The sequence below is a fragment of the Eisenbergiella porci genome, assembly GCF_009696275.1.
Lineage (GTDB): Bacteria > Bacillota > Clostridia > Lachnospirales > Lachnospiraceae > Eisenbergiella > Eisenbergiella porci.
In genome coordinates, this window is the sequence record NZ_VUMI01000013.1 from 57672 (window position 1) to 115342 (window position 57671).

Here is a 57671-nt window from a genome sequence, read left to right on the forward strand (position 1 = left end):
GCCTGCCCCCGGGCAGCCATTCCACAGCATGGATCTTTGTGAGTCCATCTCTGGAGTCGTAATAAAATTCCTTTTTTTCCATTGCGTAACCCTCCTTTACCGTATCTCCCCCTAAAAACGTTCCCTTATACTGCTGCTTCTCAGCAGATTTCCGCGCCGGCCGGCATCTCTTTTTCGGGAGCTACCAGCGCCAGGTTCCCTTCCGCGTCCTCAGCGCACAGGAGCATGCCCTCGGATACGATGCCCGCCAGCTTTGCAGGCTTCAGGTTCACCAGAACCATAACCTTCTTACCAACCATTTCCTCCGCGGAATAGTTGGACTTGATGCCGGATACGATCTGTTTTACCTCGCTGCCGATGCGTACCTGGGAGCAGAGAAGCTTCCTGGACTTCTTCACTTCCTCGCAGGCGATGATTTCCCCTACCTGGAACTGCAGCTTTGCAAAATCATCATACGTGATTTCCGGTTTTCTTTCGATATCTATCACCGCGGGCTGTTCTTCCCCGGCTTCTTCCTCAGCAGGGCCTTCTGTCTCCGCCTTCCTTGCGGCAAACATGGCTTCCGCCTTTTCCACCACTTCCTTTGCATCCAGTCTTGCAAACAGGATTTCCGGCTGATCCGTCACCTTGTTCCCGCTGGGGTAATGGCCGAAAACAGCGCATTCCTCAAAGGAAGGAAGGACAGTGTTCAGCTGCTGGGCAATCCTGGCAGAGGTTTCGGGCATATACGGCTCCAGCAGGGAAGCGCCGATGGTGATGCTTTCTACCAGGTTGTAAAGGACGGTGGCAAGACGGTCCTTCTTTGCTTCATCCTTTGCCAGTACCCAGGGCTCTGTTTCATCAATATATTTGTTGCAGCGTTTGAACAGGGAGAAAATTTCCGTCATGGCGTCGGCCACACGCAGCTCCTCCATTTTCGCGCAGATCTTTGCATAGGTGCCGGTCACCACGGACTTGAGATCCTCGTCCACAGCTTCCGCAGCGCCTCTGTCCTCCACCACGCCGCCGAAATATTTATTGCTCATGGAAATCGTACGGTTTACCAGGTTGCCAAGCGTGTTGGCTAGATCGGAGTTGATTCTTTCCACAATCAGCTCCCAGCTGATAACGCCGTCGTTTTCAAAGGGCATTTCATGAAGCACGAAATAACGGACGGCATCCACGCCGAAGAAGTTCACAAGGTCGTCCGCATACATTACATTTCCCTTGGACTTGCTCATCTTGCCGTCGCCCTGAAGCAGCCAGGGATGTCCGAATACCTGCTTCGGCAGCGGCTCTCCCAGCGCCATGAGGAAAATAGGCCAGTAAATAGTATGGAAACGGATAATATCCTTTCCGATCAGATGCAGGTCCGCGGGCCACAACTTCTTGTACTGTTCGCTGCTGTCTCCGTCCGCATTGTAGCCGATGCCGGTAATATAGTTGGTAAGGGCGTCCAGCCATACATAAACCACATGTCTGTCATCAAAATCAACCGGGATGCCCCATTTGAAGGAGGTCCTGGATACACACAGATCCTGCAGGCCCGGAAGAAGGAAGTTGTTCATCATCTCGTTTTTACGGGAAATGGGCTGAATGAACTCCGGATGGTCGTTAATATGCTTAATCAGCCTGTCCGCATATTTGCTCATTTTGAAGAAATAGGCCTCTTCCTGGGCGGGCTTTACTTCTCTGCCGCAGTCCGGGCACTTGCCGTCCACCAGCTGGGATTCGGTCCAGAAGGACTCGCAGGGGGTACAGTAAAGGCCTTCGTAATGTCCTTTGTAAATATCCCCCTGATCATACAGGCGTTTGAAAATCTTCTGTACCTGCTTTACATGATCCTCATCTGTGGTACGGATAAATTTATCATAGGAGGTTCCCATGAGATCCCACAGGCCCTTCACCTCCCCTGCCACGCCGTCCACATAATCCTGCGGCGTCACACCGGCTTCCTGGGCCTTCAGCTCGATCTTCTGTCCATGTTCGTCCGTTCCTGTCTGGAAAAATACATCGTAGCCGTCTTTTCTTTTAAATCTGGCAATGCTGTCCGCCAGCACGGCCTCATAGGTGTTTCCAATGTGCGGTTTGCCTGAGGTATAGGCAATGGCGGTAGTAATATAATACTTTCCTTTACTCATTTTCTAAAATGCTCCTTTCCTTTCTTTCCCCACGTCAATAAAAGCCCGCCCTCTTATTTTTAAGCTTTAGTTAAAAAATAAGAAGACGAGCCTACACCCGCGGTACCACTTCTGTTCACCCTATCCTCGCGGATACGGTCTCTCCGGGTACGTAAAGCCTACCTTCTGTGCTCATTGGCATGGACTCAGGCTTTTTCTACCCTGCCGCTGTAACAGGCGGCGCCTGTCGCAGCCTTGCCCCCGGCTGTACCGGCGGTTCGGTGCGCTGCTCCGAAGCCATATTCCATCCGCTTTGGCCTGATCCCTCGCAGCTGCAGACGGCGCTCCCCGCCTGCGGGATCTTCTCTGTAAGGCTTCCCTGAATGTACTCTCTTCTTCACTGCTTTTATACGTTTATAAAAGTCTGGCCGGCCCTCCGGCCGATTAACTTCAGATTATCACAATCATGTCCGGTTGTCAAACCTCGCCCGCGCCGCAGAGGCCGTCCGGCAGCCATGTCTGGTTTTCTCCAAGTTTCACGGCAAAAATCCTGCCCCGGTCCGCATCATATTTGGCCTGGTGGTATTTAAGTAACCGGCGTACGCGTCCCTATACGAAGAAAATCCAGCTGCTCCATAGATGAAAGCACATCCAGGAAGTGTTCCAGAGCCTCATTGCTGTTAAGCAGCGCATCTCCCCCGGAAATAAGCACATTGCTTATCTCCTTATGCTCCCTGATATAATCTGCCGCTTTCTCAAAATTATCCGCCGTCTCCTCCTCGCTGATACCTACAAGGCGCTTCCTGAAGCAGTGCCGGCAGTACATAGCGCACCGGTGAGTGGACAGGATCAGGGCGGTTTCCCCGTATTTATGCTGCAGGCCCGGAAGTCTGGTGTTTTCCGCTTCCCCGCTGGTATCAAACTTCCCCGTCATGTCGTTTTCTTCCAGAGAGGGGATGCACATACGCCGGATGGGATCCTTCGGATTGTTCCAATCAATCAGTGACAGGTAATAGCGCGGGACTGACATGGGGAAGCGCTCTAAAATCCGCTCCACCTCCTGCTTATGCTCCCCGTGCAGGTGCATAATGTCTTCCAGTTCCCCGGCATGCGTCACATTGGTTTTCAGTATTTCTCTCCAATCCATAGTCACTCCTTTCCGGCAGACGGCCGCGCCTCTGCCTGCTGAACTGTTGCCTGTCTTCTCTTTACCAATTATTTACGGCATGCTCCGCAAAGGATATCACATCCTTTACTTCCAGACATGTGCCGTCGTCAAGCACCGCCTTTCCTGTAAATTTTCCGAACATCTGATGGCAGCAGTTATTTACCCAGAGCAGCTTTATGCTTGTGGTTCTGTCATAATAGGGAGTCAGCGTCAGATCAAGACGTCCTTCCCTATCCGTCAGATGCCAGGGATCCATATATTTGTCTCCCAGCCTGAAGTCCACCTTCCCCAGCTTATGAGCCTCGCCTTTATAAAAAAGCATGTTCTCGCTGGCAGTATCGGTGTTGCCAAAGCCGCATCCCAGGTTAAAGCCGAACATCTCTCCGTCCAGCCGGCCGCTTCCGTTGCTCCAGTACCATTCATTATGGAAGGGCCACACGCCTCTGCCCCAGTCAAGAATGCCAAAGGAATTTTTTCTGTCAAACCGCCATTCCCTGTCCCCGTATTTTACATAGCCTTCCGCCGTCATGCAGTTGATTTTATGGTTATAATAAAAAGCGCGGGCGTATTCGTCAAAGGGCAGATTAATCACCAGAGAATTGGGATTCTGCCGTTCCAGGCGGATTTTAACCTCTACATTTCCCCAGCGGCAGGTCAGGACACGCTTCTGGTTTTTGGTCTGGAAACGCATGAGAACGCCGCCCTTCTCATAGGAAAGGGTATTGTCCTTTTCCGCGTCCGTCGGCATATGGAGAGAGCCGAAGGGCAGCACCAGGATTTTATTCAGATCCAGAAGCTTTTCCCCTTTGATAAAATCAAACAGCATCAGGCTTACCTGTCCCGCATAGGCGGCGTGTCCTATGGTAAACTGCAGGCACAGCCTTTCATTGGATATCTGATAAAAATCCCATTCTTTAATGCGCCACGCAGGCGCCTTGATTGCCTTTCTGTCATACACCAGCATGCTTTTTCTGGAATAGCCCGGTATGGGGCGGCCCTTTTCATCCAGTACCGGCCCTTTTTTCAACAGTTCTTTTTCCATATCCAATCCCCTTTCTTCCATGGCGGCCAGGATGCGGGGCTTATTCTGCCCGGCCTTGCCATGGCTCTTAACCCCTTTGTCTCACTTTCTGCAGGCGTCCCGCCGCTGCAAGCGGAATCAGGGTAAACAATGTGAGCAGCGCCGATACCAGAAACAGGCTTGGCGCAGGAACCATGCCCATAGTGCCGCTGACCTCCATTTCCACTCCCATCCGGTTGATTACCTGCGTGGCTATGGCAGGGCCTGTTATCATGGGGATACAGACGAAGAAAATCTGCTTGATTCCCTCAAACTGGCCTCTCTGCTCCTCCGGATACAGATTTTTCATCCAGGCCGTCAAAGACTGGAGCACAAGTATGTAGCCGATGCCTGCCCCGAACACGCCAGCCAGCAAAATTATCAGGTTCTGCGACAGGCTGACCAGTATCAGACCGGCAGTATTGCACAGAAGCACCGTAAAAATCACCTGCGGCGCCTTTCCCTTATCAATAGAGCGGGCCGCGGGAATCGTCATCACCGCAGCAGCCAGCAGGCCCACGCCCTGGATTATCCCGGTCATACCGTAGTCATATCCCAGATAATTGACAAAATAAATCGTAATGTATGGGAAATAAACATTAAATCCGATAAAATACACCGTCATCACCAGAAAAACCCAGAACAGCTCTTTATTCCCCCTTACCGTCTCCCAGTTGAACACGGTGAGGAACTGATGCCAGAAGCCCTTCTCATCCCGTTTTGGATGCAGCGTGGGCGAATCCTCCAGAGTAAACAGGGCCATGACGCCCACCACAGCCACCAGGCCGCCCATCAGGCCAAAAAAGGCAAAAAAATCAATCTGATCGATAATAAGCCCGGAAACCACCGCGCCGAATATGGTGGCGAACACGGGCATAACCGCCAGTGCGCCTCCCAGCTTTCCCCGGTTATGTTCATTGGAAATATCCGTCGTCCACGGCCCGAAGCCGCCGTCATTTCCCACGGAGCCAAAAAAGCTCATAACCGCATCCGCCAGCACAACGCATGCGGCCGCAATGAAAAGAGGGTTCTTGGGTATCATTTCCGTAGCCCCGAAAATAAAGGTGAAAATTCCCCAGAGAATATACCCGATGCAGATAAAAGGCTTTCTTTTCCCCTTCCTGTCTCCCCATGTGCCCACCAGGAATGTGCAGAATGTGGAAACAGCAGCGCTCACACCCACCATCCAGGACACAATCGCCGGCTCCGGCGCAATTTTGTCATAAACAAAGGTATTGAACCAGGAATTTTCAATATTCCAGCAGATCTGCCCCGTCATCCCCAATATCCAGATTAAAATCCAGTTTTTACGGCTTATTTTCCCCATTAAAAGCCCCCCTGTTCCCGTCATGCTGTTTTACTGTGTCTTTACTCTTATCTTACTCTGATTACCGGGCTTTTTCCATAGAAGAATCCTGAATTATTTCTTTGAACGGCACTTGACGGCGAAGGACATAGAAGACCGAAAATTTCCGTTTTATTGTATTTTGTCATTCAGCATGGTAAAATAAGGCCTGAAGAGCCTGTCTGCCTCCGAAGTTTTTTTCAGAGCCAGACAGGAAACATTTTACGGCTGCCCGATTTTGGAAGGCTCAATTTCCCGCAGCTGAAGATATTACATCAATCTATATCAAATACTTGCCGTAACCTGGCAGAATGGAGGAAATAATGAGCAGAAAAGTTGTTTTGGCCGGCGGCTGCAGAACCGCAATCGGCGTTATGGGCGGCGCGCTTTCCACTGTACCCGCAGCTGACCTGGGCACCATCGTGATTAAGGAGGCCCTGAACAGGGCAGGAGTAAAGCCTGAAATGGTTGACGAGGTATATATGGGCTGCGTTATCCAGGCGGGACAGGGGCAGAACGTCGCCAGACAGGCCGCCGTGAACGCCGGTATCCCTGTGGAGGTTCCTGCAACCACAGTTAACGTATTGTGCGGCTCCGGACTTCATTGTGTCAATCTGGCCGCCAAGCTGATTGCCTGCGGCGACGCTGATATCATCGTTGCCGGCGGTACGGAGAACATGTCCCGCGCACCTTATCTGGTACAGCAGGGCCGTTACGGCTACCGCATGGGCAACGCTCCCCTGGAGGATGCGCTTCTCAAGGACGCCCTTACCGATGCCTTCCATGGCTACCACATGGGCATGACCGCAGAGAATATCTGTGACCAGTGGGGACTGACCCGTGAGCAGCTGGATGAATTCGCTGCAAACAGCCAGCAGAAATGTGAAGCGGCTATGGAAGAGGGACGTTTTAAGGATGAAATCGTGCCCGTTGAAGTAAAGACGAAAAAAGGTTCCGTTATCGTTGATACGGACGAAGGCCCCAGAAAGGGCGTTACCGCAGAAGGCCTTGCCAAATTAAAACCGGCCTTCAAAAGAGACGGCGGACTTGTGACCGCAGGAAACGCTTCCGGCATCAACGACGGCGCTGCAGCCATCATCGTCATGAGCGAGGAAAAAGCAAAGGAGCTGGGCGTTACCCCCATGGCTACCTGGATCGGCGGAGAACTGGCAGGCGTGGATCCCTCCATTATGGGAATCGGCCCCGTTGCCGCCACCAGAAAGGTTCTGAAGAAAACCGGCATGGAAATCGGGGATTTTGACCTGATTGAAGCAAACGAAGCATTTGCCGCCCAGTCCGTGGCAGTGGGACATGATCTGGGCTTTGATCTGAGCAGGCTGAATGTAAATGGCGGCGCAATCGCCCTGGGACACCCCGTAGGCTGCTCCGGCTGCCGTATCCTGGTTACGCTTCTCCATGAAATGCAGAAGCGCGATGCAAAGACCGGCCTTGCCACCCTCTGCGTTGGCGGCGGAATGGGCTGTGCTGCAATAGTGAAACGGGATTAACCGCTGATCTTAGTTTTTCCCAGAAGGCCAAAAATCCCCAAAGGCCAAATAGGCCTGCGGGGATTTTTATATATTCCGTTTTTTATATGCGCTGACATGTGAAACTGAACTACTCAATGGAGGAAGACCAATGATACCTGACAGAACCACCTCAATGCAACTGTTGAATGAAGCCTATGAACTAAATCCAGGACCGTGGAAAGCCCATTCCCTCGTCATCGCGGAATGTGCGGAAAAAATCGCCGCCTGCTGCCCCGGCATGGACAGCGAAAAAGCCTTTATCTTCGGCCTTCTCCATGATATCGGTAGACGCTTCGGCGTGACACAGCTGACCCATGTCATCAATGGCTACGACTATCTCATGAAGCTGGGCTTCGATGAACCCGCGCGTATCAGCCTCACCCATTCCTTCGCCGTAAAGGATATACACACCTATATTGGCATACCTGACGTTTCGGAAGAGGATTGTCAGCGGATATCGGACCTCATCGCCTCCTTTGATTACGACGATTATGACAGGCTGATCCAGCTGTGCGACAGCATCGCCATGGCCGAAGGCCCCACGGATATGGTCACACGAATGAGCGACGTAAAAAACAGGTATGGCTTTTATCCCCGGGAAAAATGGGACAAGCATCTGGAACTGCAGAAATATTTTGAGGATAAAATGGGAAAAAGCCTCAATGAAGTGTTGTCCTGCCAGACCTCAAATCATCAGACACAATAATAACCGCCAGGCTTTTCCGTGCTTTTGGAAAATTACCCTATTTCAGGAGGTGAGATCTTTTGAGACGCGAACGAGGTATCAGCTCAGTACAGTTTATGTAATCTGTCGGCAGATTGTACTGAGTACTATAGTTCAGGCCCAGACTCAGAAAGAGCTGCAGCCTGTGCATCCATATCTTTGCCGGCAGGCATAACTGTACTTATTCTGCTGCTTTATAAATCACAGAGGGTGCAGGAGTACAGATATGAAATATTTACAGGAAATAATAAAGAAAAATAAAATATGGATCATAATTTATATTATATTGGGCATCGGCTTATCCTTTCTGGCGAATTACAGCTTTACCGGATGAAGGAACGGATGCTGGATAACGAAGAGCTGCTGAATCATTATCTGACCCGAGGCTTTATGGAGATGGTGGTTTTCCGGCTGAACCGGCAGTTTTCCCGGGAAATACATAAGGCAGAGCGCTCAAAGGATGAAATTGTCCGCTCCAAAATCGGTATTTCCTTTATTCATGAGGCCTTTTTTGCCGCCTTTGCAGCACTGATCATCCTGATTAAGGCTGCCCTCATCATCTATGCCTGGTATACCCGTTCCATATCCATCGGAGCCGTTGTGGCCCTGATTACTTTGGAGGATAATGCCTATACGCCCATTGCCATTTTCAATGTTTTATTTGTCCAGTACCGTCTGGATACGGCCGCCTTTAAAAGATACACCTCATTTCTGGATTCTCCCGAGGATCCTCAGCTGCAAAACGGCAGCGCCATGGCATCCTTTCATGGGAATATTATGGTGAAGCAGCTGGATTTTACCTATTCGGGAAGACAGATTCTGCGGGGACTTTCCCTTACGATAGCCCCCGGCGAAAAAATTGCCCTGGCGGGAAGCAGCGGCTCCGGCAAATCCACGCTGGTAAAGCTTCTGGCCGGGCTGCTTAAGCCGGATCGCGGCCAAATACTGGTTGACGATCAGCAGCTGCGCTGTGTAAAGCTGGACGATTACTACAGTCATATCGCGTATATTCCCCAGGAAAGCCCTGTCTTTGACAGCACGCTCCGTGAAAACCTGATATTCGATTCCACCCTGCCGGATGCAGATCTGATCCGCGCCCTGGAAAAGGTCCAGCTTCTGAAATGGTTTCAGGGGCTGGAGGATGGCCTGGATACCCAGCTGGGTGAACGGGGCGTCAGGCTGTCCGGAGGAGAACGGCAGCGTCTGGCCCTTGCCCGGCTGTGGTTTTCCGATGCCAGGCGCATTGTACTGGATGAATCCACCTCCGCCATGGATAACCTGACCGAAAAGCTTGTAATGAAGGAGGTCCTCGCCCTGGCGGACGGCAGGAATATCATTGCCATCGCCCACCGGCTGAATTCCGTCCGTGCCTTTGACCGGATTATCCTGCTTCGGAATGGGGAAATTGTGAAAGACGGAAGCTTTGAGGAGCTTGCTCCAATTTGCTGAAACCATATCCCTATAAATATATAATGTAATAAAAAGGCCTTTGGACGCTGTAAAGGATTCTTCCTCAGCATCCAAAGGCCTTAACTATCGCATATAGCTACTATTTACAGTATCCGGTCTCCAAATCCACCACGTTGCGCAGCGGTTCCCCTGCCTGAAAGCGCTTCAGGTTTTCCGCGAATATTTCCGCGATCTGCTGCAGCGTTTCCGGCAGCGCATAGCCGCCTGAGATATGGGGTGTTATGATAGCATTCGGAGCCTTCCAGAGAGGGTGGTCCGCAGGCAGAGGCTCCGGATCGGTAACATCCAGTGCGGCTCCGGCAATTTTCCCGGCATACAGCGCGTCGCTGAGGGCATCCGTATCCACAGCCGTTCCTCTTCCCACGTTCAGTACAATGGCGTTGGGGGAAAGGAGGGAAATCCGTTCCCGGTTCAGCGTATGGTAGGTGGATGGATTCCCGGGAAGGCTGAGCGCCACCACATCCGCGCGGGGGAGAAGGGAATCCAGTTCCTCCATTCCGTAAAGCCCGTCAACACAGTCCGGCTTTTCTCCCACACGGCGTTTTACGCCTATGGTTGTGCAGCCAAGGGCCTTCATTTTGGAAGCGAAGCAGGTTCCGATATCTCCCAGTCCTATCACAAGCACCGTGGTTCCCTGGATGACGCCCACATGCCCTTCGCTCTTCCATTGGCGCCGGAGCTGGTTGGCGTAGTACAGGTTCAGCTTCTTGCGGAGCATAAAAAGGCAGGCCAGCATATGCTCGGAGATTGCCAGGCCATATGCCCCTGTGGCATTGGTGAGGACCGCCCCCTGAGGCAGCCTTCCCGGCACGCAATAGCCTTCGGTCCCCGCATTATTCAGCTGTATCCATTTCAGGTGTTCTGTTTTTTCCAGCTGTCCGGGGCTTTCAAGGTTCCCCAGAAGAACGTCCGCTTCCCTGAGAAGTTCCTCAGTCATATCACTTTTCAGGCAGAAAATAACGTCCTCCGGCCTTTCGGCTGCGGAGAGAATCAGGGCTTTTTGTTCCTCCGTAAAAGGAGGGGTCACTACAATTTTCATGCCTGGCCTCCTTTTTCACAGCTTTTCAGCGTTTCCAGCATGCCCTTTACGTTATCTGTCCGGTTTCCGTTGAAAATGGCAGAACCGGCCACTATGACATTGGCTCCTGCTTCCAGGACCACATTGACATTGTCCCTGGTGATGCCGCCGTCCACTTCGATGTCCACATCCGCATGCTTTTCCTGGATGAGTCTGCGGGCCTCGCGGATCCTGGCCGTGGAGGCCGGCAGATATTTCTGGCCGCCAAAACCCGGCTCCACCGTCATGACAAGAAGCAGGTCTATTTTATCCAGATATTTTTCTATTGCCTGAATGGGTGTGGAGGGCTTTAAGGAGATGCCGGCTTTACGTCCCAGGCTGTGTATCCAGTCCAGGGTTTCCTCCACATCGCTGCAGGCTTCCAGATGAACCGTAATGATATCTGCCCCGCTTTTGGCAAAATCCGCCACATAACGGATAGGCTCTTCCACCATCAGATGCACATCAAAAACCATATCCGTCACCTTTCTCAGGGAGGAAATCACGCACAGGCCAAAAGAAAGGGATGGCACAAACATACCGTCCATCACATCAATATGAAGGTACTGTGCGCCAGCCTCCTCTACCAGTTTAATTTCTTCTCCCAATCTGGCGCAGTCAGCGGCCAGGATTGATGGTGATAAAATATTCATATTTTTTCCTTTTCCTCTTCAGGCATCCGGAGAGCCCGCCGTCATCGTCATGCGGCAGTTCCGGAGGGGTGCCTGTAAAAACAGGCGGCCGGCCCCGACCGGGGCCGGCTCTTATCACTGCCGTTTTTATTTTACAAATTCTTTTACTTTACTGTAAATTCCGTCTGCATCCAGGCCGTATTTTGCAACGAGGGCGCCTGCGGATCCGGATTCACCAAAAATGTCGTTCATTCCGATCCTGCATACCGGAGTGGGGGCCTTTTCGGACAGGGCTTCGCTTACGGCGCCGCCCAGGCCGCCGATGATGGAATGCTCTTCTGCGGTAACCACTTTTCCGGTTTTCTTTGCGGATTTGATAATCAGCTCTTCATCCAGGGGTTTGATGGTATGGATGTTGATAACTTCGGCATTGATGCCGTCTTCAGCGAGCTTTTCAGCCGCTTCCAGCGCTGCGGATACGCAGATGCCTGTTGCTACGATGGTAACATCCGTCCCTTCCCGAAGGAGAACGCCTTTTCCGATTTCGAATTTATAGTCTTCCCTGTCATTGATAACCGGCACTGCGGCACGGCCGAAACGCAGGTATACGGGGCCTACGTATTCAATGGCAGCCTGTACGGCAGCCCTGGCTTCCACAGCATCGCTGGGATTGATTACCACCATGCCGGGGATAACACGCATGAGGGCGATATCCTCCAGGCACTGATGGGATGCGCCGTCTTCCCCTACGGTGATGCCGGCATGGGTTGCGCCGATTTTCACGTTCAGATGGGGATAGCCGATGGAGTTGCGGACCTGCTCATAAGCGCGGCCTGCCGCGAACATAGCAAAGGAGCTGGCAAAGGGGATTTTCCCTACGGTGGAAAGTCCTGCCGCAATGCCCATCATGTCACATTCTGCGATACCGCAGTCAATATGGCGTTCGGGGAACGCCTTCTGGAAGGTATTGGTCTTGGTGGCATTTGCCAGGTCGGCATCCAGAACCACCAGGTTGGGATACTGTGCGCCGAATTCAGCAAGTGCCTTTCCGTAAGCTTCTCTGGTTGCAATTTTCTGAACCGTCTTGTTGTTTACTTCTGACATAATGCTTCACCTACTTTCTCCAAATCTGCCATTGCCACTGCATACTGCTCATCGTTGGGCGCGGTTCCGTGCCATGCCACATTTCCTTCCATGAAGGAAACGCCTTTTCCTTTCAGGCTGTGTGCGATGATTGCGGTAGGCATGCCCTTGGTTTCCTTCGCTTCCTTGAAGGCCGCGCGGATTTCATCAAAATTATGGGCATCAATGTTGATTACATGGAAGTTGAATGCTTCGAATTTCTTATCAATAGGATAAGGGGAGCATACCTGGTCGATAGGTCCGTCGATCTGCAGGCCGTTGTTGTCAACGATAACCACAAGGTTGTCCAGCTTGTGGAAGCCGGCAAACATGGCTGCTTCCCAGACCTGTCCTTCTTCGATCTCTCCGTCTCCCAGGAGCGTATATACGCGGTAATCCTTATTGTCCAGCTTTCCGCCCAGAGCCATGCCGGCAGCTGCGGAGATGCCCTGTCCCAGGGAGCCTGTGGACATGTCAACGCCGGGGATGTACTGCATGGAAGGGTGTCCCTGCAGGTAGGAGCCGAGTTTACGTAAGGTAACAAGATCTTCCACCGGGAAAAAGCCTCTGTGGGCCAGGGTGGAATATAATCCGGGGGCTGTGTGTCCTTTGGAAAGAACGAAGCGGTCCCTGTCCGGTTTATCGGGGTTCTCCGGATCGATGTTGAGTTCTTCAAAGTAGAGATAGGTGAAAATATCTGCTGCGGAAAGGGATCCGCCGGGATGTCCGGCTTTGGCGCTGTGAACTGCTGTTACAATGCCTTTGCGGATCTCGTTCGCCATTTTTGCGAGTTCAAGATTTTCCATGAATATTTTTCCTCCATTGGGTTTGAATTGGTGGATTGACGGTAACTGTTGGGGTGGAGCCCGATGGGTAAATAATCCAGGGGGCTTGGGTTACCGTGGGTGGTGATTGTTGTTGGGTGGCCAGGGGGGGAGCAAGGGAGGACTTAAGGACTTTAGGGAGCGCCGGCGCCGGGGTGGTGGCGGGAGGGCGGAGCTTCAAGTCCTGCGGTCTTTCAGCTGCCTTGGTGTCGGGGTGGCGGCACCGGACGGCAGAACCTCAAGACCTCCGGTCTTTCGGTCGCTTTGCTCGCCGGATAGGTTTGAAAGGTCTGGCCGGGGAAAGCAGAAAGGTGGGGCGTTTTTCTGTTTTCCCCGGCCAGGCCTTCCAAACCTGTCCGGTTCTGCCTGGTCACGAATATGATACCCTATTTACCCCCATTTTGTCCATAGTAAGCGTTGGCTCCGTGTTTTCTGTAGTAGTGTTTGTCCTGGAGCTCCTGGGGGGCGGGTTGGATTCTGGGGTTGATGGTTTCTGCGCGGTAGGCCATTTTGGCTACTTCTTCGAGTACTACTGCATTGTGGACGGCTTCGTGGGCGTCTTTTCCCCAGGCGAAGGGGCCGTGGTTTTTGCAGAGTACTGCGGGTACGGCTTTGGGGTCTTTGTTCATGGCTTTGAATTCATTTACGATGAGGTGTCCGGTATTTTCTTCGTAGGCCTCTTCGATTTCTGCTTTGGTCAGGCAGCGCAGGCAGGGTACTTCGCCGTAAATGTAGTCTGCATGGGTGGTTCCGTAGCAGGGGATTCCTCTTCCTGCCTGGGCCCAGCTGGTGGCATAGGAGGAGTGGGTGTGGACGATTCCGCCTATTTCAGGGAATGCTTTGTAAAGCTCTACGTGGGTTGCGGTGTCGGAGGAGGGGTTGTATTTTCCTTCTACCTTATTTCCGTTCAGATCCACGATTACCATATCCTCAGGGGTAAGCTTGTCATAATCAACGCCGCTGGGTTTGATGGCAAACAGGCCGCTTTCCCTGTCGATTTCACTCACATTTCCCCAGGTAAAGGTAACAAGGCCATATTTGGGAAGAAGCATATTGGCTTCATATACTCTTTGTTTCAGTTCTTCTAACATTTATTTCATCCTTTCTGCCCCCCGAAGGGGGCATTTTGCCGGGTTCTATTATTTTTTTAAAACTTCGAGTATAGCTTTGCATTAAATCAATGATTCCACTGCCGCCTTTTCAATGGGAAGCCCTTTGGTGTAGCGTTCAACGAACCTGTTGAAGCCTTCCACATCCGTGCTGTCCGGCTCCAGGGTAACGCCTTCCTGTCCTGCAAATACATCGCGTTCCAGGAACTGCGCAAGGCTTTCGCCGTCCTTTTTATTTTTCATGTAGGAAGCAAGAAGGGCAATTCCCCACGCGCCGCCTTCTCCTGCGGTCTCCATGACGGTAACCGGGGCGTTTACGGCCGCAGCCATAATCCTCTGTCCTACTTCCTTGGTCTTGAACAGGCCGCCGTGTCCCATCATTCTGTCAATCTGCACATTTTCTTCCTTCAGCAGGATATCAAGCCCTGTTTTCAGTGCGCCCAGCGCGGTGAAAAGATGTACGCGCATGAAGTTCGCAAGGTTGAAATTGCTTTCAGGATTCCTTACAAACAGCGGACGTCCCTCTTCAAAGCCGGTGATATGCTCGCCTGAAAAATAATTGTATGCCAGCAGGCCGCCGCAGTCCGGATCGCCTTCCAGAGCTTTTCTGTACAGGGTTCCGAACAGCTCATTTTTATCCACCTTCATGCCGAAGGCCTGGGTAAATTCCTCAAACAGGTCAATCCATGCATTCAGGTCAGAGGTACAGTTATTGCAGTGGACCATAGCCACAGCGCTTCCGTCAGGCGTTGTTACCATATCGATTTCCGGATGTACCTTTTCTAGCGCTTTTTCCAGCACTACCATGGCAAACACGCTGGTGCCTGCGGACACGTTGCCGGTACGCTGCGCCACGCTGTTGGTAGCCACCATCCCGGTTCCCGCATCTCCCTCCGGAGGGCAGACAGGAATTCCGGCTTCCAGCTCTCCTGAAGTATCAAGAAGACGTGCGCCCTCCTCCGTCAGGCAGCCGGCGTTATCGCCTGCCAGCAGAATTTCAGGCAGGATGTCTTCCAGCTTCCAGGGGAAGCCTTCCGGTGCAATCAGCTCATTAAAGGCATCAACCATACGCCTGCTGTACTGCTTCGTTTCAGGATCCACAGGCAGCATGCCGGCCGCTTCGCCGATGCCCAGCACCTTTTTCCCGGTGAGCTTCCAGTGCACATAACCCTCCAGCGTGGTCAGATAGCTGATATCCTTTACATGCTCCTCCTTATTCAGAATCGCCTGGTACAGATGGGCGATGCTCCATCTCTGGGGAATATTGAATTCAAACAGCTCTGTCAGCTTTACGGAAGCCTCCTCCGTAATGGTATTTCTCCATGTACGGAAGGACACCATCAGCTCTCCCGCCTCATTAAAGGCCATGTAGCCATGCATCATGGCGCTGAAGCCCAACGCTCCTACTTTGGTAAGGGTAACCCCGTATTTTTCTTTTACATCCTCAGCCATCTTCCGGTAGCTGTCCTGCAGGCCGCCCCAGATATCCTCCAGGCTGTAGGTCCAGATATTATTCTCATAACGGTTTTCCCATTCGTGGTTCCCCGCCGCAATCGGCGCATTATCCCCTCCGATCAGGACCGCCTTGATTCTGGTGGAGCCAAATTCGATTCCCAGTGTAGTTTTTCCATTCAGAATCGCTTCTTTTACTTCTGAAACACCCATAATTACTTACCTCCTGTAAATTTTTATCTGTAATAAACGGAATTCCATCTCAGTTCATTCTTGAAATTCCTGATGGTGGTATCCTTATCGATGACAACGCTCTCAATGCCCATAGCCGCAGCCCAGTCAACCATCTGATCTATGCTCAGGTCATAGGAAAATGCGGTATGATGTGCGCCGCCGGCCAGAATCCATGCTTCAGCCCCTACCTCAAGGCTGGGCTGAGGCGTCCAGAATGCAGTGGCAACGGGAAGCTTGGGCATTTCCTTCTCACACTTTTTGCAGTCAACCGCATTGATGATCAGACGGAAACGATATCCCAGATCCACAAGAGAGGTAGCCACAGCAGGGCCGGTCTTGGAGGTGAATACCAGACGCGCGGGATCCTCACGGTTTCCCATGCTCAGAGGCTGCACCTTAATGGAAATGGGCCCCTCCGCGATGGTCGGGCATACCTCAAGCATATGCGCCTGCAGAATCCCTTCCTTTCCCGGAACCAGGTTATATGTATAATCCTCCATAAAGGAAGTACCCTTGGCATTCGGAACCCCTGCGGTCATTATCTTCATCAGACGAACCATAGCTGCTGTTTTCCAGTCGCCTTCCCCGCCGAAGCCGTAGCCCTTTTCCATCAGCCTCTGAATTGCCAGCCCCGGAAGCTGCTTCAGTCCGCCCAGCATACCGAAATGCGTAACGATTGCCTGGTAATTGCCGTCCTCAAGGAATTTTTCCAGACCGATTTCAATCCTGGCCTGGGCCGCCACATGGGCGCGGAACTCCCCAGGATCCCTTCCCTCAAGCAGAATCTGATACTTGCTGTAATACTCCTCAACAAGCGCATCCACATCCGCCTGTGCCACAGCGTCCACATACTCCACCGCGTCATTGACACAATAATGATCGATTTCCCAGCCGAATTTTACCTCAGCCTCCACCTTATCGCCTTCTGTAACGGCAACATTGTTCATGTTATCCCCGATACGGCAAACTCTGATATGGGAAGACTCCATAATGCCCACTGCAGTTCTCATCCAGCTTCCCAGCTTATCCTGCACACCGGCATTTGCCCAATGCCCTACAATAATCTTACGCTCAATTCCCATACGGCTTACGATATGGCCATATTCCCTGTCACCATGCGCAGACTGATTCTCATTCATGAAATCCATATCAATGCTGTCATAAGGAATTTCCTCATTGAACTGCGTATGCAGATGACAAAGCGGCTTACGATACTCCTTCAGCCCCAGAATCCACATTTTCGCCGGGGAAAACGTATGCATCCAGGTGATAACACCAGCGCACTCCTCATCCTCATTTGCCGCATTAAGGGTTCTCCTGATGGTTGCCGGATCAATCAGCGTAGGCTTCAGAACCACTTCAAAGGGAAGCCTTCCCGAAGCGTTCAGCACCTCCACGATCTTCGCGGAATGCTCCGCCACCTTCCTCAGACACTCATCCCCGTACAAATCCTGGGAACCTGTACAAAACCAGAATTTGTAGTCTCTTCCTGTTTTCATTTCACATATCCTCCTGAAAAATAATTTTTATATCTGAAGCAGCCGCCAAAACCCTTCACAGCCGCTTTCTGAATATCATTACAACTTAATCAAAACCGCCGCGCCGGCACCTCATACCCGGATCCCTCACGCCTTCGCCGGACCACTCACCGAATCCCGCTCCACGATTTCAGTCACAAACTCAAAATTCCCGTCAAAGCTCCGGTTCCTCATCACAGCCAGCAGATTCTCCGCCGCCCTGGCCCCCAGCTTATCCGTAGGATGATGCACGCTCGTCAGCCTGGTATCCGCCAGCTCCGCCAGCTCAGAATCATCAATGCTAATCAGGGAAATATCCTCCGGCACCCGGATTCCTTCCTCCTTCAAAAGCACCTCCAGCTGAAAAGCAATCTTATCGTTATAACAAAACACAGCCGTACAATCACGGAAATTCCTCAAAATCCGCTCCCGGTAATCATGCAGATGCTGCTCCCCCTCCGTATCCAGCCACACAATCCCCGAATCCCCCGCCGGAATCCCACAACGCCTGCAGGTATCCAGGAACCCCGCGAACCTTAGATGCCCCTGCCCGTCATCAAACTTCAACAACGCCCCAATCCGCCGATGCCCCGCATCAAACAGATACTTCACCGCCATCTCAGCCGCCAGCCTGTCATTCAACGTCACATGAGGCAGCTTCAGCTGCGGATAATAACTATTAATAAAAACAATCGGCACCTTCCTCTCCACCAGCCTCTCAATCAAAGACAGATTCGGATTCGGCAGCCCGCTCTTCGTCGCCTCCATAATAATCCCGGCCACATCATCCCTCGCCAGGATATCCTCAAGAATCGTCCTCTCCCGCTCCAACATATTATTTGTAAAAGCGATCTGAACCGAATAACCCCTCTCAAACAAATAATTCTCAATCCCCTGAATCGTCCTGGGGAAAATATAACTATCCACATAAGTCGTCACAACAGCGATCCGCGTCTTATTCTCCAACGTAGCCATCCGGTCATCACAAACATAAGTCCCGCTCCCCTGCCGCCTGACAACGATCCCTTCCTCCTCCAGAACCCCAATCGCATGCCTCACCGTCTGCCTGCTCAACCCAAACAGCTCACTCAGCTCATTCTCCGAATTCAACCTCTCCCCCGGCCCCAATTCCTTCCTCTCAAGCCTCTCCTTCACCCAATCCACAATCTCCATATACCTGGGCTTCCCAACCATCTCCATCCCCCCTTATTATCCCTATCATCTCAATCCGCACCAACTTGTACACTCATATATACAACTTGTACACATATCATCCCCCGCCAGCTTATCCCAAAAACCCCACCTCTGCCGATTCATAACACACCCAAGCCATTATCACTAATATACAAGCTATCCATCTCACTTTTATGCACATTCACAGCCCTCTCAATTTCCGCACCAAAAAGACTGCCCATTAATTTCACTATATCCCAAACCCTCCCTCCTGTCAATAATGTATTCCATTTTTCAAATACCTTTATTACTACTTGTATATATACATATTTTCTGCCCTACCTACGCCTGCCAATTCCCCCAGGAGATTTTGCGTGCAGGATGGTCCGGGGCCGGGCGGTGTGTGTGGTTCTTCTTCGGGGCTGCGGTGGGGGATATTTTCTGCTCCATTTGAAAAAATGGCGGATGTTTCTTACTTCCCCCAAATTCCAGGATTATGCCGCCCCTAGCGGCTTGTCTGACGAGCACAGCCGACGTCAGTCGCTGCGCGAGGAGTTCAGCCGCGTTGGCACAATCCTGGAATTTGGGGGAAGTTAGAAACACCCCATTTTTGAAACTGGAGCAGAAAATACCCCCACCGCAGCCCCGAAGAAGAACCACACACACCGCCCTCCCCCCGGACCATCCTGCACGCAAAATCTCCGTCCCCCTCCACACATGAAACCTGCCGGGGGCACATACATATATAAAAACCCCACAACAAGGAACTCTTCTCGTGAAAAAACGCATTCCACTCATCATAACAGCTGCCGCCCTCCTCCTTTTCGCCGGCCTGTTTTTCTTTCTCTACCGCAACAACGACACCCTCCGCTTCCAAAAACTCTCGGAGGAAATCTTCGCCCAGTCCCTCAATCAGGACAGCCTGAGCCTTCACTATACCCTGGCCGACCCCTCCCCCTATCTTAAGGCCCCTTCCCCCGCCACCCTGCCCGCATACTCCAGGGAGTCCCAGAAGGAAGCCGCCGCCCTGCTGGAGAACCAGCTCCTGGTACTGCAGGAAATCAACCCGGATAAATTAAACAGCCACGACCGCTACACCTGGTCCCTGCTCACTTCCTACCTGGAAAATGAACTGGCGGGCGCCCGGTGCGAATATTATGAGGAGCCCCTCGCTCCCTCCTCAGGCATGCAGTCCCAGCTTCCCGTCCTCCTTGCGGAATACACCTTCCGCACCAAATCAGATATGGAGGATTACCTGGAGATCCTGGAGAGCATCCCCGCCTACCTGGAAAGCCTGGCCGTTTATGAAAAGGAAAAAGCCAATGCAGGCCTTTTCATGACAGAAGCCGATGCCGGGGAAATCGTGGATCAGTGCGATGCCATTATGGCTCCCGACCTGCTCTCCGCCGGAGAACATTTCCTCCAGACCACCTTTCAGGAACGCCTGGACGGACTGGTGGAGGACGGCCAGCTGAAGCCGGAAGAGGAGGAATTTTACATCTCCGAAAACAACCGCCTCCTCACCACCGTCGTATCCCCAGCCTATACCGCCCTGGCGGACAGCATTTTCCTCCTTTCCGGCTCCGGTTCCCACAACGGCGGCCTCTGCGAGCTGCCCTCAGGCATTGCCTACTACCTCTACCTGCTGCGCAGAAATACCGGCAGCTCCCGCACTCCGGAGGAAATCCAGTCCCTGCTATCCGATCAGTTCCAGAACCTTTACCAGAACCTTCAGGCGCTGGTTGAGACCTACCGGGAACAGACCGGAACCGGTACGATTACCCTGGAGGATCTCCCCGCCTTCCCTTTCCAGAATGCCCAGGAGATTCTGGACGATTTGCAGAACCGGATGCAGGCGGATTTTCCCTCCCTGGCCGCCCTCACCGACAGCCTGCCCTCCTGCCGGACCAAATCTGTGGCAGAATCCATGGAGGATTTCACCAGCCCTGCCCTTTATCTCACCCCGCCCATTGACGACATGGACGACAACGTCATCTACGTGAATAACTCCTCCACCTCCCCCGGCCTGGAGCTTTACACCACGCTGGCCCACGAGGGCTATCCCGGCCACCTGTACCAGACAGTTTACAGCCAGCTCTATGAAAACTCCAAAACAGACAATCCGGTGAGAAGCGCCCTTTTTTATGGCGGCTTTGTTGAAGGCTGGGCCTATTATGTGGAAAATATCGCCTACGGCTACGCCTCCGACGTCCTCCTGCAAAACGGCGCTCCCAACGCAAGCAGCCTGCTGACGGACATTGCGTGCCTGGAACGCAACCTGCAGGTCAATCTTTACTGCCTGCTTGATCTGTCCATCCATTATTATGGAGCAAGCCGCCAGGATGTCTACCGCTCCCTGGCCGCCTTCGGCATTTCGGACCAGGCCACGGCTGATGCCATTTACGACTACATCCGCACGGAACCCACCACCTACCTGAAATACTACCTTGGCTACCTGGAAATCCTCGCCCTCCGTGATAAAGCCACAGATCTATGGGGTGATGATTATACACCGCTGCGCTTCCATACCTTCCTGCTTCAGGCAGGCCCCTCGGACTTTACAAGCCTGGAAAAAAAGCTGGCGGAAACGCCGGCGGTCAAAACCACACTGTCCTATATGGAAACTGAAAAGAAGCTGGCCCGCGGTTAATTCCCCCATCCGTTCCGCGCACTATTGCCGGGTGGCAGCCAACAGTGCAGTAAATCCGAAAAGCTCCCGCATATCACCAAAGCAGGACAGTGCAGTACAAAATATAAGTAAATACCCTATGAAAAAAATGCCGCAGGGACTCGGACGATACCGTTGCCACCTGCGGCATTAAAACCAATCATATATTTGCATATCCCAGATCCGCTGTCCCTGCAGCCAGCCTGGCATATCGAAGTTCTTTTTCCTTTTTTCTGAATTCTTTCCCTATTTCTTCCCATTCTGAATCCCCTGGAAATATCCCACCAGGTTCCCCAGCGATTTCTGCAGCACCACCTGCTCCTCGTCGCTCAGCCCCTCCAGCACATTACGGATCATATCATCATGGAATTTCTTATGATGGGCAAAGGCCTTTTTCCCCTTTGCAGTCAGGGATATCAGCACCACACGCCTGTCCTCTTCGCTGCGGACACGCTCCACATATCCTTTTTTCACCAGACTGTTTACCGAAATCGTCAGAGTCCCCGTCGTAACCGCCAGTGTTTTCGCCACAGACGTCATATTTTTCGCCGCGCCGGTTCCGATAGCCTCGATGACATGCATGTCGTTCGTAGTCATATCCCTATACTCTTCCGTGCGGATGGCCTGCTCTTCAATTGTATTGATATTGCGGAACAGCTTCACCAACAGCTCATTGAGCGTATCCTTGATATCCAACGGCGCTCCCTCCTTCGATTTCCTTCCATTCCCGGTAAAAAATCCTCCGGCCTGCATCTTTTCCTTTTCATTATATAGGACACCGCACTATATTTCAATAAAAATAGTTTGATTCTCAAACTTTGACAGTTACGGCTTGTCCCCTCTTTGGGCTTCCGCTGCCACGTTTCTGCTTCCCGGCCTTATCATCAACCGGAAAGCAGGGCCGCGGCAGATAAAGCCCAAAGACGGCCAGCGCCATAACCTGCATTTTACTCCACCGATTTCATGGATTCCGCCATGTTGATGGCGTCCAGTTTCTTATTCATCACCCAGTCAACAATCCCGGCAAAAATAAAAGTCAGAACGATGCTCAGCAGCACGCTTCTTGGCGCGATATGCACATCGAAGGCGATCATATCAATATCGATATTGTACATGACAAACCGATGCAGATAATATCCCATAATCAGCCCCACGCCGGCGCCGATACCCGTCAGCACCAGATTTTCACGGAACACATAGCTGGCCGTTTCCCGCCTGTAAAATCCAAGCACCTTAATCGTCGCGATTTCCCGAAGCCGCTCCGTAATGTTGATATTCGTCAGATTATACAGCACGATAAAGGCCAGGGAGCCCGCGCAGCCAATAATCAGCAGCACCACATAATCCAGGCTCTTCATCATACTGCTGAAACGTACCTTCATATCGTCATTTATGGTCACGGAGGCCACGCCGTCGCAGTTCATAATCGCCGCGGAAACCTCGTGCACATCCGCGCCTTCCCGGACATTCACATAAGCGCTCTTATATTCCGGCTCCTTCCCTGTCTGTTCCTTCCAGGTATCCGGGGAAATATAGGCATAATTATATACATAGTTTTCGCTGATGCCTGAAACCTTCAGCTCCAGCTCATTCATATCATCATCCTGAATAGTTACCGTATCCCCGATTTTCGCATTGCATTTATCCGCCAGCTTCTCGGTAAGCACTACCTCTCCCTTTCCAGGATAGGCCACTGGCTCATCCCGGGTGGTGTGCAGATTCAGGTACAGGCCGATGTCCTCCGTTTTTTCCGGCGCCACCAGCGTAAGGGATTTTGTCTTGTCGCCCAGCGTCAAATCCCCGCTCTCCTCAAAGGCAAGCGTATAGGAGCGCGCGTTGTCTGCCATAACTGCATCAAACTCACTGCTGTCCATACTCTTATACGGATCGCTGAAAATAACGCTCATGTCGTTTATCTGGATTTCATCAAACTGGTTATAGGTTATGCTGCTGATGGAATCCTTCACCCCGAAGCCGGTGAGCAGCAACGCCGTACAGCCGCCGATGCCGAATACCATCATATAGAATCTCTGTTTATACCGGAAAATATTTCTCGCAGACACCTTCAGCAGGAATTTCATATGGTTCCAAAGGAAAGGAATCCGCTCCAGAATAATCCGTTTTCCGCTCTTAGGAGCCTTCGGGCGCATCAGCTCCGCCGCCACACTGGTCAGCTCATACCTGCAGGTAGCGATGGTCGTGCCCATGGAACACAGGATTGACACCACCAGGGAAATCACCCCCAGCTTCCAGTCCAGAATCACATGGAAATCCCCCAGACGGTACATAATCCTGTAAGCTGTCCAGATAACCGTGGGAAAAATATAGGATCCCAGAAGGAAACCAATCCCGCAGCCCAGCATCGCCGCGCTTCCCGAGTAAAACAGATATTTTCCCATAATCGTGCCCTCGCTGTAGCCCAGGGCCTTCAAAATACCAATCTGCGTCCTCTGCTCCTCCACCATACGGGTCATGGTAGTGATACACACCAGCGCCGCAACCAGAAAGAAGAAAATCGGGAATACATTGGCAATCCCCTCCACGATATCAGAATCGCTTTCAAAGCTTGCGTAACCGATATTTTTATCCCTGCCCAGCACATAGGTATCCGGCTCCTTCAGATCGGCCAGCTCTTTCCTGGCATCCTCCAGTTCCTTACGGCCGTCAGCCGTTTCATCTGCAAGCTTCTGCCGGTTCTCCTCGTACTCCTCCCAGCCGTCCGCCAGCTCCTTTTCCGAATCCTCCAGCTTCTTCTGGGCATCCCGCAGCTTTTCCTCCTGGCGCGCTATGGTATTTTCCGCCGCCTCCAGCTGCCTGCTTCCCATATTCGCCTGGGCAAGGCCGGACTCCACCTGGGCCTTTTTGCCCTTTACCTGGGCCTCCGCCAGATTCAGGCCGGTTTCATAACCGTCCTTTTCATCTCCCTCCTCCATATCGGAGGCTTCTATCCGCTTTTCCTCCAGCTGATCCAGGCCGTCCTCTATCTCCTGCTTTCCATCCTGAAGCTCCGTCAGGGAATCCGCCAGCTCCTGCCGCTTATCCGCGATCTCCGCCTTACCGTCCGCTATTTCCTTCCAGCCGTCGACAATCTCCTTCCTGGCATCTTCTATCTCCTGTTCCCCGTCCAGCAGCTCCTGCCTGGCATCCTCCAGCTTATCCTCCGCCTCGGCCACCTTCTTATCAAGCTCCCGCTCGCCGTCTGCAATCTGCCACTGGGCATCCTCCTTCAGCCTCACATACCGTGCCTGGGCCACTTCCTCACAAAGAGGCTCCGCCCAGTCCATGACCTCATCGATGTAATCCTTATACTCCTGGCTGTAAAGGGGATATTTTTCCTCCAGCCTGACAAAAACCTCCGTATAAGCTTCCGTATCAAACCCTGCCTCAGGAATATAAACATACCCCTTCAGCTTACCGTTTCCAAGCGCCGTACTCCCTCTTTCATAATTGATATAAAAAGGAGCGTCACAGATCCCCACGATTTTATACTCCGTACCGGAAAACATATCCCGGGTATCTTCCTCATTATTATCGGAAACACGGATTGTAGTGCCGATATCCTTTCTCGTAAATACCAGACTGTCCACCACGCACTCATCCGGCGCCGTCGGCATTCTCCCGGCCCGCACCACCACATGGTTCTGCACCCAAAGCAGCGAATGCGCACGCAGCACGCTTTCTGTCCCTTCCTCGTCCTGGGCCAGGAAATCCACATAAACCGCGCCCTCCGCGATCTCCACACCCTCCCGTTCATTCAGCTGCTTCACATCGCTTTCATCAAAACCCACCGTGGACAGCAGACGCAGGTCATACAGATTATTCTCCTCCAGATATTCCCCTCCGGCCTTCAGCATGGCCGGCTTTGTCACCTTAAGGCCCGTAAAAAATCCAACCCCCAGCGCCACAATAGCCAAAATGGCCATGTACCGTCCGAGGCTTTCCCTGATTTCCCGTACAGTTGTCTTGAATATGGTGGACTTCATCGCATTCCTCTTCCTTACCACTCAATCTCTTCCACCGGCGTAATGTGCTCATTCATTTCCATACTCCGGATCGTGCCGCTCTTTACCCGGATAATCCGGTCCGCCATGGCCGTGATGGCCTGATTGTGGGTGATGACAACCACGGTCATCCCCGTATCCCGGCAGGTATCCTGCAAAAGCTTTAAAACCGCTTTCCCCGTATTATAATCCAGCGCGCCCGTAGGCTCATCGCACAGCAGCAGCTTGGGATTCTTTGCCAGCGCCCTGGCGATTGCCACCCTCTGCTGCTCCCCGCCGGACAGCTGCGCAGGAAAATTGGACATCCTCTCCTCCAGCCCCACCTTTTTCAGCGTCTCCGCCGCATCCAGCGGATTTTTGGAAATCTGGGAAGCCAGCTCCACGTTTTCCAGCGCCGTCAGGTTCTGTATCAGATTATAAAACTGAAAAACAAAGCCGATATCATACCTGCGGTAGGAGGTCAGCTGTTTTTGATTGTAGGCTGAGATTTCGTTCCCATCCAGGATGACCTTCCCCTCCGAAAGCGTATCCATCCCACCCAGGATGTTCAGAATCGTTGTTTTCCCGGCGCCGGATGCTCCCACGATCACGCAGAACTCCCCTTCCTCGATTTCAAAATTCACATCCCGCAGCGCGTGTATATCCACCTCGCCCATATGATAAACTTTTTTTACATCCTTAAATTCCACAAAAGCCATAACGGATACCGTCCTTTTCCCCAGCCTGCATGCCCTAATCCAGCTCTTCCATCATACTTTCCAGGTATCCTCTGTCCCAAAGGAGGATTTTCAGCTTCTTCGCCGCATCCACCGCCGCAGAGGTAAAATACTGATTCGTCATTACCACTCCCACCATCCGGTCATAATAATCGCGGCCCGCATAAATCTCCTGCACCGCCTTAATCCCGATGGGGGCATTATAACACTTGCACTGGACCGCATAAGTTACCCCGTCCTTTTCCGCCAGGATATCCACGCCGAAATCACCGCTGCCCCTTGTGACCTCCACATCCAGAAATCCCTTATCCCGCAGCAGATCCGCACAGAAATACTCGAACTCATGCCCTTCCATATCGTCCATTTCCAGGCTCCGCCGTCTGTGCTTCCACGCCCTTGCCACAAAAAAAGCAACCAAAACCAGGGCCGCCAGCCCTGCTGCTGATATAATACTGATAAATACTATTGATGACTGATCCATATACCTGAACTCCGTATTTTTTCTCTAAACGCATAAAAGGAACCAGACCGGCTGTCTGACCGGCGCCGGCTCTGATTCCCCTCATAGTTATCATACTCTTTTTTATAAGATTTTCCTAGAGATAATTTGTCAAATCTCTTTTGTCATTGGAATATTTAAACGCATTTTCCCCGGAAATAACCCCCATGGCTACAAGCCGCGACAAATCACCGTTCAGCGTATGCATTCCATTGGCAGCCCCGGACTGCATGAGCGTGGCCATCTGATGCCCCTTGCTTTCCCGGATCAGGTTCATCACCGCATCCGTTCCCGTCAGCACCTCCGTCGCCGCAATCCGGCCCCGGCCGTCCGCCGTGGGAATCAGGCACTGGGGCACACCCCCCTTCAATACGCCGCCTTTGCTGCATTGTTGGTTAGTGGATTAGTATGATATATTTAATAATGAGGCATTCATGGCACATTGTAAAGCGTAATAAAGCAAAATCGAAGTTACAAATATAGAAGTCCTACATACCAGTGCCATACCTTGTCTCCGATGAACAGTGCTGCTGCCATGCCCAGACACAGGAATGGACCGAAGGCGAAGTGTTCTTTTCCACTTTTCTTCTTCATTACCAGAAGCCAGATTCCGTACAGGCCGCCGGTTAATACTGCAAAGGCGAAGGACAACAGGGTCAGCTTGGTTCCGAGGAACAGACCGCAGGCCGCCATTAGCTTGATATCTCCGCCGCCGAAGGCGCCGGGGATTAGAAGCGTTATGAGGAGAAGCGGGACGCTGACTACGAACATTCCTAAGATGCGGGAAGGGAGGCTGGTACCGGGCATTGTGAAGATGGAGATGATCCCTAATACAAGCGCAGCTATAACGAAGGTATTGGGGATTTCCATGGTAGCAATATCAACGGAAGATATAATTGACAAAAGAGCCAAAAATAATAGTATTGTTAACACAGTTGATATATTTATGTAATTCCATGTTGTAAAACTGGCAAGTATTCCTCCCAGCATTGCATTTGCAATATACCGTTTGTGTACGCCTTCCTGAAAAAACAGTCTATATCCCTCCACCAATTTTAATTCATAGGATATTGAATACGTGATACCATTTATTAAATAAAAAGAAACACTACTGAGCAAAATCATGCTAATATACAGTTTATTCATTATTAAAGGATGCATTTTTAACCTATACTATTTTACAAATTATTGTAAAATCCGATATATAATTTTTCATTTATTGTGTCTTTCATCATACCATACTGTATATTAGGAGCGTATTCACTGCGATTATCTCCATAATATTCCACAGCGGGTATTTTCATTGCAAGCTGGATATTCTTAGCTTATAAGAGACACACTCCTGCCTGCGAATGATTGTATAATAAAACATATATCTAACATAAAAAGATAAATAAAAATCTTGTATGATACAATAATCAGTCCAACCATGTTCATCTAATGTTATCTTTTTTCCATTTTCCGTATATGTCATTCCTAATCTTATCCTTCGCCTTATCAATATACTTAAACATCCCAGGCACCAAAATAGCCAACAAGATACCAATAATAACAACAATCATCCCAACCAACGTAAATCCTTTTTTATCATTTTTAAGCTTTAGAAATAATCTCATAATACAATCCTTTCCTCTGAGATCAACAACAGTTACCCATTTCACGCTCTTACATTTTATCAATTACATTTGTTCAATAAAACTTTTTACCAAAAGCACCTACATAATACTGCCCGGCTACCAACTCACTTCAAAATAATCCCACTCAGTTCCTTTACCTATAATCAATAATATCAACTACCGCAAAACACCTGCAATTTCTTCCTGCAATAAAAAAATGCAAAAAGACATATCTAAACCCCCGTTAACTATACGTAGATATATCTTTTTGCATCAATCATTACAAGAGTTTTACCTTTTTACTAAATATAGTCTTATCGTAACTCTTTGTCAACAAATTCCACCGTCTTCTTCAACTTAAAATAAAATAGTCTATATCATTTTCTATACTAATATTTTAACAATTTTTATTTACTTTTCAGTCCACCAAAAATCTTCACTAAAATAAGTTCCACAGCCCAGGAATTTCGCTTATAATAAAAAAATGCTATAAAATGCCTCCTCATACTTGAAAACTGCAGTTTGGAAGCCCTTGAGGGATGCCGGGTGCGTTTCTTTGTCAACGCAATAGCTGTATCTCACGAAGACAGTGATGATGAGGAAATACTCTATACCGATTCCTCGGACGGCGTCATGAGCATCTGGCCTATGGAGATAACAAGGCTGATGAAGTACGAACAAAAGAAGAATTCCTTAATCTCATTATGAACTGCACTGTGACAAGCAAAAATGCAGAGGGAGATGGCGCCTATAATGGAGCTATACGGTAGAGTCCAATAGGATAAACAGTGATAGACAAAAGGAAATTTACAGGGGAAAAAACGGATTAAAAATAATCAAAAAGGATATACATAAATCGAACTAATAGTTACCTTTGTACTGCTGGGACTCCTCGTGGCCGCGGCAGCTTCAGTGCTGTCCCCATTTATTAGACTGCACTTAAATCAGATAAATATAGCTCACGCGCAGACATTGCCGATATCCTTCTTTCAAAAATAAGCGGGCAGCTGATTGATGCTGAAAAAATATTAGAGTTAAAAAACATAAAAACTGGTTACGAATATGAAACAAGTAAAATCATAAAATGCATTAATTTGAAAGACTAGACTTCCATTTTCCCTATTGACTTCCCCCACCTTCTCTTATATGCTGATGAAAGTACACACAAATTTCTAGGGGGAATTAACTTATGGAAAAAAGAGAAAAGTTCTCATCCCGGCTGGGATTTATCCTCATTTCAGCCGGCTGTGCCGTTGGTTTGGGAAACGTATGGCGTTTTCCCTACATTACCGGAAAATACGGCGGAGCCGCTTTCGTGCTCATCTATTTTGTCTTTCTTGTAATTCTCGGCCTTCCTATTATGGTAATGGAATTTTCGGTGGGCCGTGCCAGCCAGAAATCCGCTGCCCGCAGCTTCCACGTACTGGAGCCAAAGGGAAGCAAATGGCATTTCATGGCCATTATTGCTATTGCAGGCAACTATCTCCTCATGATGTTCTATACCACCGTAGGCGGCTGGATGCTCGCTTATGTAATTAAAATGATACGCGGAGAGTTCACCGGCCTCACACCGGATGAAGTGGGCGGCGTTTTTAACGGTATGCTCGGGCAGCCCAGATCCATGACCTTCTGGATGATCGTCACGGTAATCATCGGCTTCCTCGTATGCAGCCTCGGCCTGCAGAAGGGTGTGGAACGCGTAACCAAATTCATGATGGCATCCCTGTTTGTTATTCTGATCATCCTTTGTATCAGAAGCGTTACCCTGCCCGGCGCAGCCGAAGGCGTCCGCTTTTACCTGATACCTGACTTTCATAAAATAACTGAATATGGCCTGTTTGAGGTTGTCTTCGCTGCCATGGGACAGGCATTTTTTACCCTGAGCTTAGGCATCGGCGCCATGGCTATTTTCGGAAGCTATATTGCCAAGGAGCACACCCTTACCGGTGAGTCCATCCGTATCTGTACGCTGGATACCATCGTGGCCCTGCTGGCCGGGCTGATCATCTTCCCCGCCTGCTTCGCTTTCCAGGTAAATCCCGGAGAGGGCCCCGGACTGGTATTCGTAACCCTGCCCAATATTTTTAACCAGATGGCCGGCGGACGCATTTTCGGCACCCTGTTCTTCATCTTCATGAGCTTCGCTGCCCTGTCCACCATCATAGCCGTATTCGAAAATATTTTAAGCTTCTCCATCGATTTGTTCGGATGGACCAGAAAAAAAGCTGTTGCGGTCAACTTCGTTGCGATCCTTCTACTCTCCCTGCCCTGTGTTTTCGGCTTCAATATCTGGAGCGCAATCGCTCCGCTGGGCGCAGGCTCCACGATTCAGGATCTGGAAGATTTCATCGTCTCCAATAACCTGCTTCCCCTAGGAAGTTTGGGATACCTGCTGTTCTGTACCAGCCGCTACGGCTGGGGCTGGAAGAGCTTCATTAAGGAAGCCGATTCCGGCAAGGGCGTGAAGTTCCCTCAGTGGTCGCGTATTTATGTAAGCTTCATCCTGCCCGCCATCGTATTGTTCATCTTTATCATGGGCTATGTACAGAAGTTTGTTAAATAACATTTGCTTAAAACATCATTCCGTTTATTATATTTGAGATCACAAAAGGAACAGGGCAGCCTGTTCCTTTTGTAATCAAAAACTTATTTTCAAATACCCATGTTGGTGATAATCTCACTATCCAAAACTATTACATTATCACAATAAATATATATACCGGAGGCAATAGCCCCCACATCTTCTTTGCACTTTGCTGTTTTTTAAATCACCAACATATAGGGTTTTTCCCAATGGTGCCAGTATTTTCAGTATCGTATCCCTAACTCCCATATGGCACCCTCTAAATGCTTCATATAAGGCTCTCCTGCTGTGGTTCCATATACACTTAAAATCTGTATATAATCACCAATTTTATTTAATCTAATGCGGCTGTCCTTAGACTTTTTTAAACTTAATGTTTGTATATAATCATATACCGGTTTAAGTTATTAAATCAAATTACCCCTGCCAATACAATACTCGCAATAATTCCCGCCGCCGTAGCCGTCAGCGCACCAGCCAGCGTATATCTCGTCTTCGTAACCTTTGCCGCCATAAAATACACACTCATAGTGTAAAAACAGGTTTCCGTACAGCTCATCAGAATAGATGTCATCATACCTATGTAAGAATCCGTACCATAATTTTTAAAAATATCCAGCACCAGTCCTGTTGCGGCCGAAGAGGAAAACAGTTTGACAAAAATCAGCGGCACAACAGGAGCAGGCAGCCCTATCGGCTCCGTAAGCTTTCCGACCAGTCCGCCGAAAAATTCCAGGAACCCGGATGCGCGCAAGATCCCCACCGCCATCATCAGTCCGATAAGTGTGGGCATAATCTGTATTACCGTTTTAAAGCCGTCCTCCGCTCCTCTGATAAAATCTTCATATACATTCGTATGGTGAATTACTCCATACGCCACAATATAAAATATCAATGCCGGAATAATAATATTTGACAGATTTGCCAGTACGTTCATCATAGACGGCATACCTCAGCAGTCATTTTCTAAACAATATATGCACCCTTTGGCCTGTTCATGATTCGTTGTTTATGCCTGCCGTACATATGACAATTCCCGCTTACTCTTTCCAGCCAGCCCCTGGTTATATGTCTGAAGTTCCTGGTTATATCATAAATAAAAATAACTATATCACCGATTAATGAACGACAGGTCATATATATTTACTATAATAATTCTTTCTCAAAATTTTCGGTATACGCATATTGGTTTAAACCATCTGAACCGACTTCAGCCGGAGAATGATGTCATTTCGGATAAGAATCCTTCCCATTTCATCCAGAATATCAGGATACGTATAACAAAAATACCGATTTTCGCTACATTCAGTATGCACTTTCCCCTCAAAGGAACTAGGTTGTACTATCTCATTTATCGGTAATATTGAAAATAACCGTGCCAAGCTTAACCTTTGCGTCCTGACATATTATGCAAAGCTCTGCAATGTGACCGTGGATTCTATTCTTGCCGCCGGAGAGTCCGATACGGACAGCCAAAAACACTCTGCCACCCGGGACGCCGAAGTAATTAACATCTTCCACCAATTTCCCCCGGAAGAGCAGGACAGAATTCTAAAGGTACTGAAATTCCCGAAAAATATTTGAGCAGAATCACCCGCTCCCCTTCCTCCCCCGGTCCATCACCTTAATAAAAATCACTCCCACTATCGTAGAAAATAAAGTGGCAATCATTCCCGGCATGATCACCGCCGTAGGGTTCACACTCCCGTACTGGCTCCTGTATGCAATAATCGACACCGGAATCAGCTGCAGGGATGAAATATTCAGAATAAGAAAGGAACACATTTCATTGCTCGCCGTATGCGGCGACCTCCCTGTTTTCCGGCACTCCTCCTCATTCAGCTTCTGCAGCTCCTCCATGGCCTTCAGGCCCGCAGGCGTGCAGGCCCAGCCCAGGCCCAGGATATTGGCAATAATGTTGGTGGAAATATACTCCCTTGCTGCATGGTTCCTGGGGAGCCTGGGAAACAAAAAGCTGACAAACGGCTGAATCCCCCTTGTCATAGAGGCAATCAGCCCTGAATTCTTGGCAATCTCCATCAGCCCCACCCAAAGCGCCATAATGCCCACCATGGTAATACACAACTGCACCGCCTCACCCGCGGACTCCAGGGCGCCGTTTGCCACCGCCTCAATATTGCCCGTCAGGGCCCCGTAAATAACCCCTATGGCAATCATAACCGCCCAAATATAATTCAGCATATAAACCCTTTTTTCACAGCTGTCCGTCGTCCGGGCAGCCGCCTTTTTTCTACCATTATATTTCCCCGAAGCATAAAAAATGCCTGCATAAGGCCCCGGCCTCCCGCCGGCATTTCCTTATACAGGCATCCATATTTACATAATCAGACTTTTTCATATTTAGACAATTAATAACCAGACAACTTCCTGTCCCGCCAAAGCGCCTGGCTACAGCCTACAGCACCTTGGAAAGGAACTCCCGCAGCCTTGGATTCTTCGGATTGTCAAAGAATTCCTTAGGCGCGCTCTCTTCCTTAATAATACCGTCATCCATAAACAGTACACGGCTTCCCACTTCTTTGGCAAAACCCATTTCATGCGTAACGATGACCATAGTCATGCCGTCCCTTGCCAGATCTGACATAACTCCCAGAACCTCTCCGACCATTTCCGGATCAAGCGCGCTGGTAGGCTCGTCAAACAGCATCACATCCGGATGCATGCACAGGGAACGCACGATGGCAATACGCTGCTTCTGCCCGCCGGACAGCTGGGAAGGATATGCATTGGCCTTTTCCGTCAGACCGACCCGCTCCAGAAGCTGCATGGCCTCCTGCTCGGCTTCCTTTTTCGGACGTTTCAGCAGCTGGATGGGCGCAAGCGTCATGTTCTGCAGAATCGTCTTGTGGGGAAACAGGTTAAAATGCTGGAATACCATACCGATATGCTGCCGGTACAGGTTAATATTGGCCTTGGGATCGGTGATGTCCTTTCCCTCGAAAAGAATCTGCCCTGCCGTAGGCTCCTCCAGCAGGTTCAGGGAGCGAAGAAAGGTGGATTTGCCGGAACCGGAGGGTCCCACAATCACCACTACCTCTCCCTGGGATATGGTGGTGCTGATATTTTTAAGGACCGAGATATCCCCGAAGGATTTGCAAAGGTCCCGGATCTCAAATAAAATCTGTCCGTCAGCGTTCATTTGTACGCAGCCTCCTTTCCAGTTTGGAAACACCTGCCGCCAGCAGGGATACGATTGCCAGGTAAATCACTGCAACGGCAATCAGGGGCATGAATGCGGAATAGGTCTGGCTCCGGATAACATTGCCGCCGTGGGTCAGATCCGTCAGGGCGATGTAACCGCTGATGGAGGTTTCCTTCAGGAGCACAATAATTTCATTTCCCAGCGCGGGAAGCACATTTTTCAGCGCCTGGGGAAGAATGATATGCCACATGGTTGCCGGATAGCCAAAGCCCAGGCTTCTGCCGGCTTCAAACTGCCCGATATCAATGGCCATAATGCCGGAACGCACGATTTCCGCCACATATGCGCCGGAGTTGATGCCGAAGGCCAGAATCGCCACCACCCTTTTATCTATGGTAACGCTTCCGAAAATTACATAATACATAATCAGCAGCTGAATCATCGTAGGCGTACCGCGGATTACCGTCAGGTAAAGCTGGCAGATAAAATCCACAAGCTTAAACAGATAATAGCCCAGCAGCTTCCTAAAATAAACACCCTTCTCCTTGATTTTCGCAGGCTTCTTTATCCCGCTCTTCACTGCGCTGGAACGGACAATCGCCACCAGAAAGCCCAGAACCAGACCCAGAATCACTGCAAAAAAAGTAATCAGCAGCGTAGTCTTCAGTCCGTCCGTCAGATATTTCCAACGGTCGTCCTTAATGAAATTCAGATAAAACTGATCCAAAAAATTTTGCATCTAAATACCCTCCGCCATTTCTCCTTAGTATATTTTTACTACCCGTCAAAAAACTGCACTAACTTGTACACCAGCCACGCGCTGTCAGACACGCTGATAAGGTCTGGCTGATGCGCAACAAACGGGCCCATGGTATTTCATGGGTCCGCCTGTATCATACACACTCTGCCCGGGAGAAAAAAACGCCTCTCAAATCATTACATTATATTATTATAAACTCAATTATAAGCTCAACGCATTTACCGCGCCAGGCTGTCATCACTCTTTTACAATAATAACCTGCTTGGAGCTTGCATAGGAATCAGTAAAATCAACGCTCTGCAGACGATCCTCGGTAACCGTGATGCCTGCAACCCCGATATCGGCCTTGCCGGACTGGATTGCATTGATAATGGAATCAAACTCCATGTCCTCAATCTTCAGCTCATAGCCCAGCACGTCGCATACGGCCTGTGCCATATCAGCATCAATTCCAACCACCTTGTCTCCCTGATAGAATTCATAAGGCTCAAAATAAGCGTTGGTTGCCATTACCAGAGTACCGTTGGAACGATCCACGTCAGCAGGAGATTCATAAGGGAACTGTCCCTTGGTGTCATCCCCGATATAGTTCTTTACAATATTATCCAGCGTTCCGTCGGCCTTCAGCTTCGCAAGCGCCTCATTAATGCTGGAGGTCAGCTCTGCGTTGTCCTTGGAAACACAGATGGCATAATCCTCTTCTGCGAAGGGCTCTTCCAGAATCTTCAGTCCTGTAGTATTGGCTACGAATGCCTTTGCGGGCTGCTCATCGATCATCACGCAGTCAATCTTTCCCTGCAGAAGCGCCTGGATAGCGTCGTTTCCTTTGTTGAAGCGTTCTATTGTGGAACCCTGTTCCTCGTAATCGGATGCAAAAATATCGCCTGTCGTTCCCAGCTGGACACCGATGGACTTTCCGGGAAGATCATCAACGCTTGCCACTGCGCCCTCTGCCGCTGTCGTCTCCGCTGCTGCGGTGGATTCCGGCGCCGTATCACTTGCCGCCTCTGTAGCTGTTGCTGCGCTGGAAGCCTCAGGTGCTACTTCGCTTGTAGTTGTAGTTCCCTGTGCGCTGCTTCCGCATGCGGCAAGAGATACCGTCATGCATACAGCCAGTGCTGTTGCTAAAAATTTTTTCATAATTACTCTCTCCTCCTCGCGCTTTTACGCGCCTTACAAAAATAAAACTGTATAAATATACATTAATTATAATTTATATTAACATATTTATCTTGAAACACAAGCGGTATTTTTCACAAAATAAAGGCAGGAAACGGAAAAGGTTTCTTTCAACTTTTCCATTTCCCGCCGCATCAACTGAATAGTTATAAATTTTATAACCGTTTTGCACCTTCGTCGTTATATTTTTTTACCACTCTATCACTGCTTACCACTCCATCACTGCTGTCCCCCAGGAAAGTCCGGCGCCGAAGCCGCAGAGCACGATTTTGTCCCCGCGGGAAAGGCAGCCCTTCCTGTTGATCTCATCCAGCAGGATTGGCACGCTGGCCGCGGAGATATTTCCACAATGATCCAGGCTTACCGGGAACTTATCCACAGAAATATGAAGTCTTTTCGCTACGGACTGGATAATCCGCAGATTCGCCTGGTGCAGGAAAAAATATTTGATATCCTCCGCCTGCAGCCCCGCCTGTTCCAGAGCCTTATGTATGGATACCGGAACCGTGGTCACCGCAAATTTATAGACCTCCTGACCGTCCATATGCACATAATCCGGTTCATTTCCGGTTACCACCAGCGGGTTGTTATTCCCTCTGCCGCGGCAGACCAACGCGCTTCCCCTGACGCCGTCGCAGCCCTGATCGAAGCTTAAAATCCCTGTTTTCTCCCGGGCAAGCACCACAGCGCCCGCGCCGTCTCCGAACAGGACGCAGGTGCTCCTGTCCGTCCAGTCCATAATTCTTGACAGAGTTTCCGCCCCCAGGACCAAAGCGTTCTGAAAACGCCCTGTTCCAAGAAATGCATCCGCAGTTTCCAGTGAAAACAAAAATCCGGAACACGCAGCGTTAATGTCAAAAGCCATAGCTTTTTTTGCCCCCAGACGCGCCTGCAGCTCACAGGCCGCGGAAGGAGTCACATGATCCGCCGTAATCGTGCCTACCACTATCAAATCCAGATCCTCCGGTGCGATTCCCGCCTGCTCCAGGGCCAGCCTGGAAGCCTGCTCCGCCATATCCGCAGTGGTTTCTTCCCTGACAAGCCGTCTCTCCCGTATCCCCGTCCGGCTGGTAATCCACTCATCCGAGGTGTCCATTCTTTCGGAAAGCCAGTCGTTGGTTATGATGGTTTCCGGAAGGCAGCTTCCCGTTCCTATTATTCTGCTCGTCATATCTGCTCCCATCTGCCCGACGCGGCGGGCATACGGCCGAAAGGGGCCATATTCCTGTCTGATATACCGTCAGTGTACCTGACAGTGTCAATCCATTTTATTCAAAAGCGGATGCAAGCTCCGCAAATATATCCGCCGTGGTTTCTATCCTTTGTGCCCTGTAAGCGTTGCTTCCGCAGAAAAGAAGGCCGTTATCCACATCTCCCTTTACCGCATTCACCAGCGCTTCCGTAATACAATAGGGCGTCTCCTGCGGTTTACAGGTTTTAATACAGCCATGGCATCTGCCATGGGGAACCGGCCCTTTTGCCGTTCTTTCCAAAAATGCATTGCGGATGGCGCGTCCCGGCATCCCCACCGGGCTCTTTACCAGCACGATATCTTCCTTTTCCGCGTTGATATAAGCCTGTTTAAAGGCAAGATGGGCGTCACATTCCACCGTCGTCACAAACCGGGTGGCCATCTGGACGCCGTCAAGTCCCATATCCAGCCATTTGCGGGCTTCTGCGCCCGTATAGACGCCTCCGGCCATTACCACCGGGATTTCCCTGTTTCCGGCCCTTCCAAAGGCTTTTACGGTCTCCAGGATGCGCATGACCTCTTCTTCATAATGCATCCCCTCGATATCCTCAAGCTGTTTCCTGTCAAAACCCAGATGGCCGCCGGCCAGAGGCCCTTCGATCACCACCAAATCCGGCAGGTAATTGTACTTTTTCATCCAGTATTTCATGATGACATTCGCCGACTTCACGCTGGAGACGATGGGAGAAAGCTTTGCCTGGCGGCTTTCCCCGTCCTCCCGCCGTACGCCGGAGGCGGCCTCCGGCAGCGTCACAGGCAGTCCGGCGCCGGAAATAATTAGATCCGCGCCGGCTTCCACAGCAGCCTTTACGTAATCCTCATAGCCTTTTGTGGCCACCATAATATTTACGCCCACAATACCGCCGGCCGCCAGCTCCTTAGCCCTCCGGATTTCCTTTTTTACCGCACGCAGATTGGCGGTATGGGGATTTACCTGGTAATCCGGCTCACGATAGCCGATCTGAGCCGTGGAGATGATGCCGATACCTCCCTGTGCGGCCACTGCGCCGGCCAGCCCCGAAAGGCTGACTCCCACGCCCATGCCACCCTGTATCACAGGAAACCGCGCCGTTAAATCCCCGATTTGCAATTGCTTGATCATTTTACTTTTCCGGTCCCTTCTCAGGCTTTTTCCGGCGCAGTGACAACAAAGGTCAGCTCCGCCTTTGCCACCAGCTTTCCGTTGACAGTGGCCTTTGCGCTGCCCACGCCCACCGGGCCTTTTACCTTGATAATTTCTGTTTCCAGCATGAGCACGTCACCCGGAACCACCTTGCCTTTGAAACGGGCGCCGTCAATGCCGCCAAACAGCACCAGTTTTCCCTTATTTTCAGGCTGGCTGAGTATCGCCACGGCTCCCGCCTGCGCCAGCGCTTCCATGATAAGCACTCCGGGCATCACCGGCTCCTTTGGAAAATGGCCCGCAAAAAAAGGCTCGTTATAGGTCACGCATTTTTTTCCCACCGCACGTACGCCCGGCTCCAGCTCCTCAATGGTATCCAGAAGCAGAAAAGGCTGTCTGTGGGGGATGATTTCCATAATTTGTTTTGTTGAAAGCTGCATAAGGCTTTCCTCCTACTCCACGAATTTTTTCACAAGAAGGCTCGCGTTGTGTCCTCCAAAGCCCAGGGAGTTGGTAAGCGCATAGGAAAATTCTTCCTCCACAGGCTCTTTACAATAATTGAGGTCACACTCTTCATCCGGTATCTGATACCCTACTGTAGCATGAATAAAGCCCTCCTGCAATTCCTTCACGCAGGTAATAAACTCAACTGCCCCGGCCGCGCCAAGCAGATGTCCTACCATGGATTTGGTGGAGTTGATACGGATGTGGGAGGCATGTTCCCTGAAGGCCAGCTTAATCGCCCTCGTTTCAAACAAATCATTCAGGTGGGTGCTTGTGCCGTGGGCATTGATATAGGTAATATCCGTCAGCGCCGCGCCTGCGTCCTGCACCGCGCATTCCATGGCCTTTGCCGCCCCGGCGCCGTCCTCCGCAGGGGAGGTGATATGAAATGCATCGGAAGAACAACCGTAGCCCACTACCTCCGCATAGATTCTGGCGCCTCTTTTCTTGGCATGCTCCAGCTCCTCCAGGATGACAACGCCCGCGCCCTCTCCCATAACAAAGCCGCTTCTTTCCTTGTCAAAGGGAATAGAACATCTGGAAGGATCCTCACAGCTACTTAGTGCTGTGAGCGCCGTAAAACCGGAAACGCCGATAGGGGAAATGCTGCTTTCCGCGCCTCCCGCCACCATAACGTCCGCATCCCCGTACTGGATGGTACGGAATGCTTCCCCGATGCAGTTGGTTCCCGTCGCACAGGCTGTAACCACATTGATGCTCTTGCCCTTCAGGCCGAACTGGATGGATACGTTTCCAGCCGCCATATTGCTGATCATCATGGGCACCAGAAAGGGATTCACACGGTTAGGCCCTTTCTCCAGCAGCTTGCTGTGCTCGCGCTCCATCGCCTGGAGGGAGCCGATGCCGGAGCCGACAGCCACGCCCACGCGCCAGGGATCCTCCTGCTGCATATCCAGTCCCGCATCCGCAATCGCTTCCTTGGATGCCGCCACCGCAAACTGGCAGAAAGCCTCCATTCTTTTGGCCGCCTTAAAATCCATATAATTCTTTGGGTCAAAATCCTTCACTTCCGCCGCCAGCTTACATTTATATTCCGATGCATCGAATTTCGTAATCGGTGCAAAGCCTGTTTTTCCTGATTTAACCGCTGCCCAGAACTCCTCTACGGACAGTCCGATGGGTGTAATCGCGCCCATTCCTGTTACCACTACTCTTCTGCTCATATCTGCTCCCAACCTCCCACTCCCGCGGGATTAAAAATAATTCAGATCGCCATTCCCCCGTCAACGGAAATGACCTGGCCGGTAATATAAGCGCCGCCCTCTCCCGCCAGAAAAGCTACCAAAGCCGCCACATCCTCCGGCCTTCCCACTCTTTTCAGAGGGATCTGTGATATTACCGCTTTTTTTGCATCCTCGCTCATTGCCGCAGTCATATCCGTTTCAATATATCCCGGAGCCACCGCATTTACCGTCACATTCCGGCTGGCCAGCTCCTTGGCAATGCTCTTGGTCAGGCCGATCACACCAGCCTTGCTGGCGGCATAGTTTGCCTGCCCCGCATTTCCCAGCACGCCGGAAACCGAGGAGAGATTAATAATCCTGCCGCTCTTCTGCTTCATAAAGTTACGGTACAAATGACGGATAGTATTGAAGGTTCCCTTCAAATTGGTATCAATTACCGCATCGAAATCCTCTTCCTTCATACCTATCACCAGATTGTCCCTGGTAATGCCCGCATTGTTCACCAGGATATCAATGTGCCCGAAAAGCTCCAGCGCTTTCTTCACCATATCCCCGCAGGCCTGGAAATCAGCCACGGAAGCCTGAAGCACCTCCGCCCTTCTTCCCAGTTTTCTGATTTCTTCTGCTGTTTTCTCCGCCTGTTCACAGCTTGCGTTACAGTTTACAATAACATCTGCGCCCTCTGCCGCAAGCGTCAGGGCAATCTGTCTTCCGATTCCCCGTCCCGCTCCGGTCACCAGCGCTGTTTTTCCTTCCAGCATTCTACTTTTCCCCGTCTTTCTTAGTTAACTGCAATAGCTTATCAGGATAGGAACTGTCCAGTTTCCTCACAGCTTCTCCAGATCTTCCTTTTTCTCTATATTAATAACGGTTACATCCCTGTTGATTTTACGCATAAAACCCGACAGGGATTTTCCCGGCCCGATTTCCACAAAGGTATCCACGCCGTCTGCAATCATGCGTTCCACGCACTGCTGCCATCTGACGGAATTTGATACCTGCTTTACCAAAAGTTCTTTTATCTGTGCCGTATCCGTAACATAATCCGCCGTCACGTTGGAAAGATAGGGCACCGCAATTTTCTTCAGCGTGATTTTTTCCAGAACCTCCCCCAGCTTCTCTCCCGCGCCGGAAAGCATTGGGGAATGGAACGGCCCGCTTACCTTCAGGGGCACGCAGCGCTTTGCTCCCATGGCTTTCAGCTTCTCTGCCGCCGCATTCACGGCCGCCTCTTCTCCGGTAATCACGGTCTGGCCGGGGCAGTTATAATTGGCAACGCTTACCATGCCATCAATTTCCCCGCAGGCCTGTGCAATGGTTTCACTGTCCAGCCCCAGAACCGCTGTCATGGCTCCGCCCGCAGGAACCGCCTCCTGCATGAAAATCCCTCTTTGGCGAACGCAGTAAAACAAATCCTTTAAGTCCATCACATCCGCTGCTGCCATGGCCGCGTACTCTCCCAGGCTCAGGCCTGCCGCCACATCCGGCCTGCGGCCCATCTCCTCCAGTACCTTCAGAATCGCCGTCTCCACGGTTAGCATGGCGATCTGTGTATATTCCGTAATGTTAATCTGTTCATTTTCTTCAAAACAAAGAGCCGCCACATCCAGCCCTGAAGCCTCTGAAGCCGCCTGAAATACATCTCTGGCTGCGGGGAATTGCTCATAAAAGTCTTTTCCCATGCCTATATACTGGGAACCCTGCCCCGGAAAAATAAATGCTGTCTTGCCCATATTCCCTTCCTCTCTTAGAAGGCCTGAATTTCTTGGGATCTTGGGGGGGGGTGGCCTCTCGGGAGTTTGTTGAACCGTCCCCTTGCCGGGCAGGGTTTGCTGTCTGGGCACGCTTGCGCTCGGTTAAAAACGCAGCGGTACTAACGCCGCAAAATACGCGGCGTAAGGACCGGCGTTTTTAAACGACCCTGACAGCAAACCCTGCCCGGCAAGGGGACGGTGCTCTACATACGAGAGAGGCATACGCCCCAAGATGTCTGCAAACCACATGATTCCATGAAAGATTCAGGCTGATATGTTATGTTTGTTGTCTATGTTTATGGCTAAAGTTATGGTAGTAAATTTAATATAATTAGAAGTTGGTGTTGTTGGAAAATATTTGCGGTATTATTTTGAAAGTCTTTTTATTTGATTTTCAAAATATTCAGTTGTAAAAAAAGACTGCCGGTGTCAGTTGTTTAAAAGCAGGGCTTTTGCGGTTATGTTTGCCGGGTAGCCTTTTTTGTATCTTTATTATTGCGGCTGTATGGCCGCTTTATTTTTAGGGTAGCTTTGTCGGAAAATCTCAAAATCATAAGTGGACTGTAATAAGTCTGTTTTTAACTTATTTATTCAGGAGGGCGCTGGCTTCCTGGATGATTTCCTGGATGATCTGGCGGCAGGTTTGTTCTTTGTTGACCATTCCTGCGCATTGGCCGGCCATGAGGGTTCCGTTTACTACGTCGCCTTCCATGACGGCTTTCCTGAGGGAACCAAGGGTCAGGTATTCCAATTCTTCAAAGGTAGCGCCTTCTTTTTCCAGCTTCAGGTATTCCCTTGTCATTTTGTTGCGGATCTGGCGGACCGGGTGTCCGGTGCTCATTCCGGTTACTTCTGAATCAATGTCCCTGGCTTTGATAACCTTCTGTTTATAGTTGTCGTGGACAATGGATTCTTTGGCCACCACGAAGCGGGTGCCCATCTGCACGCCCTGCGCCCCCAGCATAAATGCCGCTGCAAAGCCTCTGCCATCTGCGATGCCGCCGGCTGCTATTACCGGGATATTCACCGCATCCACGACCTGGGGAACCAGCGTCATGGTAGTGGCTGATCCGATATGTCCTCCGCTTTCCATGCCTTCGGCAACAACCGCGTCCGCTCCTGCGCGTTCCATCAGCTTCGCCATGGCAACACTGGCGACAACAGGGATTACCTTCACGCCTACGGCTTTCCACATTTCCATGAATTTGGCAGGGCTTCCGGCGCCGGTGGTAACCACCTCCACGCCTTCCTCCACGATCACCTTTGCCACTTCGTCTGCATTGGGATTGAGCAGCATGACATTGACCCCGATAGGCTTTGAGGTAAGCTCCCGCGCTTTGCGGATCTGCTCCCTCACAATGTCTGCCGGCGCGCTGGCGGCGCCGATGATGCCCAGTCCGCCTGCTTCAGAGACGGCGGCGGCCAAATGGTATTCTCCTACCCAGGCCATGCCGCCCTGAATGATCGGATACTCGATTCCGAGAAGTTCCGTGACTGCTGTCTTCATTAAGCTTCGATTCCCTGTGCTTTCAGATATTCTACAACTGAACCTACCGTTGTCAGTTTTTCCAGTTCCTCTGCAGGAATTTCAACACCATATTCTTCTTCTACTGCCATAACCAGTTCGAAAAGGTCCAGAGAATCAGCTCCCAGATCATCCTTGAAAGAGGAATCCTCTGTAATCGCAACGCCCTCCAGATTTAACTGCTCCTGAATAATCTCAATTACTTTTTCTAACATTTTGTTATCTCCTTTTTTTGTTTTTATAAAAAAGTTTGACATTCAAAGTATATTCTCTGTTCCTTTGTTTGTCAACTACTTCTTTCCTCATTTTTGATAAAATACTGATAAACATCCCTTTTGCTTATTCCTCTGTCCTTAGCTACCAGTTTCATGGCTTCTTTACGGTCCATTCCCTGGTCTTCATAGAACCTCATATGCTCTTCCATGGACATCTGCGCAAAGGAGGCTTCTTTTTCCCTGGCCTTTTCCTCTTGGCTCTTGCCCTCCAGTACCAGGACGTATTCTCCGCGGGGATCGTTGGTTTCGTAAAAATGCAGGGCGTCCTCCAGCGTGGTGGGCATTATTGTTTCAAATTTTTTAGTCAGCTCCCTGCACAGGGTAACTTTTCTGTTTCCCAGTTCTTCGTAGAGGCAGGACAGTGTGCGTACCAGGTGGTGGGGCGCTTCATAAAGGATTATGGTCCTGGATTCTTCTTTCAGTTCCTCCAGGATGGCTTTTTTCTCTTTTTTATCATCAAAGGGCAGGAAGCCTTCGAAACAGAATCTTCTCGTCGGAAGGCCCGAAAGCGTCAGAGCTGTTATACAGGCCGCCGGTCCGGGAAGTGAGGTCACAGTAATGCCCGCCTCCTGACACAGCTTCACCAAAACCTCACCCGGATCGGATATGGCCGGCGTCCCTGCATCGGTTATGAGCGCAATATCTTTTCCCGCATTCAGCTGGTTTATCAAATCATATGCTTTTTCAACTTTATTGTATTCGTGATAGCTGGTCATCGGCGTCCGGATATCAAAATGATTCAGCAGGCGGATACTGTTCCTTGTATCCTCCGCGGCTATCAAATCCACATCCCGCAGCGTTTCCAACACACGGGGCGTCATGTCCTTCAGATTTCCGATGGGTGTCGCACATAAATATAAAGTGCCTGCCATATCTTTCCTTTCCTGTGAGCTTTGCCTGGGCAAAACACATTCCCGTCCGGCTCTGCCAAACGCCGCTTATCTCCCGACGCCTTTAATCCGCCGGATTTTCCGCCGCCGGCCCTGCTGCCGTCTCCGCATTTCCCGGTGCCTGCGCAGTCTCTGCACTCTCCGCTTCCTCCGCGGGAAGCAGCCCTCCCTCTGTATACCGGTTGGAGGCATTCCAGAGTATCCATTCCTCATAGCCCGCGTCATACACAGCCTGAATCTGCGCCCGGATTTCCTCCGGGCCATATTTGATATGTCCGGGGACCCAGGATGCGGTAAAATCCTGCAGCCAGGGCCTGACATCCGCCCGGATCTCCTCCGCCGGCTCCATGTCCCGTGGGCTTAAAATCTCATTTCCGGAAATCTCATTCCCGGAAGTTCCACTACCAGGCATCTCATCTGCGGGTATCTCATTTGCAGAAACCGCATTCCCAGCATTACCGTTTGCAGGCGTCTCATTTCCGTCAATACCGTTTCCTGAGGCATCTCCCGCCTCGCCATCAGCAGATACTCCGCCTGCCGCTTCCCCGTCTGCAGAAGCATCATTGCCCGACACCTGCTGCCCGTTTGCATCCTTACGCATTCCCGCCAGGACCTCTCTGGAAGCGCCCATACTCCTGTATATCGTCTCATATGGCTGTGCATCCGGCACCGCCAGCCCCAGATTCCCCGGCCCGTAATGGGACGGATAGACCATCGGGCTGATATAATCCAGATACTTTGCCATCTCGTAATAATCCTGTCCTACAATGGACGCATCCAGCTCACTGTCAATGATGATGCCGTACACATCCGCCGATACCGGCACTCCCAGCTGATGCAGCGCCTGCGCCGCATACGCCGTAAATTCGGTAATCGTCCCTTCCTTGTCACGGCCTGCTGCCTCCGGGCCGAAATCCACCTTTGACATACCGCTGTCCGTAGAGAAGCGGATATAGTCAAACTGTATTTCATCAAATCCCACCGCCACCGCCTGTGCGGCAATTTCCATCAGGTATTCCCATACCTCACGGCTGTAGGGATTCACCCAGGCAAGTCCTGACTTATCGCGGAAAACACTGCCGTCCTGATTATGAAGCGCAAGCTCCGGGCAGTTCTCCGCCAGGAAGGGGTCTTTAAACGCCACAATCCGGCCAATCAGATAAATCCCGTGCTCTCTGCACTTCTTCACCAGGGCCGGCATATCCGCCACCAGCTTCTGTGCGGAGCCAAGCTCTGAAACCATAGGTGAATCCATCTGATAAACAACACGGCCTTCATCATTTTTAATATCTATCACCATGGTATTCAGCTCTGTCCTGTCCACCAGGGATATCAGGTTGTCCATATTGGAGGTTCCCGCCATATTTCCGGTGACATAGATCCCTTTGACCTTTACTCTGTCACCGATTGGCAGCTCTCCGCCGTATTCCTCTGTCTGCTCCGTTTCCGCAGCTTCCTGCGCCGATGTTTCAGGGACATCAATGTCGCCCTCCCCTTCGGTGCCGCCCTCAGTCTCCGCAAAGTCCTCAGAATTCCCGGAAACATCCGTTCCCTCCTGTATGGCCGCCACTTCCTGCGCATCCCGGCTTCTGCCTGCCAGATAAGCGCTCGTTGCCGCTATTACAAGAAGACAAAGCAATATGGCTGCGAATATTTTACTTATCTTCATTTTCCGTTCTTTCCGGATCTCCGGCGCAAAATGCTGCGTAAAACCCGGATATCACATATGTTTAAACCTAAAACCTCAGTTTTCCATCTATCTAAACTAAGATAATAACCGATACCGTAATAATTTTCAATAGCTTTTACGGCACATATCCCTTACAGCGTAACAATTCAGCCTTCGGCCGAACTGTTACTGCATCCGCCATTAAAAGTCGCCTGCGACGAGGGGGGGAGGATGCCTGCTGCCACTACGTTTTCTCACGGTCTGCGCAGTAAATGCGCAGACCTGCCTGAACTGTTGCCTTACAGCTGCCATTCTCCTGCATCAATACCCGTAAATATCATAAATTTCATCCGTATATACCCCCGGCTCCCGGTATACAATCAGAGGCTTCTCCACCTTCAGCCGGCTTCTGCCGCCCCGGTTTGCCTCAAGCAAAACCATATTCGGCTCCTTATCCGCAAACGGATATACCAGCTGCATACGTTTTGGCTCCAGTCTGTACCTTGCCAGGGTCACGATGATTTCCGCCAGCCGGAAGGGCCTGTGCACCAGGAAAAAATTGCCGCCCGGCTTCAGCAGCTTCGCGGCCTGCGCGGCCACATCCTCAAAGGTGCATTTCACCTCATGCCTGGCAATGGCCTTTGGCGCCTCCGGATTGGTCAGCCCATGCCCTCCCACCATATAAGGCGGATTGCAGGTAACAACGTCAAAAGAAGCAGCCGGAAACAAACCCGCTGCCTCTTTAATATCCCCTTCCACAATGGAGATTTTCTCCTCCAGGCCGTTCAGCGCCACACTGCGCCTGGCCATGTCCGCACTGTCCGGCTGAATTTCCAGCCCGGTCAGATGGGAGGCATTCGTCTTGGCCTCAAGAAGAATCGGGATAATTCCTGTCCCTGTACCCATATCCAGAACGCTTCCCCCGTCCTTTACGCGGGCAAAGCCGGAAAGAAGCACCGCATCCATACCAAAACAGAACCGTTCCTGGTCCTGGATAATCACATAGCCGTTCCTCTGCAGCTCATCCAGCCTTTCCCCTGGCTTTAATGAGATGCTATTCCAGTTTGGATTTTTCATCCTGCTTCTCCAGTTTTTCCAATTCCTTCAGCTCTTTTTCGCTGACCTCGTTTTTCTTATTCCGTCCGTGCCTTCTCTTGAAGCGGAGCTGATCCAGACGGTATTCCCTGATTTCCTTCTCATCCTCCACATTGACGATAACCTTTACCAGCTGGCGAAGCACATTGACGCTGGACACCTCGCCCTTCAGTCCGTCATCCGTGGTCACATAATCGCCCAGGTTGGGAAGCCTTCGGTTCAGATCCTCATAGGTTTCCTCCTCATGCTTCAGACAGCACATCAGCCTGCCGCAAACCCCGGAGATTTTCGTGGGATTTAAAGAAAGATTCTGTTCCTTCGCCATTTTAATGGAGACCGGCACGAATTCCGACAGATGGGCATGACAGCACAGCTGCCTTCCGCAGATACCGATGCCGCCGAGAATCTTGGTTTCATCCCTTACACCAATCTGACGCAGTTCAATCCTGGTCTTGAAAACACTGGCAAGATCCTTCACCAGCTCCCTGAAATCTATTCTTCCGTCCGCCGTAAAATAAAACAGCACCTTATTGTTGTCAAACGTATACTCCGCATCAATCAGCTTCATGTCCAGGCCATGCTTGGCAATCTTCTCCTGGCAGATACGGAAGGCATCCTTTTCCTTCACCTTATTCGCCGCTTCCTGCTCATCGTCCCTCTCGTTGGCAATACGCAGCACCGGCTTGAGCGGCTGAACCACCTTGCTGTCCTCCACCTCGCGGATACCGCCCACTACGGTTCCGTACTCTACGCCGCGTGCCGTTTCCACAATCACATGGTCACCCTTTTTTATTTCAAACCTGGACGGGTCAAAATAATATATCTTGCCCGCCGTACGGAATCTTACGCCTATCACTCTAGTCATCTATCAACCTCCTGCCATATTTCATGGCCCGGCAGATCACCTTCCCGATCCGCCCGCCGGCCCGTGCCGGCCATTTCGTATCCGAACCAATGCATCCTGAAACATGATTTCCTCTGCATTAATTCTCTTTCATCGTCAGAAACAGAAGCTCCATGGTCAGATCAAAATTTACATTGGCTGAAAGCCTGGACTTCGCTTTTTCCAGCGCATCCAGGATTATTTCAATCCCTTCGTAGCTTCTCTGATCCGCTTCCTTTCTAATATACTTTATTTCTTCCTTAAAGATCAAGTTATTTGCGTCATTGGTTGCCTTAAAAAGCAATACATCCCTGTACCAGATGGACAAAATATCCAGATAATCGGTCACATCCAGCTTATATTCGGAAATTTTCTTAATAGCGGCCACAATTTCCGAAATCTCCATATCACGAATATATTTTAAAAGCGTTACCGCCTCTTCCTTCACATTATCAAAATCCTCGCTGGAAGCCAGCATTTTAGCACGTCCGATATTTCCCCTGGCAAAAGCCACACATACATTTGCCTTATAATCCGGAATCTGCAGATCCTCCATCAGAAACTTTCGCACAATATCGTCACGCACCGGCTTCATATTCAGCACAACGCACCGGCTCACAATCGTGGGAAGCAGCGCCTCCACATTCGTTGTCAGAATCAGGATTACACCATATGCCGGAGGCTCCTCCAGCGTCTTTAAAAGCGCGTTCTGCGCCTGTACCGTCATCTTCTCCCCTTCATTGATAATATATATCTTATAGGGGCTGGAATAGGGCTTGATGACAATATCATTATTTACCTGGCTTCGGATATCCTCCACGCCGATGCTGTTCGGCTTTTCGTGGGTCACACGGATGATATCCGGCTGGTTGCCGCTCTCCGCCTGTTTGCAGGAATGGCATTCCCCGCACGGCTCAATCCCGCCCCTTTCACACTGAAGAGTCCTGGCAAAAATCCTGGCGATGAACTCCTTGCCGGAGTTCCTTTCTCCATTAATAATATATGCATGGGATACCTTGCCCAGCCTGATTGCGTTCTGCAGGTGCTCCTTCATAGCCTCCTGCCCGTAAATATCCTGAAAACCTGCCATAACTCCCTCGCTTTCCCACGGGTACGCCGTGCCTTACCGCACTCCGTCTCCCGACTGTACCCTGCGCGCCTGCCTGATATAATCCATAACCTCCTTCAGGCACGTCTCCATCTCACCATTATAGAATCTTCTGTCAATCCCCGCTTCAGCTATTCGTTCTTCACTGAAATCCTCAGAATCCGCAAGAAAACGCCTGCACATTTCCTCATACCTGGGATTTTCCTGCTTTTTTTCCCGGTCCAGCGCCCTCTGCAGGCGTTCCCCGTCTTCCACCTCAATATAGATGGGCACGATTTTTTCCTTCCCCACAAACCGTTTCACCGCCCTATAGGACTCCAGCGTCCCAATCAGCAAATAATCTTGTTTTTCCAAATCCAGCTGCCCATCATCCACCGTAAAATAATACCACGGCCCATAAAAGGTGCTGTACATTCTTTCCTCAATTATCTTTCCTTCTGCGCGCAGCCTTTCAAGCTCCGCCTCACCCGTAAAAAAATATTCCCTTCCGTTCTCCTCACCGTCCCGTATGGGCCGCGTCGTATAGGGAACCAGCGTTTCCAGCCGCAAATCCGTACAGTCCAGAAGCCTCCGGTAAATGGTGTCTTTACCGGAAGAGCTCTTTCCTGCAATATAAAATATTTTTCCCATCTGTTTCTGACTGCAAACGTTTGTCAGTCTTCCTCCTTAGCATAGGCAATCGCACACCGGACGGCGCGTTTCCAGCCTTTCAGCTTCTCCTGCCGCATTTCCTGCGTCATGAACGGAAGGAAGGTTTTTTCCAGGAACCAGTTTTTCCTGATATCCTCCTTATCCTTCCAGAAACCAGTGGCGATTCCCGCCAGATAAGCCGCTCCCAGCGCTGTGGTTTCAATGCACTCAGGCCTGAGCACCTCTTTATTCATAATATCCGCCTGGAACTGCATCAGGAAATCATTGGCGCTTGCGCCGCCGTCCACACGCAGGTTCTTAAGCGTGATGCCCGAATCCTTTTCCATGGCTTCCAGCACATCCTGCGTCTGGTAGGCAAGGGATTCCAGCGTGGCACGGATAAAATGCTCCTTCCTCGCCCCGCGGGTGAGCCCCACAATGGTTCCCCTGGCGTAAGGATTCCAATAAGGCGCGCCCAGCCCGGTAAAGGCCGGCACCACATATACCCCGTTGGTATCCTCCACATCCTGCGCATACTCCTGGGACTGCGGCGCATTTTTGATCATACGCAGTTCATCGCGCAGCCACTGTATGGCCGCTCCCGCCACGAACACGCTTCCTTCCAGCGCATAGCGGATTTCCCCCTCTGTGCTGGCCGCAATCGTGGTCAGCAGCCCATTTTGGGAGGCCACTGCCTTATCCCCCGTATTCATCAGGAGGAAACAGCCCGTACCATATGTATTCTTCGCTTCCCCGGCCTCAAAGCAGCACTGTCCGAACAGCGCCGCCTGCTGATCTCCCGCCGCGCCCGCAATGGGAATCACTCCGCCGATGACCGATTCATCCGTATAGCCGTAAATACAGCTGGACGGCTTCACCTGGGGCAGCATGGATCTGGGGATTCCCAGACGGTTCAGAATATCCTCATCCCATTCTCTCTTATGAATGTCAAAAAGCATGGTACGGGAAGCATTGGTGTAATCCGTTACAAAAACCTTTCCCTTGGTCAGGTTCCAGATAAGCCAGGTGTCCACCGTGCCGAACAGCAGCTCGCCCGACTCCGCCATTTCCCTGGCGCCCTCCACATTATCCAGGATCCACTTGATCTTGGTACCGGAAAAATAGGCATCCGGCACCAGCCCGGTCCGCTCCCTGATGATGCTGTCAAAGCCATCCTCCTTCAGCTGTTTGATAATATCCGCCGTCCTGCGGCACTGCCAGCAGATGGCATTGTACACCGGTTTTCCCGTTTTTTTACTGAAGCAGACGGTAGTCTCCCTCTGGTTGGTAATACCTATCGCCGCGATATCCTCAATCGCCGCGCCGATTTTTCCCATGGCCTCCACAGCCACACTCAGCTGGGAGGACCAGATTTCCAGAGGGTCATGCTCCACCCAGCCCGGTTTCGGATATATCTGGGTGAACTCCCTCTGCACTACAGAGCGCATATGCCCTGATTTGTCAAACAGAATACAGCGGGAACTGGTCGTTCCCTGATCAAGCGCCATCACATATTTTTTCATTCGTAATACCCCCGTTCTGACCCCAATTTAAAAATACTGAAATTTAAATTATTACTGCCGCTTACCCCTAAGCGCCGCTCTTCCCAGGCGGCCGTTTCCTTCTCTCCTGCCGTCTGTTTCCAGGCGGCTGTCTCCTACTGTGCGGCTCTTTACATGATACCGCAGCCGCCTGTTATACCTCAACTACCCGCAACTGATTGGTCTTTCCGGAAATTCCCAGAGGCATTCCCGCCGTAATGATAACCTTATCCCCTTTTTGAATATAACCAGCCTCCACAGCAGCGTCAATAGCCGCATGGAACAGATCCTCCGCCGTATTCTCCTCCTGGATCAGCAGCGGCATTACACCCCACTGCAGGTTCAGCTGACGCCATACCAGCCTCTTCACCGTGCAGCCGAAAATCGGGCAGCTGGGCTTAAACCGTGAAATCATGCTGGCAGTAAAGCCTGACATGGTTACGCAGATAATTCCCTTAACATCCAAATCCGCCGCCATCGTGCAGGTTGCATGGGAAATCGCCGTAGTAATATTGCCGTCGCCGGGCAGTTCGCGTTTTTTCAGACGGCCGGCGAAGTCGATATCCTCCTCGGTCCTCTCCGCAATGCGCGCCATGGTCTGTACGGCCTCCACAGGATACTGCCCCTGTGCGCTTTTCCCGGAAAGCATGATAGCTGTGGTCCCGTCATAAATAGCATTGGCAATATCCGTGGTCTCCGCTCTGGTGGGACGGGGATTGTGAATCATGGACTCCAGCATCTGTGTTGCCGTTATTACCTGTTTTCCTTTGGCAACCGCCTTTTTAATGATCTGCTTCTGAAGCACGGGAACCTCTTCCAGCGGAACTTCAACACCCATATCTCCTCTGGCAACCATAATACCATCGGATACATCAATAATTTCATCCAGATTCTTGATACCTTGCATATTCTCAATTTTAGCAACGATCATCATCTTGGAATTGTGCTCATCCAGAATCCGGCGTACCTCCAGCACGTCATCTTTATTACGCACAAAAGATGCCGCAATAATATCGAATCCCAGTTCAATACCGAACAAGATATCATTCCTGTCACTTTCGCTGATATAAGGCATGGAAAGCTCCGCGCCCGGCACATTCACGCCCTTGTGATTGGAAACAGGTCCGCCGTTTACAACATGACAGATAATATCGGTATCCGTAATTTCTTCCACCGTCATCTCAATCAGGCCGTCGTCGATGAGAATCGTGGTTCCCACACCGATATCATTAATCAGCTCCTTATAGGTAATGGAAGCCATTTTTTCCGTTCCCATCACTTCCCTGGTGGTCAGGGTGAATTTCTGTCCGGCCTCCAGATAAACCTTGCCGCCTTCAAAATCCCTCAGACGGATTTCCGGTCCCTTGGTATCCAGCAGCGCCGCAATAGGAAGATTCAGTTCCTTGCTCACCTTGCGCATTCTGTCATATTTTCCGTGCTGTTCTTCATGATCTCCATGCGAAAAATTAAAACGGGCCACATTCATGCCTGCCAGCATAAGCTCTCTCAGTTTTTCCTCACTTTGGGAAGCCGGTCCGATGGTGCAGATAATTTTGGTTTTTCTCATATTAACTCCTTCCGGTGCTTCAGACACCTGTCAATTAAGTATTGTTATTGTACAGTCTCCGGTCAACCCCACTCCTGTTTCCGCGGTCTCCACCCCCTGTACGTTCAGCCTCTGCCTCACGTACGTCTCTATTAACTTAATGACCTCCTCCGTTATTACCTCTCCCGGAACTACCAGAGGAATTCCCGGCGGATAAAGGTTCACATAAGTTCCTGCTGTCTTTCCCGCCGCCATACCAAGCGGACAGGAGTGCTTCTCTGCCGTCAGCGCCCGGTAAAGCGGCACCGACATCTCAAGCACCGGATACGGCTTCGGCTGCTGCGGGCAGTCCTGCGTCTCCAGGCCTTTATCAATTTCCAGCAGAGCATCCGCAAGCCGCCTTAAGCCCTCCTCCCTGTCCCAGGGAGTCACTATGGCGGTCACATAAGTATCGCAAGCCATCTCCATTTGAAGATAATAACGGTTCAGAAGCTCTTTGTAAAGCGTATTTCCCGTAATTTTTGTATTCTTTACAGATATCAGCAGTTTTCCCGCATCAAAAGCTTTCATACAGCCTTTTGCCAGAATATCCCTGTTCATCAGCCTGAGATGCTTTAATTCTTCCGTTTTCCCGTAAAAACGCGCCATCCGCTGTGAAAAACCGTCCCAGCACGCTCCCTCCTCCAGGAGCCTCACACAGGCATCCATACTGCCCATCAGCAGATAGGACGGACTGCTGGTCTGATAAATCCGTTCATACTCCCGCACAACGCTTCTGTCCACACGTGTCCCGTTAACATGCAGAAGCGCTGTCTGGGTCAGAGCAGGAAGCGTCTTATGAAGACTCTGAATAACCAGATCCGCTCCCTGACGCACCGGACTCTCCGGAAAAAACAGATCAAATCCAAAATGCGCCCCATGCGCTCCATCCACAATCAAAATGCCCCCCGCCCGGTGGACAATTTCCGCAATTTTTTCAATATCTGAAACTACCCCGTCATAGGTAGGGGAGGTGAGCACCACCGCCTTTGCCTCCGGATACTCCCTCAGGGCCGCTTCCACCTGCTCCGGCAGGATACAGTCCGCTATCCCGTAATCCGGCACCGTCCCCGGATAAAGAAAAACAGGCTCCAGCTCCCGCAGGAAGCAGGCATGATACACGGATTTATGGCAGTTCCGCGCCATGATAATCCTGCTGCCTCTTGGCGCCGCCGCCGAAACCGCGGTAAGGATCCCCGCCGTAGAACCATTTACCAGAAAAAAAGTTTCCTCCGCGCCGAAGACAACCGCCGCCTTTTCCTGCGCCTCCTTCAGAATCCCGTCCGGCGCATGCAGATCATCAAAACCCTCTATTTCCGTAATATCCAGCCCCGCAATTCCTTGCAGCGCCCCAATCTCCTCCGGCATGTTCCTTTTATGCCCGGGCATATGAAAGGGATAATACTGAGAAGCCCCGTATTCAGTTAATCTTGCAAGTAATCCTTCCATTTGCCTCCTGCATGCCATCGGTTTTATTTTTCTGCCGCCTTTATTTCTTCCGCTGCCAGCTCCCCGTTTTCCTGCGTCTTTGGCTCCTTTTCTTCGCCACCGCTTCTGCGGGGGAGTGTCGTCCAATGCCTGCCCAAATGCTTCACAGCCTTCAGCCGTGGCTCCACCGTTTCCAGAAATGAACAGTACTTATCCGCCGCCGTCACGATCCATGCCTCTCTGCATAAAGGCGGAACAATGGTAAGCGGCCACATATGCTTCTTGATAATATCCTGCTCCCTGGGAGATAGCCGGTACTCCCTTCCGGCATTTTTCAGCGCCGTCCTGGGATGGCTGAAGCCATGCATATTCCACAGTCCCCTGTCATGCTTATGATGATGCCAGTCATAAAGGAAATAATCGTGAAGCAGCGCTCCTCTGATAATATCCTTTTCCTCGCTCTTTATCCCCATTTTCTCCAGTTTTTCGTGAATTGCCAGGCTGCAGCCCGCCACGCTGATGCAATGGCTGTGCACGGAAATAGTCCCGTGCTGGATACTTCTGCGCGTACTCTTAAAATTATCGGACCGCAAAATATCCCCTCCATTTTCAGCAATTCTCTCCATAAATTTCCTGCGCCTTGCGATCCGGCGCTCCTGTTTTTCCCGCTGCCTGGGCGTCAATTCCTTATTTCTCATGATTTGTCCCCCAAACCAATTTCCTGTAATAGTTCAGACAACTGAACCGCTGTGATTCCATCTGACATTTTGCAGTTAATAATCTAACTGTCCAACACTTTCAAAGTTACTTAATAATAACAGATTACCGGAAAATTCCGTTCCATATATCCGTAAATTTCCTCCGCCTTATCACGCGGCAGATTGATACACCCATGAGAACCGTTCCTCATATAAATATCTCCGCCGAAGCTTCCTCTCCAGGATGCATCGTGCATACCGATATTCCCGTTAAAAGGCATCCAGTAATCCACATGCGACGCATAATTCTCACCGGTCAGCGTGGCATTCCTCTCCTTGTAGGTCAACCCGAAAACACCGGCCGGCGTGCCGTATCCCCTGGAAATATTCCCGGACACGAAATCACTTTCCAGAATCAGCTCCCCGTTCATATAAAGATATAAATGCTGGTTTCCCATATCAATTTCCACATAGGAAGCCCCAATATCTTCTCCCGGCGCCCCGGTGGCATAACCTCTGGCAAAATAAAGAGGCTCCTTCTCCACCTGCTCGCCTTTCCTGACAGACTCAAGAAGCGCGGCCGTCTCTCCCGCCCGGTCCGTCCACCAGCCGTAAGAACCGCTCTTCAGCAGAATAGTATTCCCCATTGTCGTGGTAAAATTACGATCCCTGCCATAAGTATCATGTTTTCTGGCCAGACCGTTCACATACTCCCGGGCCGCTTCTTCATCCAGCATCACATCGTCATCCGTAATCGTAATCCACTGGCTGATCACACTCCCATCAACCACTTCCCTTTCGCCGTTCCAATCATAAGTTATGACAGCGCCCACATACCGGTTTGCCTTCTCAAGCGCTTTCCTCAAAGCCTTATCATCCGACTTCACTGCCGCATTCTGGTAAAAACCGCCCGCATCCAGATCCAATGTTTCCTGAAGCCTTTCAAGCGCCTCTGCCACCGCATCCTTCACCCGGTCAAAATCCGCCACGGTACCCGGATACTCAGGAACAATTTCATATCCCCTGCCCTCAATATAACCGCTTATGTACGCATCCTCCGGAGGGTGGATATTGGCCTTCTTAAAAAACACCGTCTCACTCAGCCGCTCCGCCAATGCATCGTCACTGTACGTCACCGCCTTGGGAAGCTCAAAATCTCTCCCTCCAAAAAACATCATCGGCCACTTCAGCCCTGTAAGCTGTGCATTGATCCGATCCAGCGTATTATCATAAACATAGGTCATCCCCACCTGATCCGGCTTTACAATATCCTGCATATCCTCACGGCCATAAATCTGCAGCTCATAAGCAACGGAAGGATTCAGAATCTCCTCCCGCACCTGCTCTTTGGAACGAAAGCTGTAATCCGTCCCATCTATCTGTGTCCTCCAGTAATAATGCCCAGCAAAAAAGAAGGCGCCTGCAAGATAAGCAAGAGCAAGCACCGCCGCAGTTATTCCCACGGCAATCATTGCCCTTCCGTATGCAGTCCCCCCTCTTTCAACCTGCGTGTCATTCATTTTTCTTTTATTCATCCGACAAATTCCTTCGTATAATCTCTCTCCCCTATTGTATCACTTATCCGTCAAAAGAAAAATAGATAAATAATGTATCGGTTGAGAAATACAGGTAAAATCGCAACAGCCCGGATAGCCAGACTTCTGCCTGCAACCCGGTTACCATCCGAAGCCAACACAGGTCCCTTACTCAAACTGTGCCAGGTACATCTGTCTGTACAGGCCCTCCTGACATATCAGCTCATCATGAGTCCCCTGCTGAACCACGTCTCCGTCATTCACCACAAGAATTATGTCGGCATTCCGTATCGTAGATAATCTGTGGGCGATAATAAAACAGGTTTTCCCCTCCATCAGCCTGCGCATCGCCTCCTGGATTTTCATTTCGGTACGGGTATCCACGTTGGAAGTCGCCTCATCCAATATAAGCATCCTGGCCGGAAGAAGCATCGCCCGCGCAATCGTCAGCAGCTGCTTCTGCCCTTTGGAAATATTCGTCCCTTCATCGGTCAGTATCGTATCATAGCCCTGAGGAAGCCTGCGTATAAAACCATCAATTCCCGCAGCAGCAGCCGCTTCCCTGACCTTTTCCTCTATGGCTCCCTGCTCCATGCCGCTAAGGCTCCCATAAGCCAGATTTTCATAAATGCTTCCCTGGAACAGCCAGGTATCCTGCAGAACCATAGCATAAGACTGCCTCAGGCTCGCTCTCGTTATTCCTGAAATATCCGTCCCATCCACACTGATATTCCCACTCTGAATATCATAAAACCGCATCAGCAAATTGATTAACGTTGTCTTTCCTGCGCCCGTCGGCCCCACAACCGCTACCATTTTACCGGGTTTTACATGAAAACTCAAGTCATGGATAATAGTTTTAACACAATTGTAACCAAATTTTACATGGGACAGCTCCACATCCCCTTGTGCATCCTTCAGATCCACACAGCCCGGACTGTCCGCCGGCTCCTCCTCTTCATCCAGCAGCCGGAAAATCCGCTCCGCAGCAGCAATGGAGGACTGCAAATCACTGATGATATTCGCCGCCTCATTGATTGGCCCTGAAAACTTCCTAGAATACAGCACAAAGGAGGAAATATTGCCAATACTCATCTGCCCGAACAGATAAAGCACCGCACCAAACACGCTAATCAGAGAAAGCGAAAGATTATTCACAAAATTCACCATCGGCCCTACAATACTACCGTAATATTCCGCCCTGTAATATGCCTTCATGGCATTTTCATTTCTTTCCTCAAACCGATCAATCGTATTTTCCTCCTGACAG

51 protein-coding genes (2 of these 51 cut by a window edge) are annotated in these 57671 nt (G+C 50.8%); 6 read left to right on the top strand and 45 right to left on the bottom strand.

From position 1 onward, the window contains the following. The 5 genes from FYJ45_RS09870 to FYJ45_RS09890 form a co-directional block, all read right to left on the bottom strand. A protein-coding gene (locus tag FYJ45_RS09870; protein WP_154464462.1) for an alpha/beta fold hydrolase crosses the window boundary here: on the bottom strand, positions 1-82 show its 5' end (the start). It extends 887 nt beyond the left edge of the window; 82 of the gene's 969 nt are visible here — the first part of the coding sequence; the start codon lies at positions 80-82; the stop codon falls past the left edge of the window. A gap of 58 nt (positions 83-140) precedes the next feature. Beyond that, entirely contained in the window at positions 141-2120 is a 1980-nt protein-coding gene (gene metG, locus FYJ45_RS09875; protein WP_154464463.1) for a methionine--tRNA ligase, read from the bottom strand. Between the two features lie 565 nt (positions 2121-2685). Further along, complete coding sequence (locus tag FYJ45_RS09880) at positions 2686-3246, bottom strand: KamA family radical SAM protein (protein ID WP_154464464.1); 561 nt, start codon at positions 3244-3246, stop codon at positions 2686-2688. Positions 3247-3307: 61 nt separating this feature from the next. Then, the gene (locus tag FYJ45_RS09885) at positions 3308-4309 is read right to left on the bottom strand and encodes a DUF2804 domain-containing protein (RefSeq protein ID WP_154464465.1); all 1002 of its coding nucleotides are present in this window, start codon (positions 4307-4309) and stop codon (positions 3308-3310) included. Positions 4310-4376: 67 nt separating this feature from the next. Beyond that, complete coding sequence (locus FYJ45_RS09890; protein ID WP_154464466.1) at positions 4377-5654, bottom strand: MFS transporter; 1278 nt, start codon at positions 5652-5654, stop codon at positions 4377-4379. 341 nt (positions 5655-5995) lie between these two features. Between FYJ45_RS09890 and FYJ45_RS09895 the strand changes: the two genes are divergently transcribed. From FYJ45_RS09895 to FYJ45_RS09905, 3 genes are all read left to right on the top strand, one after another. Next, a complete protein-coding gene (locus FYJ45_RS09895; RefSeq protein ID WP_025487803.1) occupies positions 5996-7180 on the top strand; it encodes an acetyl-CoA C-acetyltransferase in 1185 nt (394 codons plus the stop codon). 130 nt (positions 7181-7310) lie between these two features. Continuing rightward, positions 7311-7907 carry an HD domain-containing protein gene (locus FYJ45_RS09900; protein ID WP_154464467.1) on the top strand — a complete coding sequence of 199 codons (597 nt, stop codon included), beginning with the start codon at positions 7311-7313 and terminating at the stop codon, positions 7905-7907. A gap of 282 nt (positions 7908-8189) precedes the next feature. After that, on the top strand, positions 8190-9374 hold the full coding sequence (locus tag FYJ45_RS09905; protein WP_154464468.1) for an ABC transporter ATP-binding protein: 1185 nt from the start codon (positions 8190-8192) through the stop codon (positions 9372-9374). Between the two features lie 100 nt (positions 9375-9474). Here FYJ45_RS09905 and FYJ45_RS09910 read toward each other — a convergent pair whose 3' ends face one another. The 8 genes from FYJ45_RS09910 to FYJ45_RS09945 form a co-directional block, all read right to left on the bottom strand. Further along, positions 9475-10434, bottom strand: a complete 960-nt coding sequence (locus tag FYJ45_RS09910; RefSeq protein ID WP_154464469.1) for a D-2-hydroxyacid dehydrogenase — start codon at positions 10432-10434, stop codon at positions 9475-9477. Further along, complete coding sequence (gene rpe, locus FYJ45_RS09915) at positions 10431-11105, bottom strand: ribulose-phosphate 3-epimerase (RefSeq protein WP_154464470.1); 675 nt, start codon at positions 11103-11105, stop codon at positions 10431-10433. Before rpe ends, FYJ45_RS09910 begins: the two co-directional genes overlap by 4 nt. Positions 11106-11231: 126 nt before the next feature. Then, positions 11232-12188 (bottom strand): transketolase family protein, encoded by a 957-nt coding sequence (locus FYJ45_RS09920; RefSeq protein ID WP_021639306.1) that lies wholly within the window; start codon positions 12186-12188, stop codon positions 11232-11234. Beyond that, on the bottom strand, positions 12176-13012 hold the full coding sequence (locus tag FYJ45_RS09925) for a transketolase (RefSeq protein ID WP_025487807.1): 837 nt from the start codon (positions 13010-13012) through the stop codon (positions 12176-12178). The genes FYJ45_RS09920 and FYJ45_RS09925 overlap by 13 nt, the downstream gene beginning before the upstream one ends. Positions 13013-13416: 404 nt before the next feature. Beyond that, positions 13417-14121: an L-ribulose-5-phosphate 4-epimerase gene (locus FYJ45_RS09930; protein ID WP_021639308.1), complete on the bottom strand. Its 705-nt coding sequence runs from the start codon at positions 14119-14121 to the stop codon at positions 13417-13419. 81 nt (positions 14122-14202) lie between these two features. Next, the gene (locus FYJ45_RS09935; RefSeq protein ID WP_154464471.1) at positions 14203-15804 is read right to left on the bottom strand and encodes a xylulokinase; all 1602 of its coding nucleotides are present in this window, start codon (positions 15802-15804) and stop codon (positions 14203-14205) included. Positions 15805-15827: 23 nt separating this feature from the next. Further along, positions 15828-17324: an L-arabinose isomerase gene (gene araA, locus FYJ45_RS09940; RefSeq protein ID WP_154464472.1), complete on the bottom strand. Its 1497-nt coding sequence runs from the start codon at positions 17322-17324 to the stop codon at positions 15828-15830. A 126-nt stretch (positions 17325-17450) separates the two neighbouring features. Next, a complete protein-coding gene (locus FYJ45_RS09945; protein WP_235930751.1) occupies positions 17451-18515 on the bottom strand; it encodes a GntR family transcriptional regulator in 1065 nt (354 codons plus the stop codon). A 775-nt stretch (positions 18516-19290) separates the two neighbouring features. Between FYJ45_RS09945 and FYJ45_RS09950 the strand changes: the two genes are divergently transcribed. After that, positions 19291-21165: a DUF885 domain-containing protein gene (locus FYJ45_RS09950; protein WP_195841763.1), complete on the top strand. Its 1875-nt coding sequence runs from the start codon at positions 19291-19293 to the stop codon at positions 21163-21165. A gap of 264 nt (positions 21166-21429) precedes the next feature. Here FYJ45_RS09950 and FYJ45_RS09955 read toward each other — a convergent pair whose 3' ends face one another. From FYJ45_RS09955 to FYJ45_RS09985, 7 genes are all read right to left on the bottom strand, one after another. Further along, on the bottom strand, positions 21430-21879 hold the full coding sequence (locus tag FYJ45_RS09955) for a MarR family winged helix-turn-helix transcriptional regulator (protein ID WP_025487814.1): 450 nt from the start codon (positions 21877-21879) through the stop codon (positions 21430-21432). Positions 21880-22130: 251 nt separating this feature from the next. After that, positions 22131-25187: an FtsX-like permease family protein gene (locus FYJ45_RS09960; RefSeq protein WP_276893132.1), complete on the bottom strand. Its 3057-nt coding sequence runs from the start codon at positions 25185-25187 to the stop codon at positions 22131-22133. Beyond that, complete coding sequence (locus FYJ45_RS09965; protein ID WP_154464476.1) at positions 25181-25882, bottom strand: ABC transporter ATP-binding protein; 702 nt, start codon at positions 25880-25882, stop codon at positions 25181-25183. The genes FYJ45_RS09960 and FYJ45_RS09965 overlap by 7 nt, the downstream gene beginning before the upstream one ends. Before the next feature lie 34 nt (positions 25883-25916). After that, entirely contained in the window at positions 25917-26381 is a 465-nt protein-coding gene (locus FYJ45_RS09970; RefSeq protein WP_154464477.1) for a restriction endonuclease, read from the bottom strand. Between the two features lie 115 nt (positions 26382-26496). Next, the gene (locus tag FYJ45_RS09975) at positions 26497-26769 is read right to left on the bottom strand and encodes a hypothetical protein (RefSeq protein WP_195841764.1); all 273 of its coding nucleotides are present in this window, start codon (positions 26767-26769) and stop codon (positions 26497-26499) included. Between the two features lie 101 nt (positions 26770-26870). Next, the gene (locus tag FYJ45_RS30595; RefSeq protein ID WP_321170216.1) at positions 26871-27449 is read right to left on the bottom strand and encodes a prepilin peptidase; all 579 of its coding nucleotides are present in this window, start codon (positions 27447-27449) and stop codon (positions 26871-26873) included. Positions 27450-27832: 383 nt separating this feature from the next. After that, positions 27833-28015 (bottom strand): type IV pilin protein, encoded by a 183-nt coding sequence (locus FYJ45_RS09985; RefSeq protein WP_154464479.1) that lies wholly within the window; start codon positions 28013-28015, stop codon positions 27833-27835. Between the two features lie 522 nt (positions 28016-28537). Here FYJ45_RS09985 and FYJ45_RS09990 point away from each other — a divergent pair. Both FYJ45_RS09990 and FYJ45_RS09995 read left to right on the top strand, forming a co-directional pair. Beyond that, positions 28538-28723: a hypothetical protein gene (locus FYJ45_RS09990; RefSeq protein WP_154464480.1), complete on the top strand. Its 186-nt coding sequence runs from the start codon at positions 28538-28540 to the stop codon at positions 28721-28723. A 481-nt stretch (positions 28724-29204) separates the two neighbouring features. After that, complete coding sequence (locus FYJ45_RS09995; protein ID WP_154464481.1) at positions 29205-30578, top strand: sodium-dependent transporter; 1374 nt, start codon at positions 29205-29207, stop codon at positions 30576-30578. A gap of 433 nt (positions 30579-31011) precedes the next feature. Here FYJ45_RS09995 and FYJ45_RS10000 read toward each other — a convergent pair whose 3' ends face one another. From FYJ45_RS10000 to FYJ45_RS10120, 25 genes are all read right to left on the bottom strand, one after another. Then, on the bottom strand, positions 31012-31536 hold the full coding sequence (locus FYJ45_RS10000; RefSeq protein ID WP_195841766.1) for a nucleoside recognition domain-containing protein: 525 nt from the start codon (positions 31534-31536) through the stop codon (positions 31012-31014). 653 nt (positions 31537-32189) lie between these two features. Further along, positions 32190-32801, bottom strand: a complete 612-nt coding sequence (locus FYJ45_RS10005) for a nucleoside recognition protein (RefSeq protein WP_154464483.1) — start codon at positions 32799-32801, stop codon at positions 32190-32192. A 214-nt stretch (positions 32802-33015) separates the two neighbouring features. After that, entirely contained in the window at positions 33016-33759 is a 744-nt protein-coding gene (locus FYJ45_RS10010; RefSeq protein ID WP_154464484.1) for an amino acid ABC transporter ATP-binding protein, read from the bottom strand. Continuing rightward, the gene (locus FYJ45_RS10015) at positions 33749-34501 is read right to left on the bottom strand and encodes an amino acid ABC transporter permease (protein WP_021639279.1); all 753 of its coding nucleotides are present in this window, start codon (positions 34499-34501) and stop codon (positions 33749-33751) included. The genes FYJ45_RS10010 and FYJ45_RS10015 overlap by 11 nt, the downstream gene beginning before the upstream one ends. A 258-nt stretch (positions 34502-34759) precedes the next feature. Next, on the bottom strand, positions 34760-35662 hold the full coding sequence (locus FYJ45_RS10020; RefSeq protein ID WP_154464485.1) for a transporter substrate-binding domain-containing protein: 903 nt from the start codon (positions 35660-35662) through the stop codon (positions 34760-34762). Between the two features lie 247 nt (positions 35663-35909). Then, entirely contained in the window at positions 35910-36872 is a 963-nt protein-coding gene (locus tag FYJ45_RS10025; RefSeq protein ID WP_154464486.1) for a beta-ketoacyl-ACP synthase III, read from the bottom strand. Between the two features lie 97 nt (positions 36873-36969). After that, the gene (locus tag FYJ45_RS10030) at positions 36970-38055 is read right to left on the bottom strand and encodes an NAD(P)H-dependent flavin oxidoreductase (protein WP_154464487.1); all 1086 of its coding nucleotides are present in this window, start codon (positions 38053-38055) and stop codon (positions 36970-36972) included. A gap of 20 nt (positions 38056-38075) precedes the next feature. Continuing rightward, positions 38076-38516, bottom strand: a complete 441-nt coding sequence (fabZ, locus tag FYJ45_RS10035; protein WP_021639284.1) for a 3-hydroxyacyl-ACP dehydratase FabZ — start codon at positions 38514-38516, stop codon at positions 38076-38078. A gap of 12 nt (positions 38517-38528) precedes the next feature. Continuing rightward, positions 38529-39764, bottom strand: a complete 1236-nt coding sequence (gene fabF / locus FYJ45_RS10040; protein ID WP_154464488.1) for a beta-ketoacyl-ACP synthase II — start codon at positions 39762-39764, stop codon at positions 38529-38531. A gap of 41 nt (positions 39765-39805) precedes the next feature. Continuing rightward, complete coding sequence (fabG, locus tag FYJ45_RS10045; RefSeq protein WP_154464489.1) at positions 39806-40546, bottom strand: 3-oxoacyl-[acyl-carrier-protein] reductase; 741 nt, start codon at positions 40544-40546, stop codon at positions 39806-39808. A 66-nt stretch (positions 40547-40612) separates the two neighbouring features. Next, positions 40613-41518, bottom strand: coding sequence for an ACP S-malonyltransferase (gene fabD, locus FYJ45_RS10050; RefSeq protein ID WP_154464490.1), 906 nt, complete (start codon positions 41516-41518; stop codon positions 40613-40615). A gap of 604 nt (positions 41519-42122) precedes the next feature. Further along, complete coding sequence (gene fabK, locus FYJ45_RS10055) at positions 42123-43046, bottom strand: enoyl-[acyl-carrier-protein] reductase FabK (protein WP_154464491.1); 924 nt, start codon at positions 43044-43046, stop codon at positions 42123-42125. Then, positions 43046-43279, bottom strand: coding sequence for an acyl carrier protein (gene acpP / locus FYJ45_RS10060; RefSeq protein WP_025487834.1), 234 nt, complete (start codon positions 43277-43279; stop codon positions 43046-43048). Before acpP ends, fabK begins: the two co-directional genes overlap by 1 nt. A 71-nt stretch (positions 43280-43350) precedes the next feature. Next, positions 43351-44211, bottom strand: a complete 861-nt coding sequence (gene rsmI, locus FYJ45_RS10065; protein WP_154464492.1) for a 16S rRNA (cytidine(1402)-2'-O)-methyltransferase — start codon at positions 44209-44211, stop codon at positions 43351-43353. Positions 44212-44293: 82 nt separating this feature from the next. Beyond that, positions 44294-45898 (bottom strand): putative glycoside hydrolase, encoded by a 1605-nt coding sequence (locus tag FYJ45_RS10070; protein WP_154464493.1) that lies wholly within the window; start codon positions 45896-45898, stop codon positions 44294-44296. Positions 45899-46219: 321 nt separating this feature from the next. Next, positions 46220-46975 (bottom strand): tRNA1(Val) (adenine(37)-N6)-methyltransferase, encoded by a 756-nt coding sequence (locus tag FYJ45_RS10075; protein WP_021637623.1) that lies wholly within the window; start codon positions 46973-46975, stop codon positions 46220-46222. Further along, positions 46953-47858, bottom strand: a complete 906-nt coding sequence (locus tag FYJ45_RS10080; protein WP_154464494.1) for a PSP1 domain-containing protein — start codon at positions 47856-47858, stop codon at positions 46953-46955. Before FYJ45_RS10080 ends, FYJ45_RS10075 begins: the two co-directional genes overlap by 23 nt. Before the next feature lie 118 nt (positions 47859-47976). Further along, positions 47977-48966 carry a DNA polymerase III subunit gene (locus FYJ45_RS10085; protein WP_021637620.1) on the bottom strand — a complete coding sequence of 330 codons (990 nt, stop codon included), beginning with the start codon at positions 48964-48966 and terminating at the stop codon, positions 47977-47979. Between the two features lie 33 nt (positions 48967-48999). Then, entirely contained in the window at positions 49000-49614 is a 615-nt protein-coding gene (locus FYJ45_RS10090; RefSeq protein ID WP_154464495.1) for a nucleoside/nucleotide kinase family protein, read from the bottom strand. A 23-nt stretch (positions 49615-49637) separates the two neighbouring features. After that, a complete protein-coding gene (gene glpK, locus FYJ45_RS10095) occupies positions 49638-51137 on the bottom strand; it encodes a glycerol kinase GlpK (protein ID WP_154464496.1) in 1500 nt (499 codons plus the stop codon). A gap of 172 nt (positions 51138-51309) precedes the next feature. Beyond that, entirely contained in the window at positions 51310-52722 is a 1413-nt protein-coding gene (pyk, locus tag FYJ45_RS10100; protein ID WP_154464497.1) for a pyruvate kinase, read from the bottom strand. A 30-nt stretch (positions 52723-52752) separates the two neighbouring features. Continuing rightward, positions 52753-54189 (bottom strand): aminotransferase class I/II-fold pyridoxal phosphate-dependent enzyme, encoded by a 1437-nt coding sequence (locus FYJ45_RS10105; protein ID WP_154464498.1) that lies wholly within the window; start codon positions 54187-54189, stop codon positions 52753-52755. A gap of 23 nt (positions 54190-54212) precedes the next feature. Continuing rightward, a complete protein-coding gene (locus tag FYJ45_RS10110) occupies positions 54213-54866 on the bottom strand; it encodes an HD domain-containing protein (RefSeq protein WP_021637614.1) in 654 nt (217 codons plus the stop codon). A gap of 110 nt (positions 54867-54976) precedes the next feature. Continuing rightward, positions 54977-56401: a L,D-transpeptidase family protein gene (locus tag FYJ45_RS10115; RefSeq protein WP_154464499.1), complete on the bottom strand. Its 1425-nt coding sequence runs from the start codon at positions 56399-56401 to the stop codon at positions 54977-54979. Positions 56402-56569: 168 nt separating this feature from the next. After that, a protein-coding gene (locus FYJ45_RS10120) for an ABC transporter ATP-binding protein (protein ID WP_154464500.1) crosses the window boundary here: on the bottom strand, positions 56570-57671 show its 3' portion. It continues 662 nt past the right edge of the window; only the last 1102 of its 1764 coding nucleotides appear in the window; its start codon lies beyond the right edge, outside the window; it ends in the stop codon at positions 56570-56572.

Bases quoted from the DNA above. Each gene is read 5' to 3' on its own strand.
- metG (WP_154464463.1), bottom strand. From the start codon at position 2,120: ATGAGTAAAGGAAAGTATTATATTACTACCGCCATTGCCTATACCTCA.
- FYJ45_RS09880 (WP_154464464.1), bottom strand. From the start codon at position 3,246: ATGGATTGGAGAGAAATACTGAAAACCAATGTGACGCATGCCGGGGAA.
- FYJ45_RS09885 (WP_154464465.1), bottom strand. From the start codon at position 4,309: ATGGAAAAAGAACTGTTGAAAAAAGGGCCGGTACTGGATGAAAAGGGC.
- FYJ45_RS09890 (WP_154464466.1), bottom strand. From the start codon at position 5,654: ATGGGGAAAATAAGCCGTAAAAACTGGATTTTAATCTGGATATTGGGG.
- FYJ45_RS09895 (WP_025487803.1), top strand. From the start codon at position 5,996: ATGAGCAGAAAAGTTGTTTTGGCCGGCGGCTGCAGAACCGCAATCGGC.
- FYJ45_RS09900 (WP_154464467.1), top strand. From the start codon at position 7,311: ATGATACCTGACAGAACCACCTCAATGCAACTGTTGAATGAAGCCTAT.
- FYJ45_RS09905 (WP_154464468.1), top strand. From the start codon at position 8,190: ATGGATCATAATTTATATTATATTGGGCATCGGCTTATCCTTTCTGGC.
- FYJ45_RS09910 (WP_154464469.1), bottom strand. From the start codon at position 10,434: ATGAAAATTGTAGTGACCCCTCCTTTTACGGAGGAACAAAAAGCCCTG.
- rpe (WP_154464470.1), bottom strand. From the start codon at position 11,105: ATGAATATTTTATCACCATCAATCCTGGCCGCTGACTGCGCCAGATTG.
- FYJ45_RS09920 (WP_021639306.1), bottom strand. From the start codon at position 12,188: ATGTCAGAAGTAAACAACAAGACGGTTCAGAAAATTGCAACCAGAGAA.
- FYJ45_RS09925 (WP_025487807.1), bottom strand. From the start codon at position 13,012: ATGGAAAATCTTGAACTCGCAAAAATGGCGAACGAGATCCGCAAAGGC.
- FYJ45_RS09930 (WP_021639308.1), bottom strand. From the start codon at position 14,121: ATGTTAGAAGAACTGAAACAAAGAGTATATGAAGCCAATATGCTTCTT.
- FYJ45_RS09935 (WP_154464471.1), bottom strand. From the start codon at position 15,804: ATGGGTGTTTCAGAAGTAAAAGAAGCGATTCTGAATGGAAAAACTACA.
- araA (WP_154464472.1), bottom strand. From the start codon at position 17,324: ATGAAAACAGGAAGAGACTACAAATTCTGGTTTTGTACAGGTTCCCAG.
- FYJ45_RS09945 (WP_235930751.1), bottom strand. From the start codon at position 18,515: ATGGAGATTGTGGATTGGGTGAAGGAGAGGCTTGAGAGGAAGGAATTG.
- FYJ45_RS09965 (WP_154464476.1), bottom strand. From the start codon at position 25,882: ATGGCTTTTGTGGAATTTAAGGATGTAAAAAAAGTTTATCATATGGGC.
- FYJ45_RS09970 (WP_154464477.1), bottom strand. From the start codon at position 26,381: ATGGATCAGTCATCAATAGTATTTATCAGTATTATATCAGCAGCAGGG.
- FYJ45_RS09985 (WP_154464479.1), bottom strand. From the start codon at position 28,015: ATGAGATTATTTCTAAAGCTTAAAAATGATAAAAAAGGATTTACGTTG.
- FYJ45_RS09995 (WP_154464481.1), top strand. From the start codon at position 29,205: ATGGAAAAAAGAGAAAAGTTCTCATCCCGGCTGGGATTTATCCTCATT.
- FYJ45_RS10000 (WP_195841766.1), bottom strand. From the start codon at position 31,536: ATGAACGTACTGGCAAATCTGTCAAATATTATTATTCCGGCATTGATA.
- FYJ45_RS10005 (WP_154464483.1), bottom strand. From the start codon at position 32,801: ATGCTGAATTATATTTGGGCGGTTATGATTGCCATAGGGGTTATTTAC.
- FYJ45_RS10010 (WP_154464484.1), bottom strand. From the start codon at position 33,759: ATGAACGCTGACGGACAGATTTTATTTGAGATCCGGGACCTTTGCAAA.
- FYJ45_RS10015 (WP_021639279.1), bottom strand. From the start codon at position 34,501: ATGCAAAATTTTTTGGATCAGTTTTATCTGAATTTCATTAAGGACGAC.
- FYJ45_RS10020 (WP_154464485.1), bottom strand. From the start codon at position 35,662: ATGAAAAAATTTTTAGCAACAGCACTGGCTGTATGCATGACGGTATCT.
- FYJ45_RS10025 (WP_154464486.1), bottom strand. From the start codon at position 36,872: ATGACGAGCAGAATAATAGGAACGGGAAGCTGCCTTCCGGAAACCATC.
- FYJ45_RS10030 (WP_154464487.1), bottom strand. From the start codon at position 38,055: ATGATCAAGCAATTGCAAATCGGGGATTTAACGGCGCGGTTTCCTGTG.
- fabZ (WP_021639284.1), bottom strand. From the start codon at position 38,516: ATGCAGCTTTCAACAAAACAAATTATGGAAATCATCCCCCACAGACAG.
- fabF (WP_154464488.1), bottom strand. From the start codon at position 39,764: ATGAGCAGAAGAGTAGTGGTAACAGGAATGGGCGCGATTACACCCATC.
- fabG (WP_154464489.1), bottom strand. From the start codon at position 40,546: ATGCTGGAAGGAAAAACAGCGCTGGTGACCGGAGCGGGACGGGGAATC.
- fabD (WP_154464490.1), bottom strand. From the start codon at position 41,518: ATGGGCAAGACAGCATTTATTTTTCCGGGGCAGGGTTCCCAGTATATA.
- fabK (WP_154464491.1), bottom strand. From the start codon at position 43,046: ATGAAGACAGCAGTCACGGAACTTCTCGGAATCGAGTATCCGATCATT.
- acpP (WP_025487834.1), bottom strand. From the start codon at position 43,279: ATGTTAGAAAAAGTAATTGAGATTATTCAGGAGCAGTTAAATCTGGAG.
- rsmI (WP_154464492.1), bottom strand. From the start codon at position 44,211: ATGGCAGGCACTTTATATTTATGTGCGACACCCATCGGAAATCTGAAG.
- FYJ45_RS10070 (WP_154464493.1), bottom strand. From the start codon at position 45,898: ATGAAGATAAGTAAAATATTCGCAGCCATATTGCTTTGTCTTCTTGTA.
- FYJ45_RS10075 (WP_021637623.1), bottom strand. From the start codon at position 46,975: ATGAAAAATCCAAACTGGAATAGCATCTCATTAAAGCCAGGGGAAAGG.
- FYJ45_RS10080 (WP_154464494.1), bottom strand. From the start codon at position 47,858: ATGACTAGAGTGATAGGCGTAAGATTCCGTACGGCGGGCAAGATATAT.
- FYJ45_RS10085 (WP_021637620.1), bottom strand. From the start codon at position 48,966: ATGGCAGGTTTTCAGGATATTTACGGGCAGGAGGCTATGAAGGAGCAC.
- FYJ45_RS10090 (WP_154464495.1), bottom strand. From the start codon at position 49,614: ATGGGAAAAATATTTTATATTGCAGGAAAGAGCTCTTCCGGTAAAGAC.
- glpK (WP_154464496.1), bottom strand. From the start codon at position 51,137: ATGAAAAAATATGTGATGGCGCTTGATCAGGGAACGACCAGTTCCCGC.
- pyk (WP_154464497.1), bottom strand. From the start codon at position 52,722: ATGAGAAAAACCAAAATTATCTGCACCATCGGACCGGCTTCCCAAAGT.
- FYJ45_RS10105 (WP_154464498.1), bottom strand. From the start codon at position 54,189: ATGGAAGGATTACTTGCAAGATTAACTGAATACGGGGCTTCTCAGTAT.
- FYJ45_RS10110 (WP_021637614.1), bottom strand. From the start codon at position 54,866: ATGAGAAATAAGGAATTGACGCCCAGGCAGCGGGAAAAACAGGAGCGC.
- FYJ45_RS10115 (WP_154464499.1), bottom strand. From the start codon at position 56,401: ATGAATAAAAGAAAAATGAATGACACGCAGGTTGAAAGAGGGGGGACT.